The sequence below is a fragment of the Arthrobacter sp. 135MFCol5.1 genome, assembly GCF_000374865.1.
In the GTDB taxonomy this organism is placed as follows: Bacteria; Actinomycetota; Actinomycetes; order Actinomycetales; family Micrococcaceae; genus Arthrobacter.
Genome location: NZ_KB895466.1, coordinates 55702 through 100848, shown reverse-complemented (window position 1 = coordinate 100848; position 45147 = coordinate 55702). Strand labels below are relative to the sequence as shown.

Here is a 45147-nt window from a genome sequence, read left to right as displayed (position 1 = left end):
GGCACCACCGATGCCCGGAACCTGGCCCAACTCTGCCCCCGACACCACCGCCTCAAACACCACAGCACCTGGACCCCCGACCCAGCCACCAAAAACGAACCACCCGGCTGGACCTCACCCACCGGCCGACACTACAAACCCGAACAACACGACCCCCAACCAACCCACTGGCCACCAGGAACCCTGCCGCTTGCCGAACTCCCAGCGTGCCCGGCTCTGGAGACGGAGGATCCGGAAACGGAGGAGCCTGACGGGAACTTGATTGAGCCGGATCAACTCCCTCCAACAGATCCTGTGTGGGACGACTTCTACGCTATGCCGTTCCTCCTGCCGCCAGACCCGGCGAGGCGATGGGACGTCGTCTTGTGGTAGGAACTTCCGATGAACGAATGTGTCTCAGGCGGTGGCTCCGGAAGCCAACAGCCCACCGCTAGGCCCTGGCTCCCGTGCCCAGGGCCATGGCCAGCAGGGACACCCGGCTGTGGACTCCGCATGTCTGGAAGAGTTGCTTGAATTGGTCCTGGATCGTGTACGGCGTCACGCCCTGGGCGTCCGCCATGGCTGCCGTATCGGCCCCTGCCGCAGTGAGCCAGAGCAGTTCCCCCTGCCGGGGTGACAGGCCAAACGCCCGGGCAAACATGTCAAGCCTCGCGGCAGGCGTGCTGGCCTGAATCGTCACGGCCACCGGTGGAGTGGGTCCGGACACCTCCGACTCCATGCGGTTGGCCCGCAGGGAGGCCCAGCGGCCCGCCCCGACGTAGACCCTGCATTCCGCGGGGTGGGTGTCCACCAGCGCTTCCCGTGCCGCCAGCTGGGCCGCAACGTTCAACACCTCAGGCACCTGATGGTGAGGGACCGGACCAGGCTGAAGCAGCTTGAGCCAGTCGTCCACGGACGCCGTTCGGCCAGCTATCGCCAGATCGTCGTCCAGGGTGAGGACAGCCTGCTCCGGCAATCCGGGCTGCCCGGATCCTGTCCCGGATGCCTGGTCCGGGCCAGGTTCCGGATCCGGTCGAATCCAAAATTGCCTGGCTACGGACCTCCGCAGGCCGGCGGTCACTGCCGCTGCCAGCTCGCCCAGGTAGGCAGTTTCTTCGTCCGTGAAGGGGACCGAATCGCCGGTCCGCCACAAATCGAGCCAGGCCCAACACCCATACTTGTCGGCAAACACGGCGGACAGGACATCGCGGACGCCATAGCGTTGCAACACGCCACTCCACACCGGGCTGCGGGAGGGCTCTCCCTGCGTTGCCTTCAGGAGGGATTCCGCCGGCTCCGGCCAACGCATCAGCTCGGTCCAGCGGGCCGCCCGGGAGAGGTACTTGAGGCGGATAAGTGTGGGCAATTCCTGGGGGCAGGGAGTCCTGGCCCTCGGCGCCATCCCCACCGTCGTGACGGGATCACACAACGGCCAAACGAATGCATCGAAAGGCACCATGGTGGCCACTTCTGCCAGAATCGCTGTCCGGAGGGCTTGGTGATCCAGGTCCGAGCCTGCCAGGAGTCGGATGCGCTCCTGGCTCCGGTCTGCAGCCCAGCCCTTGGTCATGTTCCAAGTATGCTCCGGCAATCCTGCGCGACCCGGCGGCGCTGCCACCCAGAATTCTGGGATACCCGCCGCAGCCCGGACCATCTAGCTTTAGCAGCGTGGAGCGTCCTCCAACCTGGCGGGACGAGTAAGGAGACTGGAATGTTCACCCTGCAGATCGAACACAGAATCACAGATTTCAGCACATGGACGGCGGCATTCGACCGGGATCCGGTTGGCCGGTCCGCGTCAGGGGTTCTCGCGCACCGGATAGGCCGGCCCGTGGGCGAACCGCAATATGTTGTTGTGGAACTCGACTTCGCGGACCTGGCCCAGGCAGAGCAGTTGCTCTCGAACCTCCAAACACAGGTATGGCGTTCGCCGGCGGACGCCCCTGCGCTCGCCGGCGCGCCAAAATCGCGCATCCTCGAGGCGGCGTCCTAGCCCCCGCCTCCGGCGCGGTGAAATTCCGAGCGCATGAATGGTGAGTAGGACGAAGCCTTGCCGTCCACACCCGCCTCCGGGGCATCGTCGCCGTCGTTACGCCCGTGCGAACGCAATTCGGTGACGTGTGTCAGGACACCGTTCGCCACCTCGATCGAGTGGCGCGTCCAGCCTCCGGCATTGCGGCGTTCAACACGGATGACACCGTCGCGCGAGGTGCAGCGGGCGGCGTTGCCGGGCGGCACGCCGGTGCTGTCAACGTAATACCACAGCACGTCGTTGTGGACCGGATCGATCGTGAATATGCCGTGGCCCTCGAAGTGGCTGCCGTCCGGTTCGACGTGCCGGTAGCTCTGCACCACGCCGAGACCCCCGGCAACCTGCGTGTAGGACACTTGGGCGCTCACGCGGTGTTCCGGCCCCCAAGGGCCGGCAGCAACGTGTGTGTAGCCCTCCCAGTGACCCAGCAGGTTCGTTAACTCCGGATGTCCGTGCTTCGCTCCTGGCCCGTTCACCGTTCCGCCTTCCCCTGCCGAAGATCATTCCTACTCAGGATGTACTCTGCAGAGCCGGGCCGCCAGCGTCTCCGCGGCGCAGGGTGCCACAGGCCGAAGGTTTCGGTCTCGTCGAACGGACCCACCAAAATGACGGTGCGCTCGTCGAACGGGCCCACCAAGGTGACGGTGCGCTCGTCGAACGGCCCGCAACGGTGACGGTCCGGGGCGCGGAGGCTACAACCCGAACGTCTCGTCTTCGTCGAACGGGCCCACCACGGTGACAGTGCGCGGTGCGGCGGCGAGTTCGGCGGCGAGTTCCTGGACCTGCTCCGCGGTGACGGCTTTGATCTGGCGCAGGGTTTCGTCAATGTCCTGGTATTCGCCGGAGACCAGTTCGGCGCGGCCCAGCCGGGACATCCGGGACCCGGTGTCTTCGAGTGCCAGGACGATCCCGCCGCCGAGTTGTCCCACGGCCTTGCGCAATTCATCGCCTGAAATACCGTGCTCCGCGAGCTTGTCCAACTCCACGCCCAGCAGGTCCAGCACCTGGCGGACCTTTGACGGAGTGCAGCCGGCGTACATCCCGAAGTAGCCGGCGTCGGCGTAGGACGAGGCGAAGGAGTAGGTGGAGTACACCAATCCGCGCTTCTCGCGGATTTCCTGGAAAAGCCGGGAGGACATGCCGCCGCCCAGGACGGCGTTCAGGACGCTCATGACGTAGCGGCGCTCATCCGTGGCAACGATGGTGGGGCACCCCATGATGATGTTGGCCTGTTCCACTGCGCGCTTGACCACGTGCAGTCCCGCCGTTCCGGTGATCTGGGCGCGTTCGGTGGGGCGCCGGCTGACCGGGGCCGCATCCGGCTCAAGCGACCATCCTGCGGATTCGAGGGCGTCCACCACGAGTCCGCAGACAACGTCGTGGTCCAGGCCGCCCGCGGCGGTGATGACCAGTTCCTGGGGCTTGTAGTACTTGCGGTAGTGGTCCCACACGGAGTCGCGGGCCACGGCTTTGATCGCTGCGGGGGTCCCGCCGATCGGCCGTCCCAGGGGGTGGCTGCCCAGGACGGCGGCCACAAAGTGTTCGTGCGCAACGTCGGTGGGGTCGTCGCTGTCCATGGCGATTTCCTCAAGGATGACGTCACGTTCCTGCTCCATCTCATCCGGGTCCAGGACGGCGCCGGTGATCATGTCCGCAATGACATCGATGGCCATGGGCAGGTCCGAATCCAGGACACGGGCGAAGTAGCACGTGCTTTCCTTCGCGGTGGCGGCATTCGATTCTCCGCCCACCTCGTCAAACGCCGAGGCGATCTCCAGGGCGGTGCGCCGGCGGGTGCCTTTGAACAGGAGGTGCTCAAGGAAGTGCGTGGAACCGTGCTGGCCGGGCGCCTCGTCACGGGATCCGACGCCCACCCAAAAGCCGATCGTGGCCGACCGTTGGCCCGGCATCGCTTCCGTCAGTACCCGCACTCCCCCGGGCAGCACGGAACGGCGGACTTCGGACCCGCCGTCGGAGCCATGGACCAGGGTGTCGCCGGCGTGGTTCTGCTCAAGCGGCAGGGGTACAACAGTCATTGAAGCCTTTCAGGACGGGCAGCCGGATCTGGCTGCCATCGTAACAGCGGCGGGACCGGTGGATCATCCACCGGTCCCGCCGATTCATGCTGGTGCCAAGCGAGGGCTGTTAGACGTCAGCGCCTTCAGCCGGCTCCGTGGCGTGGACGCGCTCGGTGTCGGCCGGAGCCTCTTCCTCGGCGACCACCGGGGCGAGCGAGAGCTTGCCGCGGTCATCGATCTTGGTGATCTCAACCTGGACCTTCTGGCCCACGGAGACGACGTCCTCGACGTTGTCCACGCGCTTGCCGTTGGCCAGCTTGCGGAGTTCGGAGATGTGCAGGAGGCCGTCCTTGCCCGGGGTCAGCGACACGAAGGCACCGAAGGTGGTGGTCTTGACGACCGTACCCAGGTAGCGTTCGCCGATTTCCGGGACCTGCGGGTTGGCGATGGCGTTGATGGCGGAGCGTGCTGCGTCTGCAGACGGACCGTTGGTGGCGCCAATGTAGACCGTGCCGTCGTCCTCGATGGAGATGTCGGCGCCGGTGTCTTCCTGGATCTGGTTGATCATCTTGCCCTTGGGGCCGATGACCTCGCCGATCTTGTCCACGGGGATCTTGACGGCGATGACGCGCGGTGCGAACTCGGAGAGCTCGTCCGGGGTGTCGATGGCCGAGTTGATGACCTCGAGGATGTGCAGGCGGGCTTCGCGGGCCTGCTTCAGCGCTGCAGCCAGCACCGAGGCGGGGATACCGTCGAGCTTGGTGTCCAGCTGGATGGCGGTGACGAACTCGGCCGTACCGGCAACCTTGAAGTCCATGTCGCCGAAGGCGTCTTCGGCGCCGAGGATGTCGGTCAGTGCCGCGTAGCGGGTCTGGCCGTCAACCTGGTCGGACACCAGGCCCATGGCGATACCGGCGACGGCGGCCTTCAGGGGCACACCGGCGTTCAGCAGGGACAGGGTGGATGCGCAGACGGAACCCATCGACGTCGAGCCGTTGGAACCGAGGGCCTCGGATACCTGGCGGATGGCGTAGGGGAATTCCTCGCGCGACGGCAGGACGGGGACCAGGGCGCGTTCGGCCAGGGCGCCGTGGCCGATTTCGCGACGCTTGGGCGAGCCCACACGGCCGGTTTCACCGGTGGAGTACGGCGGGAAGTTGTAGTTGTGCATGTAGCGCTTGCGCGTTACCGGCGACAGCGAGTCGATCTGCTGTTCCATCTTGAGCATGTTCAGCGTGGTGACACCCATGATCTGGGTCTCGCCGCGCTCGAAGATGGCCGAACCGTGAACGCGGGGCAGGACCTCGACCTCGGCGGTGAGCTGGCGGATGTCCGTCAGGCCGCGGCCGTCAATGCGGATCTGGTCCTTGAGGATGCGCTGGCGCACAACGTGCTTGGTGACCGAGCGGAAAGCAGCGGACAGCTCTTTTTCGCGGCCTTCGAACTGACCGGCCAGGCCCGCCAGGACTTCGTCCTTGAGCGCGTCGGAGGCGTTGTCGCGTTCCTGCTTGTCGGCGATCTGGAAGACAGCTGCCAGCTTGTCGGCGGCAGCGGATTCGACGGCGGCGTAAGCGTCATCCTCGTAGTCCAGGAAGACCGGGAACTCGACCGTGGGCTTTGCGGCGCGCGCGGCGAGATCGGCCTGGGCGTCGCAGAGAGCCTTGATGAACGGCTTGGCGGCCTCGAGGCCTTCGGCCACGACCTCTTCGGTGGGGGCGGTGGCGCCCTGTTCCTTGATGAGGTTCCAGGAGTTGTCGGTGGCTTCGGCTTCAACCATCATGATGGCGACGTCGTCGCCGGCAACGCGGCCGGCGACCACCATGTTGAAGACCGAGTTCTCCAGCTGGGAGTGCTTGGGGAACGCAACCCACTGTGAACCGTGCTCGTCAGCAACGAGGGCAACGCGGACGCCGCCGATCGGGCCGGAGAACGGCAGGCCGGAGAGCTGGGTGGACATCGAGGAGGCGTTGATGGCCACGACGTCGTAGAGCTCGTCCGGGTTGATGGCCAGGACGGTGACGACGATCTGGACCTCGTTGCGCAGGCCCTTGATGAAAGCGGGGCGCAGCGGGCGGTCCATCAGGCGGCAGGCCAGGATGGCTTCGGTGGACGGGCGGCCTTCGCGGCGGAAGAACGAGCCCGGGATGCGGCCGGCAGCGTACATGCGCTCTTCGACGTCGACGGTCAGCGGGAAGAAGTCGAAGCCTTCACGCGGGTGCTTGCCTGCGGTGGTGGCGGACAGCAGCGCGGTGTCGTCGTCGATGTACACCATGGCTGCGCCGGCGGCCTGCTTGGCGAGGCGGCCGGTTTCAAAGCGGATTACACGCTTGCCGAAGCGGCCATTGTCAATGACAGCCTCTGAGAACTGGATTTCGGGACCCTCCAAGAGAGTCACCTCCGTTTCTGTTTCACGGAAGTCCAGCCGCATCAACCCAGCCCAGCATCTGTCTACTGGCCCTTGCACCCGGTCATCGATCGAGACCCACGGGCCGCCGGCTTCAGTCAACGAAGCCGTTCCCGGGGATCACTACCGAGGACCGCGAATGCGTGATGCGGTTGATCCTCCTGTTTAGTTTTTCATTTGAAGAAGGCGGCCCGTTCCGGAGGGAAAGGGCCGCCCCAAAGCCAGACTAGCGGCGCAGGCCGAGACGCTCGATGAGCGTACGGTAGCGGGCGATGTCAGTCTTCTTGAGGTAGCTCAGCATACGCTTGCGACGACCAACCATGGCCAGCAGACCGCGCTGGGTGTGGTAGTCGTGCTTGTGCTCCTTCATGTGCTCAGTCAGATCCTTGATCCGCTGGGTCAGGACGGCAACCTGGACCTCGGGTGAACCGGTGTCGCCTTCGGCGGTTGCGTATTCCTTGATGATGGACTGCTTTACAGCGGCGTCAAGTGCCACAATAACTCCTTGGGAATGTGCCGTGAGGGCCCAGGTCAGAAGTTCACTGCCGGGTCTGCCATGCACGTCCTGTCCCGGAAACCCGGGAAAGCCGCAACGACAGGACCCAGCCGCCACGGACTGCAGCCGGATCCATCGTCCAGTTTACCGGGCCGGGCCTAACCTTGTCGAAACAGTCCGGGCGGACCCGCGGCCCGCTCCGGCGCCGGGCGTCAGCCCTGCAGCCGGTCCCGGATGGCGGCCATGCCGTCGAGGACCTCGGCGAAGCTGGTGCTCAGCGGCGACAACCCAACCCGGATCCCGTGCGGTGAGCGGAAGTCCGGAATGACGTCGCCGTCCCAGAGCGCTTCCACGGTGGCTTTGCTGAAGTCCGGGTGGTCCACGGTGATGTGGCCGCCCCGCTCCCCCGCGTCCCTGGGCGAAGCCAGTTCGGCACCCAGCGGGGCGAGCCAGGCGTCGAAGACATCGATGGCGAAGGCGGTCAGTGCCACGGACTTCGTCCGGATGGCAGCCATCGAGGCTTCCTCGATGAGGTCCAGGGTGCCTTGCATGGCGATCATGCCGAAGATGGCGGGGGTGCCGCTGAGGAAGCCGCGGATACCTGCCGCCGGTTCATAGCCGGCGGCCATCTCAAAAGCGTCCTTGCGGCCCATCCAACCCCAGATGGGCTGGTTGAGCGCCGGAAGGTGGCGGGCGTTGACGTACGCGAAGGCGGGTGAGCCCGGGCCGCCGTTGAGGTACTTGTAGGTGCAGCCGGCGGCGAAGTCCACGTCCGCGCCGTCCAGGCCGATCTCTACCGACCCCGCGGAGTGGCAAAGATCCCACACCACCAAGGCGCCGGCGTCGTGCACTGCCGCGGTGATTCCGGGCAGGTCAGCCAGGTGCCCTGAACGGTAGGCGATCTGGCTGAGGAGCACGACGGCGGTCCGCGGCCCGGTGGCCTGGCGCACCTGGTCAAGGGTCACCCCGGCTGCCGGATCGGGGTCGATCCACCGGAGGGTCAGCCCCTCTTCCAGGGCAATGCCCTCCACCAGGTAGCGGTCCGTGGGAAAGTTCCCGGTATCGAGCACAAGCTCGTTGCGGTCCGGGTCCGGCACGGCGGCCAGCGCGGCGCGGAGCAGCTTGTAGAGCACCACGGTGGTGGAATCGGCAATGATCGTTTGTCCCGGGGCCGCGCCCAGGACGGCGCGGCCCAGCTGGTCTCCGATGGCCTGCGGCATGGCGAGCCACTGTTCGTCCCAGCCGCGGATGAGCCGGCCGCCCCATTCGTTCCGGACGAAGGCGGCGACGTCGTCGGCGGTCCGTTTCAGGGGCCGGCCCAGGGAGTTGCCGTCAAGGTAGGACAGCGGGGTGTCCGTTCCGATGAAATGGTCCCGGTACGTTGCCAGCGGGTCTTGGCGGTCCAGCTCCGCCGCCCGGCGGTGGAGCGCCTCAGTGGTCACGCCGGTGGGGCCGTCCTGGTGGATGCTCATTGTCCGATCTCCGTCCTGACGGCAAATAGTTCCGGAAAGAATGTCAGCTCCAGCGCCTTCTGCAGGAAGGTGACCCCGCTGGAACCACCCGTGCCTGTCTTCATGCCGATGGTCCGCTGAACGGTGCGCAGGTGCCTGAACCGCCAGAGCTGGAAGTTGTCCTCCAGGTCCACCAGTTCCTCGCACGCCTCGTAAGCGGCCCAGTTCTCTGCCGCGTTTTCGTAGATGTGCTTGAAGAGCGGGACCAGGTCCGGGGTGAACTCATGGGCGCGCGTCACGTCCCGGTCCAGGACGGAAGCGGGCACGTCGAATCCGTGCCGGGACAGATAGGCGAGGAACTCGTCGTAGATGCTGGGGGCCGCAAGCAGTTCCGCCAGCATGGCGTGGGCCTCGGGATCGGATTCGAAGACCGGCAGCATCTTGCGGTTTTTGTTTCCCAGCACGAATTCGACCGCCCGGTATTGGGCGGACTGGAAGCCCGAGGAATTCCCCAGGAAGCCGCGGAACTGCGAATACTCGGTGGGGGTCAGGGTGGCCAGTACGGACCATTGTTCGGTGAGGGTCTTCTGGATGTGCTTGACCCGGGCAATGCCCTTCAGCGCCGAGCCGAGGTCGTCGGCCCGCAGCCAGGCGGCGGCGCTGCGCAGCTCGTGCAGGACCAGCTTCAGCCACAACTCGGTGGTCTGGTGCTGGATGATGAACAGCATCTCGTCGTGGTGTTCCGGCTCGCTGACCGGCTTTTGGGCACTAAGCAGCGTGGGCAACTGCAGGTAGGAGGCGTAGCTCATCCGCGAGCTGAAGTCGCGGACAATCCCTTCATCGAGCTTGCGGGTGTTCTTTTCGACGGACACGCACTGCCTTTCGTTGTCAGGGCCCCGGCAGTGCTGTCAGCGGGCGGCGAGGAGTTGATGGGCCTGCGCCACATCCAGCCGCATCTGTTCCACCAGGGCCTCAGGGCCACGATAGGCCACCATGCCCCGCAACCGTTCGACGAATTCCACGATCACTGTCTGGCCGTACAGATCGAAGTCCTCCACGGCTTCCTTGGGCCGGTCGATGACGTGTGCCTCGACTTGCCGGCTGACGCCGTCGAACGTGGGATTGGAGCCCACCGAAATCGCCGCCGGCCAGCGCGTTCCGGCCTGGTCCACCAGCCAGCCTGCGTAGATGCCGTCGGCCGGGATCAGTCCCGAGGCATTGGAGGCGAGGTTTGCGGTGGGGAAACCGAGCGCCCTGCCGCGGGCGGCACCGTGGACCACTTCGCCGCGCATCCGGTGGGCCCTGCCCAGCACCGCGGCAGCGGTGGCGACGTCGCCCTCCTGCAGCGCCTCGCGCACCCAGGTGGACGAGCAGCGCCGGTCGGTGGCTTCGTCGCCGTGCAGCGGGTAGCCCTCTGAGCCGAATTCGCTGATCACCTGGACATCGAAGCCGAACTTTTTGCCCAGCGCCTTCATGGTGTCCAGGTCACCGGAGTTGCCGCGGCCGAAGCGGGCATCGTGGCCGATGACAACGTGGCTCGCGTGCAGGCAGTCCACCAGGTACTGCTCCACGAATTCCTCGGCCGTCAGGCTGGCGAGGTCCAGGGAGTACTTGACCACGAGGACGGCGTCCAGGCCGAGCTCGCCCAGGGCCTCCAGCTTGTCCTCCAGGCCCATGATCAGTTCCGGCGCGGCCTCGGGGCGGTGGATCAGCGCAGGGTGGGGGTCGAAGGTGACGGCCACGGCCTTGGCGTGCGCGAGGCGGGCCGAGCGGATCAACTGGGAGAGCACCTGCTGGTGGCCGCGGTGAACGCCATCGAAATTGCCGAACGTGACAACGGATGGGCCGAAGTCCGCCGGGACATCGGACGGATCGTTCCAGATGTAGACCATCACCCTCGCCTTAAGCTGCCTGCAAAATCTGTGTCCCGGGGCCAGGCCGGCCGCGGAACTCTTCAAGGTTACCCGGATTCACTGCGCGGCCTTGGCCTGGGACGGGCGGCGGCGGTACAGCCACGCCAGCCCGAGGATGGGCAGCAGCAGCGGGATGAAGCCGTAGCCGCGGCCGAACAGCGACCAGACGGTCTCGTGCGGGAACTGCACGGAGTCCAGGACGCTCAGGGTCCCCACCACCAGGACACCCGCCAGTTCCACCAGGACGGCCGCTACGGAGACCTTGAACCAGGTGCTGCCTGCTTTGGCCAAGGAGACGGTGGCCACTACGTAGACCAGGGCGGCGAAGGCCGAGAGCAGGTAGGCCAGCGGGGCCTCGGAGAATTTGGTGAGGATCTGGTACCCGGCGCGGGCCGTGGCGGAGATCGCGAACACCCCATAGACCGCGATCAGCAGCCTGCCGGGCCCGGTATTGCGGGTGTTGCGGGCGGGTGCGTCCTCGGCCGGGCGGGCCTGCTGGTCTTTCATTTGTTTTGCTTCTTCCACTTCAGTACCAGATCTGGTTCATCCGCGCGGCCATCACCAGTGCGGTGACGCCGACGGCGGCCAGGACAAAGTTGCTCCACCGGGTCCGTTCCAGGATGGACCAGTACGCCGCTGCCGGGGGCAGGAGCATGGCGGTGGCCATGTAGCCCCAGAATTCCCAGGCTTCGCCTGCAATGCGTTCGCCGGCAATGACCCGCACGATGGAACCCACCAGGTAGACCACGAGGGCCAGTTCGACCGCGGCGACGGACAGGATGGTGACGTCGTTGGGCGCTTTCTTCAGGATTCCGGCACCGACGCAAAGCACCGTGGACACCAGGCCGACCACCAGGATGATCCAAAAATATGCATCCACGCCTATGCCTCCGCGGCGGCGGTCGCTGCCGGGCCGGTGCCGGGGGCGAAGACCAGCACCGGTTTGGCGTAGCTGCCCGCGTCGGCGAGAAGGGCCACCAAGGTGCCGTCGGGGGCGAAGGCTGCGGCCGGGTGTTCCGCCGTGGCGGCGCCCGCGGTACCTGTCGAGGCTCCGGAAGCGATCCGCCGGCCGAAGGAGATTTCCGTAGTCTCCTCCGCGGTCAGCTCACGGTTGGGCATCAGGGCCCGGGCGGCCTGTGACATTTCCAGGATGGTGAGTTCTTCGGCGAGCTCTTCAAGGGTCCGCGCCTGGTCCAGCGAGTAGGGGCCCACATGGGTCCTGCGGAGGGCGGTGAGGTGCCCGCCGGTGCCGAGGGCGTGGCCGAGGTCCCGGGCGAGGGCACGGATATATGTACCGGAGGAGCATTCAACCGTGACATCGAGGTCGATGACGTCCGCGTCCGGATCCCGCCTGACGGCATGGACCTCGAAGCGGTGAATGGTGACGGGGCGGGCGGCCAGCTTGACGTCCTCGCCGGAGCGCACCCGCGCATAGGCGCGTTCGCCGTTGACCTTGATCGCGCTGACGCTGCTGGGCACCTGCTCGATCCTGCCGGTGAGGGCTGCGACGCCGTCGTAAATTGCCTGCTCGCCCACCCCGGACGTGCCGGCCGTGGCGGTGACCTCCCCTTCGGCGTCGTCCGTCACGGTGGACTGGCCCAGCCGAATGGTGGCCGTATAGGTCTTGGAGGTGCCCACAATGTAGGTCAGCAGGCGGGTGGCCTTGTTGATGCCGAGGACAAGCACGCCGGTGGCCATGGGGTCGAGGGTGCCCGCATGCCCCACTTTCCGGGTACCTGCGAGGCGCCGCATCCGGCCAACCACGTCATGGCTGGTCCATCCCTGCGGCTTGTCCACTATCACCAGTCCAGAAAGCACGCCTCCCAGTATATCGGCGCAGGTTGGGGCGCCCGCACGCCAGGCGGAGGGCGGACGTGGACGGCTAGGATGGCTGGCATGCCCGAGCTTGCCGCCCACGTCCGCGACGTGCCCGTCAACCAGATCCGCGAGATCACCGAGGCCGCCTGGCGCACGCCGGACGCGCTGGTGCTGAGCATCGGCGAGCCCGGCTTCCCGCTCCCCCGCCACGTCCTGGACGCCGGCATCGCCTGCCTGGACCGCGATGAAACCAACTACACGCCCAACGCGGGGATCCCGGCCCTGCGGGAGGCGTTCGCGGCCAGGTTCCGCCAGGACCAGGGCGTCGATGTCGGGGCCGACCAGGTCTACGTGGTGTCCGGCGCGCAGCAGGGCCTGCACTTGGCCATGAGCCTGCTGCTCTCCCCGGGTGACGAGATCCTGATCCCCAACCCGGGCTATCCCACCTTTGCCATGACCAGCCGGCTGCTCAATGCCGTGCCCGTGCAGTACCCGCTGCACCCGGACCACAACTTCCAACCCCGGGTGGCCGACGTCGAGGCCCTCATTACCGGCCGCACCCGGGTGCTGGTGCTCAACTCACCGTCAAACCCGCTGGGGGCCGTGCTGGGCGAGGACCTGGTCCGGGACCTGATGGACCTGGCCCGCCGGCACGATCTCTGGGTCATCTCCGACGAGTGCTACGAGGCGTTCACCTACGATGTGCCGCACGTGAGCCCGGCACGGTTCGACGCCGGCTCCCCGGAGGGGGCCCGCGTGTTCGCCTCCCTGACGCTGTCGAAAACGTACGGCCTCACCGGACTGCGGATTGGCGCGCTCATCTGCCCGCCGGGCTTCAAGCAGAAAATGGACAACGTCATGGAGTCGATCGTGTCGTGTGTGGCGTCCGCCCCGCAGTATGCGGCGCTCGCCGCCCTGACCGGGCCGCAGGACTACGTCCGGCACGCACATCGGCATTACCGGGAGAACCGGGATGCCGCCTCGGCGGTACTGGCTGCCAAGGGGATCCGTTTCCTCCCGGCGCAGGGTGCGTTCTACCTGTGGGCCGATCTGTCCCACGCGACCGGCGGCGATGTGCGGGCCTGGGTGCGGCGCTTCCTGGCGGACGCCGGTGTGGCGTTGGCGCCGGGGACCGCATTCGGCTCCATTGGCGAGGGTTGGGTGCGGATCGCGTTGTGCGGCCGGAAGCAGGAACTCCTCGAGGGCGTGTCGCGGCTTCCTGCCGCGTCCCGGTAGCGGCGCCCGCAAGACCTGGCGGCCGGCGTCAGGTCTGCGCGCCGGCGAGTGCCCGGTCCAGCCAGGAACGCAGGACGTCCGCCGGTGCGGCGCCGGCTTGGCGGGCCACCACCTTGCCGTCCACGATCACCATCAGTGTCGGAATGGCTTGGACATCGAACCGCCGCGACAAACCAGGAGACGTGTCCACGTCCACCTTGACAAGCTTGATCTTTCCCGGCCGCTCCCGCGCCAGCTTGTCCAGGACGGGGCTGACCATCCGGCAGGGCCCGCACCATGCGGCCCAGAAGTCCACCAGCACCGGCACTGCCGATTGCTCGGCGACCACGGCAAAGTCCGCGTCGCCGGCAGACACAATCCACGGAAGGTCAGCCTTGCAGTTGCCGCAGCGCGGATGACCGGCTGCCCGGAGCGGCACCCGGTTGGTCTTTCCGCAGGCAGGGCAGGCGATGAGTGCGGTTTCCATGGCTAGTAGTCCTTCCTGCCGGCGAAGGCGCCCCACGCCTGGAAGGGGAGGTCCGACGTCGGGATGTCACCCCGGGTGACCGGCATCAGGTCCGGCCGGGTGCCGTTGAAGTAGTCGTAGAAGAGGGCGTCATCGAAGCCCGCAGCCGCCGCCCCGTGCCGGTCTGCGGCAAAGTAGACATGGCCGATCCTGGCCCACAGGGCCGAGGCCAGGCACATGGGGCACGGCTCGCAGCTTGCGTAGAGCACGGATCCGGTGAGGTCGAAGTTTGCCGTTGCCGCCGCCGCTGCCCTGATGGCCACGACCTCCGCGTGGGCGGTGGGATCGTTGTCCCGGGTGACGCGGTTGACACCGGCGTGGGCTTTCCCGTCGGGGGTCACCACCACGGCAGCGAACGGTCCCCCGCCCAGGCCGACGTTCCGCGTTGCCAGGTCCACTGCCTGCTCGAGGTACGTGGAGGGGATGCCGTGCTCGTCCGAGGTCATAGCACGATCCTAGCCACGTGGGCGCTGTTGGGGGATAGAAAGGGGGCAACGCAGGGGGGATTCCCCCAACGACTACCCGCTGGTAGGAGCCTACGCTTGCGCGCGGGGGAACATTTCGCCTCCTCGGAGGCTTCCTATCCAGCCCGTCAAGGGCCCCGCACCCGGAGATCCCAATGAAAAAAAGACTCGCACTCTTAGCCTGTATCGCGGCCACCGCCGCCGCCATGGCGTCCGCTGGCCCCGCCTCTGCATCCACCCGCACACACGACTACGATGTCCTTGCAGATGGACTCGTCTCTCCTCTGCACGTCGCTGCAGGGACCGAAAAATCGGTCCTGGTGTCCCAGGACTTTGCCGGAAAACTCACCCGCATCAGCAGGGACGGCGCCACGAAGGACCTGGCGACCGAGACGCCCCAGGGCTGGGAGGTGGCCGGCTCGGACACCCACGGCAGCACCACGTATTACCTTGAAAGTGTGGGCGCCGGCCAGGGAGACCCCGCCGCACTGCACGGATACCTCAAGTCGATCGACGCCAAGGGCGATGTGGACACCATCGCCAACTTTGCCGACTACGAACGGCGCCACAACCCGGACGGAGACCAGCGCTACGGGTTTGGCCGTGACGTCAGCGATCAGTGCCTGGCCGGTTGGCCCGCGTTCCCGCCGGCAAAGTACAAAGGCACGGTTGACTCCCACCCTTATGCCCTGGCGGTCAAGGATGACACCGCCTATGTGGCCGACGCAGGGATGAACGCCGTGCTCAAGGTGAACCTGAAGAACGGCGACATCGATACAATCGCCGTCCTGCCGCCACGGCCGGCCACCATTCCGGCGGGTTTGAAGATCCCTGTGGACATGGAGGGGAACACCATGACGGTTCCGGACTGCGTGGTAGGGCACAAGTACGCCTTCGAGCCCGTGCCTACCGATGTGGTGATCGGCCCGGACGGGATGCTGTATGTGACATCCCTGCCGGGCGGACCGGAAGGACCGGAGCTTGGTGCCCGCGGTGCGATTTTCAAGATCAACCCGTGGAACGGTGACACCGACCTCTGGGCGGACCACATCCTCAGCCCCACGGGCCTGGCGGTCGCCGGCAATGGTGATGTGTATGTGGCGTCCCTGTTCGGCGGCGAGATCCTGAAGTTCACGTGTGAGGGCAGCCGTTCCCAGTTCCTGGCTGTAAACATGCCCGCGGACGTCGACATCAGCGGAAACACGCTCTACGCCACGGCTGACGCGCTCGGGGATCCCTCGCAGCCGCCGTCCGGGAAGGTCATCAAAGCTGACCTGCACTAGGGATGCAGCACTGATGGGTTAAAAGCAGCAGGGCCCGGGATCAGCTCCCGGGCCCTGCTGGCGTCCTGCATGTTGCTGTCCGCGTCGACGTCGCCGTCGCTGCTGAGGCCGGTGTCTTACTTGTTGCTGTCCGCGTCGACGTCGCCGTCGCTGCTGAGGCCGGTGTCTTACTTGTTGCTGTCCTCGTCGACGTCGCCGTCGCTGCTGAGGTCGGTGTCCTCTTCGTCGAAGTCGTCTTCGTCGATGTCGACGTCGTCGGACTTGTAGGGGTCGGCGTCACCGGCGTGCTGCGCATTGGCGGCCAGCGCGGCCACTTCGGCGTCACGCTTGCGGGCTTCCCGCAGGAGTTCCTCGAGGTTCGAAGCGTTGACCGGGATCTGGTCTGCCACGAACTCCAGGGTGGGGGTCAACCGGACGGTGATGTTCCGGCCGACTTCCTGCCGCAGCACACCCTTGGCCTTTTCAAGCCCCTTGGCGGCGTCGGCCTGGACAGCCTCGTCACCGAAGACCGTGTAGTAAACAGTGGCGTGCTGCAGATCATTGGTCACCCGGGCGTCGGTAACAGTAATGCCCTCAAGCCGGGGATCCTTGGCCTTCCGGCCCAGAGCCTCAGCAACAACAACCTTAATCCGCTGCGCCAATTTGGCAGCACGTGCCGGATCAGCCATGAACAACTCCTAAAGAAGAAAAATTTGGGACGTACGACGGCGACGCCGCTACTTGGGCGATTACGTCGCCCCGGGTGGTGCGCGCCTTGGTAAGCCAGGGACGACGCCGTCGGGATCTTCCGGCGGCGCTTTGGAGCCGTGAAGGGGGCCCGGGAGTGGCATCGGGCCTGCCGGAGACGGGTGGCTGACGATCGCAGATCGTCGGCCACCCGTCGTAGGGGCGGGGCCCCCTTTACGGCGGAAAAGCGGGGGCCGCCGGGAGATCCCGACGGCCCCGAAACAGACAGCCTAGACGCGCGGCTTCTCGCGCATCTCGAAGGTCTCGATGATGTCGCCTTCGGTGATGTCGTTGTACGAGCCAAGACCGATACCACATTCGAAGTCCGTGCGGACCTCGGTGGCGTCGTCCTTGAACCGCTTGAGCGACTCGACCGTGAGGTTGTCACCAATGATCTTGCCGTCGCGGGTGACGCGTGCCTTGGCGTTGCGGCGGATGATGCCCGAGCGGACGATCGAGCCGGCGATGTTTCCGAACTTGGAGGAGCGGAACACTTCGCGGACCTCGGCGGTGCCAAGCTGGACTTCTTCGTACTCCGGCTTGAGCATGCCCTTGAGGGCTGCTTCGATGTCATCGATTGCTGCGTAGATGACGGAGTAGAAGCGCATGTCCACGCCTTCGCGGTCTGCCAGTTCGGCAACCCGCTCGGCGGGCTTGACGTTGAAGCCGATGATGACGGCGGAGTCGACCGTTGCCAGGTTGACGTCGTTCTGGGTGATGGCACCCACACCGCGGTGGATGACGCGCAGCTGCACGCCTTCGCCGACGTCGATCTTGAGCAGCGCGTCTTCGAGGGCTTCCACGGCACCGGACACGTCACCCTTGAGGATGAGGTTGAGGGTGTCGATCTTGCCTTCGGCGACGGCCTGGTCGAAGTCTTCCAGGCTGATCCGCTTGCGGCGCTTGGCCAGGGCGGCGTTGCGGTCGGCGGCTTCACGCTTCTCGGCGATCTGGCGGGCGGTGCGCTCGTCAGCGGTCACGAAGAAGGTGTCACCGGCGCGCGGGACGTTGGACAGACCCAGCACCTGCACGGGGCGGGACGGGCCTGCCTCGGTCAGGGCGCTGCCGTCGTCGTCGAACATCGCACGGACGCGGCCGTGGGCCGTGCCTGCCACGATGGTGTCGCCGACGCGCAGGGTGCCGGACTGCACCAGGACGGTGGCAACCGCACCGCGGCCCTTGTCCAGGTTGGCTTCGATCGCGATACCGCGGGCGTCCTTGTTCGGGTTGGCGCGCATGTCCAGGGCAGCGTCCGCGGTGAGCAGGACGGCCTCGAGCAGCTCGTCGATGTGGAGGTTCTGGCGGGCAGAAACTTCCACGAACATGGTGTCGCCACCGTATTCCTCGGGAACCAGTCCGTACTCGGTCAGCTGGCCGCGGACCTTTTCCGGGTTGGCGCCTTCCTTGTCGATCTTGTTCACTGCCACGACGATCGGTACGTTGGCCGCCTGGGCGTGGTTGAGCGCCTCAACGGTCTGGGGCATGACGCCGTCGTCCGCTGCGACCACCAGGATGGCGATGTCGGTGACCTTGGCACCTCGGGCACGCATGGCGGTGAACGCCTCGTGGCCCGGGGTATCGATGAAGGTGATCTTCCGGTCGTCGCCTTCGTGGTTGTGCGTGACCTGGTAGGCACCGATGTGCTGGGTGATGCCACCGTGTTCGCCCGCCATGACGTCGGACTTGCGGATGGCATCGAGCAGTCGGGTCTTACCGTGGTCGACGTGACCCATGACGGTGACTACAGGAGGACGTGCCTCAAGTTCCTCGTCGCCTTCGGCTTCGAGTTCGGCGTCAAAGTCGATGTCGAAGCTGGAGAGCAGCTCGCGTTCTTCGTCTTCCGGGGAGACGACCTGGAGCTTGTAGCCCAGTTCCTCGCCGAGGAGGGCGAAGGTGTCTTCGTCCAGGGACTGGGTGGCGGTAGCCATTTCACCAAGGTGGAACAGCACGGTCACCAGTGCAGCGGGGTTCGCCTCGATCTTGTCGGCGAAGTCCGTGATGGACGAGCCGCGGCGGAGCCGGATCACAGTGTTGCCGTCGCCGCGGGGTACGCTCACGCCACCCAGCGACGGGGCACTCATCTGCTCAAGTTCCTGGCGCTTGGCGCGCTTGGACTTGCGCTGCTTGCCACGGCCTGCGCCGCCCTTGCCGAAGGCACCCTGGGTGCCACCGCGGCCGCGGCCGCCCTTGCCGAACCCGCCACCGGCGGGAGCACCGCCGCCGCCACCGGGGCCACCGGTACCGGGAGCGCCGCCGGGGCGTCCGGGCCCGCGGCCGCCGCCGGGACGGCCGGCACCTGCGGGTGCGGGACGCTCGGTGCGGTTAGGCATCATGCCGGGAGTGGGACGGGGACCGCCGGGGCGCGGGGCGCCGGGACGGGGTCCACCGGCACCTGCCGCGGGACGGGGTCCACCGGCACCGGCTGCGGGGCGCGGACCACCGGGACGGGGTCCGCCTGCACCGGCTGCGGGACGGGGACCGCCGGGACGGTCGCCGTCGCGGCCGCCGCCCGGTCGGGGCATGCCCTGTGAGGTGGCGAACGGGTTGTTGCCCGGACGCGGAGCGCGTTCACCGTCTCCGCCGCGGCCACGGGGCATGCCCTGTGAGGTGGCGAAGGGGTTGTTGCCCGGGCGGGGACCGCCGGGCCGGGGGCTGGAGGCACCCGGCGTGGAACCACCCGGACGGGTGGAGGGAGCCGGGGTCTCTGCCTTCGGGGCAGGGCGGGCGCCGGGCTTGGCTCCCGTGGACGGAGCCGCGGGGGCGGCCGGCGCGGGGGTTTCAGCTGCAGGAGCTGCCGGGGCAGCCTGGGCAGGCGTTGCCGGTGCTTGTGCCGCGGGGGCCGGAGCCTTGGGCGCGGCCGGGCCGGGTGCGGGTGCCGAAGGACGTGATCCTGCTGCGGGTGCGGGCGCCTTGGGGGCGGCTGCGGGCGTCGCGGCAGGGGCTGCCGACTTGGCAGCGGCGTCGGGGAAGGCGTTGCGCAGTTTCCGCACAACGGGGGCCTCAATGGTGGATGAGGCGGAGCGAACGAATTCGCCCAGTTCCTGCAGTTTTGTCACTGCATCTTTGGAAGTTATACCGAGCTCTTTGGCGAGCTCATGTACGCGGACCTTGGCCACATTTCTCCTGTCTCGGTCCGCACCGAGCCAGGCACGAACCGTCTACTTCTTACTGCGGACCCCAGCCGCTGTTGATGCGAAGGGGCCCATTGCAGAGCGCAACAAAGTTGTCATCGTTACGCACTCATCGCTGGGAACTCATCGGGTTTCCATCAGATTTCTGACCCGCTTTCAGGTTGGACGGTTGGTGTTGCAGCCACCGGGGCGGCGTCAACGTTCGGACCTGACATGATCCAGTGTTCGACGGCGGCTGTTCCGGTCGCGCCCGGAAGGGCACGTCCGAATGCTCGCCGCTTGATCGCCAGAGCCAGGCACGATTGGCTGGGGTGCAGCCATGCACCCCGGCCAGACATCCGGCGTCGTTCATCCACCAGGACAGCGGTTGACCCGCTGCCTTCGGCGACGAGCCGGAGCAACTGCGACCGCAGGCCTTTCTTCCGGCATCCGATGCAGGTACGTTCGGGCTGACTCCCGGTGGAAAGCACTTCTGCCACGGTCATCGTCCTGACGTTCATTCTGCTGGCCCTCGAATACCCGCCTCCGGAGTCCCGGAAAACTGGCATGCACAGGGCACACGGCTGCCGGCCGTTAGGCGCGGTCTTATCTATTCTAGCCCCTTTGGGCCCTTCTGCCCGAAACCGGGTGGCTGCCGGAGTCCGGCAGCCACCCTGCCTTGAACGTTATTTGTCGCGGGGGGCCGCGGCGTCGGAGACGATGTCGATCCGCCAGCCCGTCAGCTTTGCCGCCAGTCGGGCGTTCTGGCCTTCCTTGCCGATGGCCAGGGACAACTGGTAGTCGGGGACCACCACCCGGGCGGACCGGGTTGCTTCGTCGGTAATGGTGACGGAATTCACGCGCGACGGCGAGAGGGCGCTGGCGATGAAGGTCGCCGGGTTCTCGCTGAAATCGACGATGTCGATCTTTTCGTCGTTGAGTTCGGTCATGACAGCCCGGACCCGCGATCCCATTTCCCCGATGCACGCGCCCTTGGCGTTGATCCCGGGAGTGTTCGCCTTCACGGCAATCTTGGTCCGGTGTCCGGCCTCGCGTGCCAGTGCCACGATTTCCACCGAGTGGTCGGCGATCTCGGGCACTTCGAGTTCGAAAAGCTTCCGGACCAGGCCCGGGTGCGAGCGGGACAGCGTGACCGACGGACCCTTGGTGCCGCGGTGGACGTCGATCACCAGGGCGCGCAGGCGGTTGCCGTGGATGTACTTTTCCCCGGGGACCTGCTCCGGCGGCGGCAGCAGCGCCTCCAGCGATCCGAGGTTGACCTGGATCATGTGCGGGTTGTTGCCCTGCTGGATGGTGCCGGACACCAGCTCGCCCTCGCGGCCCTTGAACTCGCCCAGGACGTTGTCATCCTCGACGTCGCGGAGCCGCTGCAGGATGATTTGGCGCGCGGTGCTGGCAGCGATCCGGCCGAACCCTTCGGGGGTGTGCTCGAATTCGCCGATCGGAGCGCCGTCGTCGTCAATTTCGACAGCCCAGATGGTCACGTGGCCGCTCTTGCGGTCCAGCTCGGCACGCGCTTTTTCGAAGGCGCCGGGCGACTTGTGGTAGGCCACCAGGAGCGCCTGCTCGATGGTGGGGATCAGGAGGTCCAGCGGGATTTCACGCTCACGCTCCAAAAGCCTCAGTGCGCTCATGTCAATATCCATCAGGCCTCCTCGGAAGGTCCATTGTGTTCAGGTTCCAGACCATCCCCGGAGAGGTGGCTGAATTCGATCTCGACTTTTCCGTTGCGGATCCTGTCGAAAGGAAGCTTTACGGGTTCGCCCTGCCGGGGCTTCATGCCCTTCTTGACGGCGACCTCGGGGACCAGGGTCACGCCGTCGTCGTCCACCGACTGGATGCGCCCGGTGACGTTCTCACCCTGGACCACGTTGACCTTGACCATCCGGCCACGGGCACGGTGCCAGTGGCGTGGTTCGGTCAGGGGACGCCCGACGCCGGGCGAGGACACCTCGAGGTCGTACGGGCGCGTGTCGGCGCTGGGGTCGTTGTCCAGGACGTCGGAGAGCACCTTCGAGATGTCGGCAATGACGTCCAGGCTGACACCGCCCGTTTCCTCCTGCGGGAGGTCCACCACGACGTTGACCACCCGGTGCGAGCCGGCGATGTTGATGGCCACGTCCTCAAGGTAGAGCCGGTTGGCCTGGACGGCGGGCTCCAAAAGAGCCCGGAGCCGGGCGGCTTCCGGGTTGTGGGCCGGTGCGGATCCGCTTCCCGTACCGGTGTGGTCTGGTGAAGCCGTGGCTTCTGCATTGCTCACGATGCCGGCCGCCCTCCCTATAGATGATGTGTGTTTACTAGCGTAGCTATTTTACCGGCCCAGTGGTGCACCGGGGTTCCCCCGCAGCGTGACACCATGGTCTGTTGTGAATGACCGCCGCCATGACAGCCACCCGAGCCTGCGTCCGTTCCGTGTTGCCGCCCTCGCCTTGGCGGCGCTGGTTGTCCTGAGCCTCGGTTTCGCCATGGTTCCCGCGGAAAAGCCCGCGCCGGCGGTTCCTTCCTTTTCGGAGCAGGCCCGGGCGGCGGCGCTCACGGACGCCCTGGAACTGCGGGCTGCGGGACAGGGCCTGACGGTCGAAGGTGCCGTGGATTCGACCACGGTGGACGCCGTTGTGACGTTGCTGACCATCCAGGCCAGGGCCCTCCAGTCCCCTTCCCCCGAAGCTGGCGCGCAGGGGTCGGGGTCCCCGTCGCCAGCCTCTGCCACCCCTGCCAAGGGGGCGGCAGAGGTGGTCCAGGCACTCGCCGCGAGCGGCCGCGTCCGCATCAGGGACGCAGGCGAGGCCGACGGCGGCTTGGCCCGCCTCCTGGCCGGGACCGGCACCGCCCAGCTGCTCGCGGCCGGGAGGCTCGCTGCGGCGGCCGGGCTGCCGGCGCCGCAGGGAACGGCACCATTACCCGACGCGGATGCTTCCGGGGCTGCCGCCAGCGCGTCACCCTGCGTGGCGCCACCTGCCACTGCGGCCGCGCCGGAGTCCACCGGGTCCGGCGCTCCTGCCGGCGCGCGCCAGGCCTTGGCAGCCGTAACTGTCGCCGAGCAGCAGGCCATCTATGCCTACCAGGCGGCCCTCCCCCGCCTCGCACTGGCGGAGGCGGGCCCTGCGTCTGAATTCCTGGGCCAGCACAAAGGCCTTGCCGCGTCCGCGGAAGCACGCTTCCGGCGTGCCTGCGGAGTACCCGTGCCGCAGCAGCCGGGCTTTATCCTCGATGGCGGCTTCCTGGCCGCACCTGTGGCGGGGCTGGGCCGGATCGAAGCGTCAACCTTGGCGGCCTACGGCGATGCCGTGGCACTGACCCAAGGCCAGGACCGGGCCTGGGCGCTGGGGGCGCTGGAGTCCACGGCGGTCCGGGCCGCGCGGTGGGGCGCAGACCCGGGACCGGTCCCAGGCCTCATCCTGGACGTGGGGCAACTGCCTGCGCTTCGTGGCGGCGAATCCGCCACGGCATCCCCCACACCATCCTGACCGCAAACTGTGCCCCGTTGACTCCCAAAGGCGCCGGCTCGCAGGGGACCACGCCGGAGGGGTGGCACCGGGGCGTCCGGGGTGGTTTGCTGAAGGCATGAACGCGGACGAACCGGCCGACGCCCGGGGCACCACCCCGGAAACCCCGGAGCTGAACCGCCACCGTGAGACCGAACCCCACGGCGACGATACAGCCCACCGGCTGAACTGGCTGCGTGCCGGTGTCCTGGGCGCCAACGACGGCATCGTCTCCGTGGCGGCGATCGTGGTGGGCGTGGCAGGTGCCACCGCCGCGTCCGGCCCCATCCTCACGGCGGGTGTCGCCGGCGTGGTGGGCGGTGCGGTGTCCATGGCGTTGGGCGAGTACGTTTCCGTGAGCAGCCAAAGTGACAGCCAGCGGGCCCTCATCGAGAAGGAACGCCGGGAACTGGCGGAAGAACCGGACGCGGAACTGGCCGAGTTGACCGCCATCTACCAGGCCAAGGGCTTGACCCCCGAGACTGCAGCCAAGGTGGCCCGGGAACTTACGGCCCATGATGTCCTGGCAGCACACTTGTCCGCGGAACTGAACATTGACGAAACGGATATCGTCAGTCCCTGGCACGCGGCGTTCGCCTCGGCGCTCGCCTTTACCATCGGCGCCATCCTGCCCATGCTGGCTATTCTCCTTCCGCCGCCGGAGCTCCGGATCCCGTTGACGTTCGTGTCGGTTTTGGTGGCCCTGGCGTTGACGGGAGCCCTGGGGGCATGGATTGGCGGGGGGTCAAGAACCAAGGCGGCCGTCCGGGTGGTGGTGGGCGGGGCCCTGGCGCTGGCTGCGACGTTCCTCATCGGCAACCTGCTCGGCGCCTCGGGCGTTGTCTGATCCGGTGACCAGGGCGCAGGCAGTCTCCATCCCTCCGGACCTCGAGTCCCGGTACGCACGCACCAGCGCCGGCCGGGCCTGGATCGGCGCCTTGACCGGGCTGCTGGAGGACCGCTTGGCGCAGTGGCACCTTGAGGTCGACCTGGCCCCCGCCAGCCTCCCCTGGAGCGGGCACGGCGGCATGGTGGTCCCGGTCCGGCAGGAGGACGGCTGCCCTGCGGCGCTCAAGATCGCTTTTCCCCACGACGAGGCCATGGTGGAGCGCCATGCGCTGGCGCTTTGGAACGGGCTGGGTGCCGTGACCCTGCTGGCCTCGGACACCGGGTCATGCGCCATGCTCCTGGAACGCCTTGACGCCGGGCGGTCGCTGGCTGCCCTGCCGGTGGACGACGCCGTCCCGTTGTGGGGTGCCTTGGTCCGGCAGTTGGGGCTGGTCCCGGATGAGCGCCCGCAGTGGCTGGAGTTCGGCCACATTGCAGCGCGGGCGGAGCAGTGGAGCGACGACTTTCCCGCGGATTGGGAGCAGCTTGGACGGCCTTTTCCCCGCTGGCTGCTGGAAGCCGCCCTGGAAGTGTGCCAGACCCGCGGCGTGGTCGGGCGGAGGTCTGCCCGGGACCTGCTGGTCCACACAGACCTGCATTTCCTGAATGTCCTGGCCCGTCCCGGGACTGCGGCACCGGATGGGCCACACGGGCGGGACGGTTACGCGGCCATCGACCCGCAGCCAATGATCGGCGAGCCGGAATTCGCCGTCGCGCCCCTGCTGTGGAACCGCCTGGCGGACCTGCCGGCAAAAGATGCCGGCCGCGGCCTGCTCCGGCGGTGCCACGACTTCAGCACGGCCGCCGGCCTCGACCCGGACGCGGCCCGGCAATGGGGCATCGCCAGGGAGGTGGACAACGCGCTGTGGTACGCCGCGCACGGGCACGACGGCGACCTGGCCCGGTCGCTCTGGGTTGCCAGCACGCTGGCCGGGGGCACCCTGGAGGGCTTGCCGCACCCCCATGCCCTGCCGGAGCCGGGCCAGGGCGGATAGGAGCCGGCAGCCGGCCGGAACGTCCCGCCCCGGAGATGGTCACGAAGTCCGCACGGCGGCCAGGGCTGAGCGGACAGCTTCCACGGCGGTGGCGACGTCCCCACCGCCGGTATGCCAGTTGCTCACGGAGACGCGGAGGATGTCGCGGTCCTGCCAACGCGAACCGGACATCCATACTTTCCCGTCCTCGATGATGCGGGCCGTCACCGCACGGGTGGTCTCGTCGTCTCCGAACGCGATGCACACCTGGGTGTAGCCGACGTCATTGAGGACCTCCACGCCGTCCAGCGCTGCCAGGCCGTCGGCGATCGCGGCGGCAGCAGCCGCCAGCGCGGCCACCTGGGCTGCGACCCCATCGCGGCCCAGGCTTTTCAGGGCTGCCCAGACCGGCACTCCGCGGGCGCGCCGCGACAACTCCGGGACCTTCTCGAACGGGTCCCCCGGGCCTTCGGCGTCGTGCACGAGGTAACTGGCGTGCAGGCCCATGGCTGCCCGGAGCGCCGCGGCGTCCCGGACAATCGCAATGCCGCAGTCATAGGGCACGTTCAGGGTCTTGTGGGCATCGGTGCCCCACGAGTCCGCTTCCTCGAAGCCTGCGGTGAGGTGCCGCAGCTCCGGCGCGGCAGCCGCCCACAATCCGAACGCACCATCGATGTGCACCCACGCCCCGTGCTTGCGCGCGACGGCGATGGCGTCCGCAAACGGGTCGAAGGCGCCGGAGTGCAGGTTCCCGGCCTGGAGGCACACCAGGGCGGGTCCCGTGCCGGACGCGAGGGCGGCATCCAGCGCGGCAGGGACCAGGCGCCCTTGACCGTCGGCGTCCACCGCCGTCGGCTGTCCCAGCCCAAGGTACCGCAGGCCGAGGTCCACGGTGTCGTGGCGCTCCTTGCCCACGAAGCAGCGGATCCGGGGTGCGCCGGACAGCCCGTCGCGGTCCAGGTCCCAGCCTGCGCCGGTCAGCAGCCGCCACCGGGCGGCAGCCATGCCAGTGAAATTCGCCATGGTGGCGCCGGTGACGAACCCGACGTCCGCGGCGCCGGGCAACCCCAACAAGTCCAGCAGCCAGGTGCCGGCGGCTTCCTCTATGGCAGCCGTGGCCGGAGTGGCATAGCGCAGGCCGGCATTCTGGTCCCAGGCGCTGACCAGCCAGTCCGAGGCAAGGGCAGCGGGAAGGGTGCCGCCGATCACCCAGCCGAAAAACCGGCCCGAGGGCATGGCCATGAGTCCGGGTTCGGCCGCGGCGGCAAGCAGGTCGATGACCTCTGCTGCCGGCATGCCGGCGTCCGGGAGCGGCCCGCCAAAGGCTGCGGCAAGCTCGGACGCGGGCAGGCTGGGCCCCACAGGCCGGATTGGAAGGCTGGCCAGCCAGGCTTGGGTGTGCCTCGCCGCGGCCGCGAGTGCCGGTGCGTACTCGTCATCCCCGGGTGCCATACCTGCATGCTACGCCCGGGCGGGTTCCGCCACGAGGAGCAGTTTTGCGCACCGGTCAGGCGAAGTTGTCCTCCCAGACGTCGTAGCCGAGCTTGACGATCAGCGCGGCGACAACCACCAGGAAGACCACCCGGACAAACTTGCTGCCCTGGTTCACAGCGGTGCGGGCGCCAAGGTAGCCGCCGGCCATGTTGGCTGCCCCGAGCAGCAGGCCGAGGCCCCACAGGATGGACCCGTGCGGCAGGAAGAACAGCAGCGCACCGGCGTTGGTGGCCATGTTCACGATCTTGGCTTTGGCGCTGGCCTCCAGGAACGCGTAGCCCATGGCGGACACCAGGGCGATGACCAGGAAGGACCCCGTCCCGGGACCGATGAGTCCGTCGTAGAAGCCGATCACGGCACCGATGAGGCAGGCGACGACGTAGTGCTTGTGGCCGTCGTGCCGCAGCGCCGTCAGGTCGCCCACAGTGGGCTTCAGCGCGGTGAAGAGCGCGACGGCGACCAGCGCCACCACGATGATCGGCTTGAACACCCCGGCGGGCAGGGAAGCGGCCAGGCTGGCGCCGCCAAAACTGCCCGCCAAGGCAATGGCTGCCATGGGAACGGCGGTCCGAAGGTCTGGTCCCACCCGCCGGTAGTACGTCGCTGCACTCGTGGCGGTTCCGAAGATGGAGCCCATCTTGTTGGTGGCCAATGCCTGCACCGGCGCGATGCCGGGAACCAACAGCAGCGCCGGAAGCTGGATGAGGCCTCCCCCGCCCACTACCGCATCAACCCAGCCGGCCGCGAACCCAGCTACCACGATCAGGATGATGGTGGTGAGCTGGATCGATTCGAAGCCGGAGATCACCGGTTGCGGACGGCGTTGACCACGTAGTCGACGGCCTTGTCCACTGCAACGTTCTCGGCCTCGCCGCTGCGGCGGTCCTTGATCTCCACCACGCCGTCCACCAGTCCGCGGCCTACGGCCAGGATGGTGGGCACGCCCACAAGCTCGGCATCGCCAAACTTCACGCCGGGCGAGACTTTGGGGCGGTCGTCGTAGATCACGGAGAGGCCGGCCTCTTCGAGTTCTGCGGACAACTTTTCCGCTGCCTGGAAGATTTCGTCCCCGCGGCCCACGGCCACGACGTGGACGTCGGCCGGAGCCACCGTGCGGGGCCAGACCAGGCCGCGCTCGTCATGGTTGGCTTCGGCAAGCGCGGCAACGGCACGGGTGACGCCGACGCCGTAGGAGCCCATGGTGACCACCACCTGCTTGCCATTCTGGTCCAGGACCTTGAGGTCAAGGGCTTCGGCATACTTGCGGCCGAGCTGGAAGATGTGGCCCATCTCGATGCCGCGGGCCGTCTCCAGGGGGCCGGAACCGTCAGGTGAGGGGTCCCCTGCGCGGACTTCGGTGCACTCGATGACGCCGTCCCAGGTGAAGTCGCGTCCGGCCACCAGGCCGAAGACGTGCTTGCCTGCCTGGTTGGCACCGGTAATCCACGTTGTTCCGCTGACCACGCGCGGGTCCACCAGGTACAGCAGCTTGGTGGCACTCTCGGTGCCCAGGAGCGGCTGGTCGAGCGACAGGCCGGGGCCCAGGTAGCCCTTGACGATCAGGGGCTGCTTCTTGAGGTCTTCCTCGCCGGCCTGCTCGAGGCCGATCTCGCCCGCGATCGGCAGGAACGCACCAATGTTGGCTTCCACGCGCTTGAGGTCCACGGCGCGGTCGCCGGGAACGCCGATGACCACCAGCTGCCGCTCGCCGGTGGGCAGCGTCACGGCGAGGACCACATTCTTCAGCGTGTCAGAGGCGCTCCAGGCGCCGCCGTCGGCCTCTGCCCGCGGGGCAATCTGGTTCGAAGCCGCCACCAGCGTCTCGATGGTGGGCGTATCCGGGGTGTCCAGGACTTCGGCGGCCGGGGCGTTGCTGAAGTCGATCTCGTCGGGAACCACGGTGGTGACGGCCTCGACGTTGGCTGCATACCCGCCGGCGGAACGGACGAAAGTGTCCTCCCCGATTTCGGTGGGGAACAGGAATTCCTCGCTCCTGGACCCGCCCATGGCACCGGCGGTGGCTGCCACCGGAACCACCTCGAGGCCCAGGCGTTCGAAGATCTTCAGGTAGGCGCCCCGGTGGGCTGCGTAGCTGGCATCCAGGCCGGCGTCGTCGACGTCGAAGGAGTAGGAGTCCTTCATGATGAACTCACGGCCGCGCAGGAGGCCCGCACGCGGGCGTGCTTCATCGCGGTACTTGTTCTGGATCTGGTACAGGCTCAGCGGGAGGTCCTTGTAGGAGGAATACAGGTCCTTGACCAGGAGCGTGAACATTTCCTCGTGCGTGGGAGCCAGCAGGTAGTCGGCGCCTTTGCGGTCCTGGAGCCGGAACAGGCCCTCACCGTATTCGGTCCACCGGTTGGTGGCCTCGTACGGTTCGCGCGGGAGGAGTGCCGGGAAGTGCACTTCCTGGGCGCCGATGGCGGCCATTTCCTGGCGGATGATCTCCTCGACCTTGCGCAGGACGCTCAGCCCCAGCGGAAGCCACGTGTAGATTCCGGGAGCCGCGCGGCGGATGTAGCCGGCGCGGACCAACAGTTTGTGGCTGGCAACCTCGGCATCGACGGGGTCTTCGCGCAGCGTGCGCAGGAAAAGCTGGGACAGTCGTAGGACCACGGGTGGTATCCGTTTCTGGGGAAGTGCTGGGTCAGCAGGGCCGGACAATTCGTCTGGGTACTAATCTACCGGCACACGCCCTGCGGCACTGACTGGAGGGGCAGCCCGCCCGGGCCGGGAAGCCCGCTGCGCCGGGAAACAGTAGGGCCACGCCCGGAAAATACAAAGCCCCTGGCCCCCCAGTGAGGCTGGTCATCGCATCCGGGCGTGGCCCAACGCCGTTATCGCCTAAGTACTGGTGAGGACTGGTGAGACCGCCCACCCCACTTCCAGCGCAGCTAGATTGAACCTATGTGATGGTGAACACGTTTGACAAGTGTTTCTGCGCCGGAGGATTCCCTTGCCCCCTCGGCCACCCCGGCCTACATTTAATTCACCAGGTGATGAATTCCCCGGCGGATCCGTCAGGGGAAGCCCTGCGCGGCGACGGAGGCGTTATGACCCACCCGGAAGCACCCCTGGCGGAGGTCCGCCGGCAGGCCATCCCGGCCGTCGCGGCGTCCTCACTGACCGTGAAACTGGGACGGCGTACCGTGCTGGCCGGGCTGAACTTCAGCATTCCAGCAGGACGCATCACCGGTCTGCTGGGACCCTCCGGAAGCGGCAAGACCACGCTCATGCGCACCATCGTGGGAGCGCAGCGCATAGCCGGCGGCACCGTCGAGGTGCTGGGCCTGCCGGCGGGCAGTGCCACCTTGCGGCGGCAGGTTGGGTACGTCACCCAGTCCCCCAGTGTCTATCCGGACCTGACCGTCGAAGCGAACGTCCGCTATTTCGGTGCCATGCACCGGAAAGGGAAAGCCGACGTGGCCGAGGCGGTTGCCGCCGTCGGCCTCGAAGCCCTGGCACGCCGCAAGACCGCCGACCTCTCCGGCGGCCAGGTCAACCGCGTCTCCCTGGCCTGCGCACTGGTGGCCCACCCCCGCCTTTTGGTGCTGGACGAGCCCACCGTCGGCCTGGACCCTGTCCTCCGGGCCGACCTGTGGGAACGGTTTCGGGCCATGGCGCGGGCCGGGACCACCCTCCTGGTCTCCAGCCACGTCATGGAGGAGGCCAGCCGCTGCGACACGCTGCTGCTGTTGCGGGAGGGCCGGCTCCTCGCCCAACTCACGCCGGACGAGCTCAGCAGGCGCGGGCACAGCAGCAACCTGGAACAGGCCTTCCTGGCCATCATCCGGAACGCGGACCACGCCGGGACAGGCGATGAACCGGAAGCCGTGGCATCGTCCCGCCCGGAGGGGACGGTGCACTGATGGACATCCTGATGATGCTCGCCACCACCCGCCGGGTGCTCAGCCAGCTCCGCCACGACCACCGCAGCATCGCCCTGATCCTGGTGGTGCCGGCGCTGCTGTTCACGGCGGTGTACTTCCTCTATGAGAATGAGGTGCTGCCGCCGGGTGTTCCCCGGACGTTCGACCGGGTTGGCCTGATGATGCTGGCCATCTTTCCGTTCGTGGTGATGTTCCTGGTCACGTCCATCACCATGCTGCGGGAACGCACGTCCGGGACCTTGGAGCGGCTGCTCACCACGCCGGTGCACAAGGCGGACCTGTTGTTCGGGTACGGCGTGGCTTTCTCCCTGATGGCCGCACTCCAGTCACTGGTGGCTACAGCGGTGGCCTACTGGATTTTTGGCCTGGACATCGCCGGCGCCCCCGGCTACGTGGTGCTGATCGCGGTGATCAACGCGGTCCTGGGCGTCGCGCTGGGCCTGTTCTGTTCGGCCTTTGCCAGGACCGAATTCCAGGCCGTCCAGTTCATGCCGGTAGTGGTGGTGCCGCAAATCCTGCTGTGTGGACTGTTCGTTGCCCGGGACCGGATGAATGACGTACTGGAAGCCATCTCCAACGTGCTCCCCCTGACGTACTCGGTGGACGCCCTCCAAGAGGTCGCCGCCCATACTGAGGCAACCAGCCGGTTGTGGCAGGACGCGGCGGCCATGGCCGGCATCTCGCTCGGCGTGCTGGTGCTTGCCGCGTTGACGCTCCGCCGGCGGACAGCGTGACCTTTCCCGGGCCAGCGGATCCGGGAGGGAGTCCGGCAGCGGATCCGGCAGGGAGTCCGGCGGGTTCCGGCCGCCCGGCGGGTTCCGGGCGCCGCGGACGCCGCGTGGGCGCCACCGCGTCCCGCGACCACATCCTCGACGCCGCCCGGAGGCTTTTCGCCGAACACGGCTTTGACGGGACCAGCCTGCGCCAGGTGGCCCGCGCCGCGGGAGTGGATCCGGCCATGATCCACCATTTCTTCAACGGCAAGGACGAACTCTTTGCCCTCAGCGTGGAACTGCCTGCCGACCCGGAGCAGGTCCTTGCGGGCATGGCGGAATCGGACCCTGACCAGCGGGCCGAGTTGATGGTCCGCACGGTCCTCCGGCTCTGGGAAAGCCCCGCCCAGGCCGGCCTCCTGGCCTTCCTGCGCGGAACCATCGGGTCCACGGCCAGGACGTCGCAGCTTCGGGAGGCGGTGGCACGCCGGGTGATCACCAGGATCACGGCTTCGGTTCCCGGGCCGCCGCAGGAAGTGGCGCTGCGCGGAAGCCTCGTGGCAAGCCAGATCGTGGGTTTGATGATGGTCCGTTACGTGGTGCGGCTGGAACCGCTCGCGTCAGCACCCGCGGATGATGTGGTGCGGCTGGTGGCACCCACGGTGCAGCGCTACCTCACCGGCCCTATTTGACCAGGGCAGCAGCCGAGTCGAGGAGCGCACCGGCCCGTTGGACGGCGTCGTCCTCGCTCGCGCCCCCGGAGGCGACGGAAGTGAGCACCACGCCCTGCTGCACCGCCTGCGCCGTGACCGTGGACTGCGTACGGCCGTCCGGCAAGGTGGCGTCCGTACGGTATGCGAAGACGCCGGGAACAGAGCCCACGCCCTGCAGGGCCTTCACGGTGACCGAGACCTCCATGCCCGAGGCCGTCATGGTCATGGAGGAGCACTTGGCCAGCTGGTCCGCGGAGCTGGCCACCTTGCCCAGCAGGCTCTGGTCCAGGCCGGCGATCAGCGATAGCGCGGTCGCCGCGCCGGTGCCGGCGTCGGTGCTCATGCCGATGGCCATGGTGGCGCCATCGACGTTCGGCACGGCGCTGGCAGCTGCGAGTTCCTTGCACTCCGCGGGCTTGACGTCGATCGACGCGAGCATAGTCTTGGTCTGGTCCAGCGTCTTGGTGATATCAACGGCGGGCAGGACTGTCAGCCTGCGGTCCGCCGAGTCCCTGACCTGCCCCACGATGGCAGCAAGCTGTTCGGACGTATAGGCCTTGGCGGTAGGCGTGGGCGTTGCCGTGGGAGTTGGGGCGGCTGTGGTCTGTGACGCCGCTGGCGCTGCGGTCGGGGAATCCGCGGCCTGCGGGGTGGCCGGTCCCCCGCACCCGGATACCGCCATGGCCAGGAGGGCAGAAGCCCCGAATGTTCCCAGCACGGTCTTCTTCATTTTTCCCCCAATTTTCAGTTCTCCTCCGGCGGACGCCGCTAGAAAAGAACTGTAGCGAACGTACCCACCTGCCGGAAGCCGACACGTTCGTACGTGGACCGGGCCTTGGTGTTGAAGCCGTTGACGTACAGGCTGGTCACGGGCGCGATCTTCTGCGCTCTTTCCACCACGGCGGACATGTAGCCGGAGCTCAGCCCCTGGCCGCGGTACCGGGGATTCATCCACACACCCTGGACCTGGGTGACGTCCGCGGTGACGGCCCCCAGTTCGGCCTTGAAAACCACTTCATGTGCCTCGTTCAGGTGGACCAGGGAGTGGCCCTGCCGGATGAGGCCTTCCACCCGGCGGCTGTAGAACTCCCGGCCGCCCAAGTATGGCGAGTATCCTACTTCTTCCTCAAACATGGCGGCGCAGGCCGGAAGGATACGGTCAAAGTCGGCCAGGTTGCCCTGGGCCAAACCCGGGTGGGGCTGGACCCGTGGCCGCTCCGCGATGACCATCAGCGGCTGGTCCGCCCGCACTTCGTGGGCACGGTGGCCCAGTTGGGCGAGTTCCGCATGAAGGGCCAGCACTGCCTCCGCAGGCCCAAAGGCGGACGCATACCGGCGCCCGGAGCTGTTCGCGGCCCCGGCTACCAGCGGCGCAAGGGCGGGGTCAAGCTGGACCGGCACCAGGTTTGCCCCGGCCCAGCAGGCACCGGAAAGGACGCCGTTGTCGAACACGCCCAGAACGCCGGCGCCTCCGGCAGTGGGTGCTGCGGTGCCCGTGGCGCGCAAATGCGCCAGGATGAACACGTTGGTAACGGGATCCTGCTGCGCCAGACTGGTCAGCGCCGCGGTGTCCTGGCCGTCAAGCGTTCGGACGGAAATACCCGCAGGGTCGGGATCGTCCCTACGAGACGCTAACCACGGGGCTACCCTTGACAGCATCTTCGCCATCGGCCTCCCCCATCTCTTCCGCGATACGCATGGCCTCTTCGATCAGTGTCTCAACAATCTGGCTCTCAGGGACAGTCTTGATGACCTCGCCCTTCACAAAGATCTGGCCCTTGCCGTTTCCGGACGCAACGCCGAGGTCCGCTTCGCGGGCCTCGCCCGGACCGTTCACGACGCAGCCCATGACAGCGACGCGCAGCGGGATCTCCATCCCTTCCAGCCCGGCGGTGACCTGCTCGGCCAAAGTGTAGACGTCCACCTGGGCCCGTCCGCAGGAGGGGCAGGAGACGATTTCCAGCTTGCGGGGACGAAGGTTGAGGGACTGGAGGATCTGGTTGCCCACCTTGATTTCCTCCACCGGCGGGGCGGACAGGGACACCCGGATGGTGTCACCGATCCCCCGGGACAGCAGGGCCCCGAACGCGGTGGCGGACTTGATGGTCCCCTGGAACGCGGGGCCGGCCTCCGTGACGCCGAGGTGCAGCGGCCAGTCGCCCTTTTCGGCGAGCATTTCGTAGGCGGCCACCATGATCACGGGGTCGTTGTGCTTGACCGAGATCTTGAAGTCGTGGAAGCCGTGTTCCTCGAAAAGGGACGCTTCCCAGACAGCGGACTCGACGAGCGCTTCGGGGGTGGCCTTGCCGTACTTCTTGAGGATGCCCGGTTCCAGGGAGCCTGCATTGACGCCGATCCGGATCGAGGTGCCGTGGTCCTTCGCGGCGGCCGCGATTTCCTTGACCTGGTCATCGAACTTCCGGATGTTCCCGGGGTTCACGCGCACTGCCGCGCAACCGGCCTCGATGGCGGCGAAGACATACTTGGGCTGGAAGTGGATGTCTGCGATCACCGGGATCTGGGACTTGCGGGCGATGATGGGCAGCGCCTCGGCATCGTCTGCGGACGGGCACGCGACGCGCACGATGTCGCAGCCGGACGCCGTCAGCTCAGCAATCTGCTGGAGGGTGGCGTTGATGTCCGTGGTGGGCGTGGTGGTCATGGACTGCACGCTGATGGGGAAATCAGATCCCACGCCTACCGAGCCGACTTTGATCTGGCGCGTCTTGCGGCGGGGTGCCAGGACGGGCGGCGGTGCTGACGGCATTCCCAGGCTGACCGAGGTCACGTGGACTCCTTGGGTTGAAAGGGTAGGGATGCGGTTACGCGGCGAGCCCGGCAAGCATGCCGGTGACCGGTGACCATTCAGTGATGCGGGTCCCGGCAATGACGCCGGCCGCGGCAAACGGGTCCTGCTTAAGGATCGAGTTCAGGGCAGCTTCGTCTGTTGCCGTGAAGATCAGGAGGGCACCGGCCCCGTCGCCGTAGGGTCCGCTGGCCACGATGACCCCGTCCTGCGCCAGGCCGCCTGTCCATTCGCGGTGCGCGGGCCGGACCTCGTTGCGGGTTTCGGTGGAGTTGGCGGCGTAAACGTACTCAACGGCAAAAACTGTCATACGGCTACCCTATCGCCATGCCTGCCTTCGTACCCATCCGGGCTGTCCCGGTTCGAGGACGCGGTGGACGTTTACTGCAGGAAAAGGACTTTGGCGGCGGCTGCGGTTCCTGCCGCCCAGAGCATGGAGGTGAGGGTTCCGATGATGAAGCGCTCCGCGGCCACAGGGGTCTCCTTGAGTTCAGCGAACCTGCCGAGGCCCTTGATCGCGACGATGTAGGCGATGGCGACCGGCTGGCCGGCCAGGATGGCAAGGCATACGCCGAGCCGTTCCAGCACGCCGATGATGGCGCCGCCGCGCAGGATGCGCTGGCCCGGAGCCGACGCTGCTGCGTCCGTTCCGTTCGACGCCGCCGGCCCGGGTTGCGCCGTCAGCTCGCCGTCCACCGTGACGTCGGCAGACGGGTCCTGGGCAGCGGAGCCGGCGTCCGTTGCCGTCGTGGCGGCATCGGCTTTGTCGTCAATGGTCCTGGCGAGCTTGAACACCAAGGCCGTCACCGGCCATCCCACGAAACCTGCCACCGCCAAGGCCACGGCCACCCACACTGCGGTCACTTGACTCCTCCATCGCCGGCTCCGGTTTCCTGTACGGCCGGGACCACCTGTGCTTGGGCGAGATCAAGCAGCAGCGATGCGGCCGGCCGTGCTGCCCATTCTTCCTGCCATCCGGAGCGAAGCACGGTACGGCTCACGGACTGCTCCGATATTCCAAGTTCCCTGGCCACCTGCTTTTGGCTGCCGTGCCGGGCCGGACCAGGCCGGCCGGCTCCGGGCGCGCCGGCGTCCAAGTGCCGCAGCGCGTCAACCACCCGCCACTGGGCTTCCGTCCGCTCTTGGACCAGGCGGCCCAGCAGCCGGAGCACCGCTTCGGCTTTGGCGCATGTCCGCTCCCCTTCCCCGGCCGGGGTATTCCCGCCCGCCTCCCCCGCCATGATGCCGGCCACCACTGACACCGGCACTTGGGAAGCGGCGGCCTTGGCGCGCTCAACGGCCTTCCGGGCAGCCACGAACGCGGTTCCGGTGCCTTCCCGCGGGCTGGCACCCGCCGGCAGCGTCACGGTTCCGACGCCGATGCCGACGTACCAGTGCCCTTCGCGGAGCGCGTACAGGGCGATGTCCACGACGGCATCAGCGTCCCGCACCACCCCTTGGACTTCGTCGCCGACCGACCGCTCGAAAGCCGGCCTGCCGGCCCCGGCAGGTTCGAGGCGCGCGATCTGCTCAATGAAACCCGGGACCCGGTCCAGGTCACCCGTGCTGCCACGCTGGTCGATCGTCATTACGAACATAGATCAACCATAGGCGGGTGATTCATAACAATCAATCAAATCTGACTGATTTAGCAAAGTCAGCCTAAATCGGCTGATGTCAGAACAGATTGACGGGCTTGACGATGTCCGCGTAGATCAACAGGGCGCTCATGCCCATCAACAAAGCCGCCACGACGTAGGTCACGGGCAGCAGTTTCGCGATGTCGAACGCTCCCGGGTCCGGCCGGCCGCGCAGCCTGGCCACGGCGCGGCGCGCTCCTTCGTACAGGGCTCCGGCCACATGGCCGCCGTCAAGGGGCAGCAGCGGGATGAGGTTGAATACGGCCAGTGCGAAGTTCAGGCCGGCCATCAGGCCCACGAGGGTGGCGAGCCGGGACTGGAGCGGGACAGCTTCCATGGCGGCAACCTCGCCGGCCACCCGGCCCACGCCCACCACGCTGATGGGGCCGTTGGGGTCCCGGGGTTCCTCGCTGAAAGCGGCCTTGGCTACGCCCACCACACGGGCGGGCAGGTTGAACACCACGCCGGCCACCTGCCGGATGTTCTCTCCGGCCATGGGCAGGACGGACGACGCCGGCTGGGACACGAGCGCCGTTTGCGCGCCGATGCCAAGGAAACCGACGTCCTGGTACTGGAGGTTGCCGGCAGCATCGGTGGCCTGCCGCCCGTCGGCGCCCATCACGGGCCGGGAAGACAGGACCGGCGTCACCGTGGTTGACACGGCAGCGCCGTCCCGCTGAACGGTGATGGCCACTTCCTTGCCGGCAGAGGCGCGGATCCACTCCGTCAGCTGGTCCCAGCTGGTGACGGCCTTGCCGTCGAAGGAGGTGATGGTGTCATTGGGTTTGAGTCCCGCCGCTGCCGCGGGGGTCAGCTGGCAGTCGGCAGAGTCGGGATCGACGGTCTGCCCTGCGGCCACTTGGCATTTGGAGACGTCGGAGATGGTGGTGGTGGCGGTGGCAATGCCAAATCCCATCAGGAGGACGGCCGTCAGCACCACCCCAAGGACCATGTTCATGGCCGGCCCGCCCAGCATCACGATCACTTTTTTCCAGACCGGCAGCCGGTAGAAGACGCGGTCGTGGTCGCCGGGTCCTACCTCTTCGTGGGCTAGTGACCGGGCTTCCGTAGCCAGCGTCTGGAACATCCCGGTACTGGAGGGCCGGACCGAGCCGTCCTCCTTGTTGGGCGGGTACATGCCGATCATCGAGACGTAGCCGCCCAGCGGAACGGCTTTCACGCCGTACTCGGTTTCACCCTTGCGGCGTGACCAGAGGGTGGGCCCGAAGCCGATCATGTACTTGGTGACGCGCACCTTGAAGAGCTTGGCCGGCACCAGGTGCCCCACCTCGTGGAGGGCGATGGACACGGCAATGCCGACGGCCACGAAGACGACGCCGAGGATGAAAAGTAGGACAGGGGTCATGGAGGTGCTGCTGCTTCCTAGAGACTGCTGACTGCTAAACGTTCGTGGGCGCGGGCGCGTGCCCAGCTTTCAGCATCCAGCACCGACTCCACTGTCAGCCCGGAGGAACCTGAGTGTTCGCTGAGCACCCCGTCCACGGTATCGACGATGTCGGTGAACCGGATCCGGCCCGCATGGAACGCCGTAACGGCCTCTTCGTTGGCCGCATTGAAAACAGCAGGGAAGGTGCTGCCTTGCTTGGCGGCGTCCTTGGCAAGGTCAACGGCCGGGAAGGCTGCAGCATCCAGGGGTTCAAAGGTCCAGGTGGCGGCCTGGGTCCAGTCGCAGGCGGGCGCGGCCATGGGTACCCGGGCCGGCCAGCCCAGGCCAAGGGCAATCGGAAGCCGCATGTCCGGCGGGGAGGCCTGGGCAATGGTGGAGCCGTCAACGAACTGGACCATGGAATGGACGACGGACTGCGGGTGCACCACCACATCGATCCGGTCGAGCGGGATATCGAACAGCAGGTGGGCTTCGATGACTTCCAGTCCCTTGTTGACCAGGGTGGCCGAATTGGTGGTGACCATGACCCCCATGTCCCAGGTGGGGTGCGCCAGCGCCTCGCGTGGCGTGACGGAATGCAGCTGCTCCCGGCTCCTGCCGCGGAAAGGCCCCCCCGAGGCGGTCAGGATGAGCCGGTCCACCTCGGCTGCCGTCCCTGCGCGCAGGCACTGGGCGATCGCCGAGTGTTCCGAGTCGACGGGCACAATCTGGCCTTCCTTGGCCGCAGCCTTGACCAGGCTGCCGCCAACGATCAGCGATTCCTTGTTGGCCAGGGCCAGGGTGGCCCCGGAGCGGAGTGCCGCAAGGGTGGGCGCCAGGCCAATGGAACCGGTGATGCCGTTGAGGACCACGTCCGCTTCCACCGCGGCGATCCGGGCCGAGGCGTCAGGTCCGGCCACGATTTCCGGGCGGTACCCGGGACGGCCGGCGGCGGCTGCTGCTTCCCGGATAAGGGATTCCAGCCGGCGGGGGTCACCGGCGGCGATGCCCACCACGGCGGCGCCGGTGTGGACCGCCTGGCGGGCCAGCAGTTCAAGGTTGCCGCCACCGGCACTGAGTGCCACCACCTCGAACAGGTGCGGGGCGCCGTCGACGACGTCGATCGCCTGGGTGCCGATGGAACCGGTGGATCCGAGGAGGACGATTCTGCGTGGCTGCATCCGTTAAGTATCCCGCACGCGGCCGGGCCTGCTGCGCCTTGACCGCCGGGCGGCCGGGCGTAACGTGGAAACCGTGGACTGGCTCACCTGGTTCGATGCGCCGGAGTATGAATTTGCCCGGCAGGTGCTGCAACGGGGCGTCGCAGCGTTGTATTTCGTTGCGTTCCTGTCCACGCTGAACCAGTTCCCGGCCTTGCTCGGAGAGCGCGGCCTCCTTCCGGTGCCGGACTTCCTGGCCGCGTTTTCCCGGTTGTCCCGGCCCACGCTGTTCCGTTGGCGGTATTCCGACCGGCTGCTGCGCGGTGTCTGCGCCGCAGGCCTGGCGGTCTCGGCGCTGCTCGTCGCCGGGCTCCCCCAGGCCGGACCGCCCTGGGTTCCATTGCTGGCGTTCCTTGCCCTGTGGCTTTTGTACATGTCCATCGTGAACGTGGGGCAGACCTTCTACGGGTTCGGCTGGGAGATGCTGCTGCTGGAGGCCGGTTTCACCGTGGCCTTCCTGGGATCGGACCAGACGGAACCGCCGCGGACCATCCTGATCCTGGTGGTGTGGCTGGTGTTCCGGCTGGAATTCGGGGCAGGCATGATCAAGATCCGCGGCGGCCGCGAGTGGCGGGACCTGACGGCCTTGTACTACCACCATGAAACCCAGCCCATGCCGGGCCCCCTCAGCAGGCAGGCACACCTGCTGCCGAAGCCGCTGCACCGGATCGAAGTGGTGGGCAACCACATCGCCCAGCTGGTGGTGCCGTTCCTGCTGTTCGCCCCGCAGCCGGTGGCGGGCGTGGCGGCGGCCGTCGTCGTGGCCACCCAGCTGTGGCTGGTGGCGAGCGGCAACTTTGCATGGCTGAACTGGATGGCGATCATCCTGGCGTTTGCCGCGGTCAGCGATCCCGTGGCCCACGCCGTGATCCCGGCCGTCCCGGCGGACTGGCACGCCAGCGCAGCACCGGCCACTCCCCTGTGGTGGCTGGCCATAACGCTGGCGGCGTCCCTCCTGCTGCTGGTCCTTAGCTACTGGCCTTTGCGGAACCTCTTCTCCCGCCGGCAGCTCATGAATGCCAGCTTCAACCGGTGGCAGCTGGTCAATGCCTACGGCGCCTTCGGCACGGTGACCAGGCAGCGCATCGAGATCGTGGTGGAAGGAACCTTGGACGGGAACCCCGGGGACGCGTCGGACTGGCGCGAGTACGGCTTCAAGGGCAAACCCGGCGATGTCAGCCGCATTCCCCGGCAGTGGGCTCCGTACCACCTGCGGCTGGACTGGCTGATGTGGTTCCTGCCGCTGCGGAGCGTGCACGAGGAATGGTTCTATGCCTTCCTGGGCAAACTGCTCGTGGCGGACCGGCAGGTGTTGCGGCTGCTCCGGCATGACCCGTTCGACGGCGCCGCGCCGCGCCTGGTGCGCGTGCGAAGTTTCCATTACCGCTTCGCCACCCGGAAGGAGCTCCGGGAGACCGGGAACCGCTGGGTGCGGACGCTGCTGTACGAGCCCATTCCGCCCACGTCCCTTCGCCGGCCGACGGGACGGAAGGGCAGCTAGGCGTCCCTGCCTGCACGGCGCAGGATGCCTTCGGCGTGCTTCAGGATTGGCCCGTCGATCATCTTTCCGTGGTGTTGGAAGACCCCGCTCCCGGCCGCCGCGGCAGCGTCCAGCAGTTCACGCGCCCCGGCCACCTCCTCCCCGGAGGGAGCGAAGGCTTTGCGGACCACGGCGGCCTGGCCGGGATGGATACACGCCTTGGAGCCGAACCCGGAGGCCACGGCGTCGGCGGTTTCGTCCGCCAGCCCGTCGAGGTCGGGGATGTTGGTGTACACGGCGTCGATGGCTTCCTTGCCCAAGGCCCTGGCGGCCAGCAGCACCGAGGAGCGGGCGTGCAGGGCGACCGCCCGGTAGCCGCCGTCGTCCTTCCTGCTGGAGGTGCCGCCCAACGTGGCCACGAGGTCCTCTGCTCCCCACATCAGGGCCACAACGTTGGGGGCAGCCGCAATGGCGGGGGCATTCAGCACGCCCAGGGCCGTTTCGCACAGCGCAATGACCTGGTAGCCTTCCAGCGCCTTGAGCTGTTCAGCCGATTCCGCCTTGGCGAGCATCACCGTGCGGTACGGCGTGTGCGCCAGGCAGTGCAGGTCCTTCGCGAAGTCGTCCGTGCCGACCGGGTTGACCCGGACGATGGTCCGGCTGGGGTCAAGTTCGGGATCGTCTCCTGCAGCGCCCGCCTGGGCCAGGATTGCCCCGCGCGCCCGCTGCTTGTCCGGTGGCGCCACGGCGTCCTCGAGGTCCAGGATCACGGCGTCCGCCCGCGCTGCGGCTTTCAGGTAGCGCTCGGGGCGGTCGGCGGGGCAAAAGAGCAGGGCCGGGCCCATCACAAATGTCATACGGGCATTCTCCCCTGTGCGTCGGGCTGGTCCTGGTGGGCGGCCCGGGTCCACATCAGGCAGCTTCTCGTGGCCCGTGCCACCACGGCTCCGTCCTGGTTGCGCCCGGTGTGCTCCATGGTGGCAATGCCCTGGCCCGGCCGGGAGGCCGAAAGCCGTTTGCCGGTGATCACGGTCTCTGTGTAGAGCGTGTCCCCGTGGTAGAGCGGGTGCGGAAAGGAGACATCGGTCAGCCCGAGCTGGGCGATGATGGTCCCCTGGGTCAACTGGGTGACGGACTGCCCCACCATGGTGGCGAGGGTGAACATCGAGTTCATCAGCCGCTGGCCAAAAGGCTGCCCCGCGCTCCAGGCAGCATCCAGGTGCAGCGCCTGCGTGTTCATGGTGAGGGTGGTGAAAAGGACGTTGTCCGTTTCCGTCACGGTGCGTCCAGGCCGGTGGGCATACAGCACGCCCTCCTCCAGCTCGTCGAAGTAGAGCCCGCGCTGCTCGATGACGCGCCGGCCGCCCCCTGGGGCCGCTGGGCCGGCCGGGAGCCTATCAGTGGGGTCGGTGCCGGTCATACGGTAAGTTCCTGGTCTTCTTCGTACAATTCCGCGCCGGTGGCGGCCACCACGTCTTCGACGGAAACGTTGGGGGCCAGCTCGCGCAGCACCAGCCGGGAGGGGCCGCCGTCCCGGACGACGTCGATCACGGCGAGGTCGGTGATGATCCGGTCCACGCAGCCTTTGCCGGTCAGCGGGAGCGAGCACTCCCTGACAATCTTGGGATTGCCGTTCCGGTCCACGTGCTCCATCATCACGATCACGCGCTTGGCGCCAAACACCAGGTCCATGGCGCCGCCCATTCCCTTGACCATCTTTCCCGGGACCATCCAATTGGCGAGGTCTCCGTTGGCGGCCACTTCCATCGCGCCCAGGACGGCCAGGTCCACGTGGCCGCCGCGGATCATCCCAAACGACGTTGCCGAGTCGAAGAACGCCGCACCCCGGTTGACCGTCACGGTTTCCTTGCCGGCATTGATCAGGTCCGGATCCACCGCGTCCTCTGCCGGGTAGGGGCCGACGCCCAGGATCCCGTTCTCCGAGTGCAGCACCACTTCCACCCCGGCCGGAATGTAGTTGGGTATCAGGGTGGGCATGCCGATGCCAAGGTTGACGTACTGGCCGTTGCGGAGTTCCCGGGCAACCCTGGCGGCCAGTTCGTTCCGCGTCCAGCCTTTGCTGCCTGCTGCGGCGGCGGCTCCGCCGGGCCCGGGCTGGTGCCCGCCGCCGCGCCGGTACTCCGGACGGACCGCTTCCGGGCGGGGCGCCTCGGGGCTGTTGGGATCCATGGTCATGCTCCTGCCTGCTGGTCACTGCCGGCGGGGTTCCCGCCCGCCGCGGCCGGGGCCTCCAAGGCCACCGTCCGCTTTTCGATGCGCTTTTCCCCGCCGGCCGCCAGGACCACCCGCTGGACAAAGATCCCGGGGGTGTGGATGTGTTCGGGGTCCAGTTCGCCGGGTTCGACGAGTTCCTCCACCTCGGCGATGGTGATGCGTCCGGCCATGGCGCAGAGCGGATTGAAGTTCATGGCCGTGGCATGGAAGACCAGGTTGCCGTGCCGGTCACCCTTCCAGGCGTGCACCAGCCCGTAGTCGGGGGTGAGGGATTCTTCCAAGACGTAGTCCACTCCCCCGAAGGAACGCACTTCCTTGGCCGCGGAGGCGATCGCGATGCCGCCGTCGGCGTCGTACTTCTGCGGCAGGCCGCCGTCGGACACCTGGGTCCCCACCCCCGCCTTGGTGTAGAACGCGGGGATGCCGGCGCCGCCGGCGCGCAGCTTCTCGGCCAGGGTGCCCTGCGGTGTCAACACCACCTCGAGCTCACCGGCAAGGTACTGGCGGGCGAACTCCTTGTTCTCCCCCACATAGGAGCTGATGGTGCGGCGGATGCGGCCGTCGCGGAGCAGGATGCCCAAGCCCCAGTCATCCACGCCGCAGTTATTGCTGACCGTTTCCAGGCCAGTAGTGCCGGCGCGGTGCAGGGCGTCGATCAGGGCCACCGGGATGCCGCACAGCCCGAAGCCGCCAACCGCCAGGGAAGCCCCGTCCGGGATATCCGCCACGGCGTCGTCGGCGCTGGCTACAACCTTGTCAATCATCAGTGATCCTTTCAGGCCGGCTGCGATCCGTACTGCTGCCGCAGGTGCTTACAGTCCCAGTTCACGGGCGATCAGCATCAGCTGGACTTCCGTGGTGCCCTCCCCCACTTCAAGGATCTTGGAGTCGCGGTAGTGGCGTGCCACGGTGAACTCGTTGATGAAGCCATAGCCGCCGAATACCTGGGTGGCATCCCGCGCGTTGTCCATGGCCGCCTCGCCTGCGACCATCTTAGCGATGGCCGCCTGGGTCTTGAACGGCTTGCCGGCCAGCATCCTGGCGGCCGCATCGTAGTAGGCCAGGCGGGCCGTGTGGGCCCGCGCTTCCATCCGCGCGATCTTGAAGGAGATGGCCTGGTACTTGCCGATTTCCTGGCCGAATGCCCTGCGTTCCCTGGCGTATTTGACCGACAGGTCCACGCAGCCTTGGGCGGCGCCGGTGGCCAGCGCGGCAATGGCGATCCTGCCTTCGTCCAGGATGGACAGGAAATTCGCATACCCGCGCCCTTCTTCGCCGAGGAGGTTTTCCTCCGGTACGCGGACATCCTTGAGGGTCAACGGGTGGGTGTCGGAGGCGTTCCAGCCCACCTTGTTGTACGGCTTCTCGGCTTTGAAGCCCGGCGTATCCGTGGGCACGAGGATGGTGGAGATCTCCTTCCGCAGGCTGCCGTCTGCGGCTTCCTTCCGGCCGGTGACGGCGGTGACGGTGACCAGCCGTGTGATATCCGTTCCCGAGTTGGTGATGAACTCCTTGTTGCCGTTGATGACCCAGCTGCCGTCCTCGCGGCGGGCGGTGGTCTTGGTACCGCCCGCATCCGAACCTGCCTCCGGTTCGGTGAGCCCGAAGCCCGCGAGCGCCTGGCCTGATGCCAGGAGCGGAAGCCATTCCTGCTTCTGGGCGTCGGTTCCAAAGCGGTACACCGGCATGGCACCCAGGGAAACGCCGGCCTCCAGCGTGATGGCCACCGACTGGTCCACGCGTCCGAGCTGTTCCAAGGCCAGGGCGAGCGCGAAGTAGTCGCCGCCCATGCCGCCGAATTCCTCCGGGAAGGGCAGCCCGAACAGGCCCATCTCGGCCATCTGTTTCACCACGTCATAGGGGAAGCTGTGTTCCTCATCGTGTTTGGCGGAGACCGGGGCCACCACGTTGTCCGCGAAGTCGCGGACGGTGTCGCTGAGGTCCTGGTATTCCTCGCTGAGTTCGAATCCGGTCATGGTCAGGCTCCTTCGCCTTGGCTGGTGTCTGTGTCTGTGTCGGTATCTGCGGGCGTCGGTTCCGCGTCTGCAGGGTGGGGGTGCACGGTGGCCAGAACCTGGTCGGCCTTCACCAGGTCGCCGGTGCGGGCGCTGAGGTGCACGGTGCCGGCCAGCGGCGCAACGAGGTGGTGCTCCATCTTCATGGCCTCCACGGACACCAGGACCTCCCCGGCCTGGACCGCGTCGCCGTCGGTGACCGGGACGGCCACCACGGTTCCCGTCATTGGCGAGCGCACCTCGGGGTCCGCTGAGCCTTCTTCCCGTTGAATGGCGGCCAGCACCCGGTCCAGCCGTGCCTCCCGGGCCAGGACCTCAAGCCGGCAGGACCAGCCATCACTGCCCAGGAAGAGCCGTGTGGGCCGGCCGGGGATTGCGCCGACGGCGTAGCTTCGGGTGCCGACGGCGTAGCTTCGGGTGCCGTCGCCCAGCCGGAGGACGGCCCGCCGCGGGTCCTCAAGGGACAGTCCGGCGCGCTCCTGCTTTCGCCCGTCAACGGCTGCCGTGACGGCGGCTTCCCCTGCTGGGCTTCCGGTGACCTCAACCGTGGCCACGCCGTCGTCGGCCGTTCCCAGGCTGATCCGGCGCGGTGCCGGCGTTCCGAGCCGCCAGCCGTTGTGGGCCCGCCACGGTCCGCTCCCCGGGGCAGTGTTGTGGTCCTCCAGGGAGAGCGCGTACAGCGCCGCGGCCACCAGTTCGGCGTCACCGGCCTTCCGGAATTCCATGCCGGGCAGCTTGCGTTCGATCAGGC

General features: G+C 67.4%; 45 protein-coding genes (1 of these 45 only partly in view). 10 read left to right on the top strand and 35 right to left on the bottom strand.

The window, feature by feature from the left end; all coding sequences use genetic code 11:
• Positions 1-430: 430 nt before the first annotated feature.
• A complete protein-coding gene (locus tag C563_RS0118135) occupies positions 431-1549 on the bottom strand; it encodes a helix-turn-helix transcriptional regulator (RefSeq protein WP_018763494.1) in 1119 nt (372 codons plus the stop codon).
• Positions 1550-1690: 141 nt separating this feature from the next.
• Between C563_RS0118135 and C563_RS0118130 the strand changes: the two genes are divergently transcribed.
• On the top strand, positions 1691-1972 hold the full coding sequence (locus C563_RS0118130; RefSeq protein ID WP_018763493.1) for a hypothetical protein: 282 nt from the start codon (positions 1691-1693) through the stop codon (positions 1970-1972).
• On the opposite strand, the gene C563_RS21605 is transcribed toward C563_RS0118130, so the two are convergent.
• The 10 genes from C563_RS21605 to truB all read right to left on the bottom strand — a co-directional run bounded on the left by C563_RS21605 (position 1969) and on the right by truB (position 12111).
• Entirely contained in the window at positions 1969-2487 is a 519-nt protein-coding gene (locus C563_RS21605; RefSeq protein WP_081624209.1) for a DUF1579 family protein, read from the bottom strand. The two genes, C563_RS0118130 and C563_RS21605, sit on opposite strands and share 4 nt — an antisense overlap.
• Positions 2488-2703: 216 nt before the next feature.
• A complete protein-coding gene (locus C563_RS0118120; protein ID WP_018763491.1) occupies positions 2704-4047 on the bottom strand; it encodes a M16 family metallopeptidase in 1344 nt (447 codons plus the stop codon).
• 109 nt (positions 4048-4156) lie between these two features.
• Positions 4157-6415, bottom strand: coding sequence for a polyribonucleotide nucleotidyltransferase (locus C563_RS0118115; RefSeq protein ID WP_026265073.1), 2259 nt, complete (start codon positions 6413-6415; stop codon positions 4157-4159).
• Between the two features lie 244 nt (positions 6416-6659).
• Complete coding sequence (gene rpsO, locus C563_RS0118110; RefSeq protein WP_018763489.1) at positions 6660-6929, bottom strand: 30S ribosomal protein S15; 270 nt, start codon at positions 6927-6929, stop codon at positions 6660-6662.
• A gap of 212 nt (positions 6930-7141) precedes the next feature.
• The gene (locus C563_RS0118105; RefSeq protein WP_018763488.1) at positions 7142-8401 is read right to left on the bottom strand and encodes a kynureninase; all 1260 of its coding nucleotides are present in this window, start codon (positions 8399-8401) and stop codon (positions 7142-7144) included.
• The gene (gene kynA / locus C563_RS0118100; RefSeq protein ID WP_018763487.1) at positions 8398-9252 is read right to left on the bottom strand and encodes a tryptophan 2,3-dioxygenase; all 855 of its coding nucleotides are present in this window, start codon (positions 9250-9252) and stop codon (positions 8398-8400) included. Before kynA ends, C563_RS0118105 begins: the two co-directional genes overlap by 4 nt.
• 36 nt (positions 9253-9288) lie before the next feature.
• Positions 9289-10272: a bifunctional riboflavin kinase/FAD synthetase gene (locus C563_RS0118095; RefSeq protein WP_018763486.1), complete on the bottom strand. Its 984-nt coding sequence runs from the start codon at positions 10270-10272 to the stop codon at positions 9289-9291.
• 78 nt (positions 10273-10350) lie between these two features.
• Complete coding sequence (locus C563_RS0118090; RefSeq protein ID WP_018763485.1) at positions 10351-10800, bottom strand: hypothetical protein; 450 nt, start codon at positions 10798-10800, stop codon at positions 10351-10353.
• Between the two features lie 19 nt (positions 10801-10819).
• On the bottom strand, positions 10820-11173 hold the full coding sequence (locus tag C563_RS0118085; RefSeq protein WP_018763484.1) for a hypothetical protein: 354 nt from the start codon (positions 11171-11173) through the stop codon (positions 10820-10822).
• 2 nt (positions 11174-11175) lie between these two features.
• Entirely contained in the window at positions 11176-12111 is a 936-nt protein-coding gene (gene truB / locus C563_RS0118080; protein ID WP_026265070.1) for a tRNA pseudouridine(55) synthase TruB, read from the bottom strand.
• A 78-nt stretch (positions 12112-12189) separates the two neighbouring features.
• Here truB and C563_RS0118075 point away from each other — a divergent pair, with 78 nt between their 5' ends.
• Positions 12190-13347 (top strand): pyridoxal phosphate-dependent aminotransferase, encoded by a 1158-nt coding sequence (locus C563_RS0118075; protein ID WP_018763482.1) that lies wholly within the window; start codon positions 12190-12192, stop codon positions 13345-13347.
• Between the two features lie 28 nt (positions 13348-13375).
• Here the strand turns inward: C563_RS0118075 and trxA are convergent, their stop codons facing one another.
• Together trxA and C563_RS0118065 are read right to left on the bottom strand one after the other, a co-directional pair.
• On the bottom strand, positions 13376-13813 hold the full coding sequence (gene trxA / locus C563_RS0118070) for a thioredoxin (RefSeq protein ID WP_018763481.1): 438 nt from the start codon (positions 13811-13813) through the stop codon (positions 13376-13378).
• 2 nt (positions 13814-13815) lie between these two features.
• Positions 13816-14298 (bottom strand): nucleoside deaminase, encoded by a 483-nt coding sequence (locus tag C563_RS0118065; protein WP_018763480.1) that lies wholly within the window; start codon positions 14296-14298, stop codon positions 13816-13818.
• A 173-nt stretch (positions 14299-14471) separates the two neighbouring features.
• Here C563_RS0118065 and C563_RS0118060 point away from each other — a divergent pair, with 173 nt between their 5' ends.
• On the top strand, positions 14472-15599 hold the full coding sequence (locus tag C563_RS0118060; RefSeq protein ID WP_018763479.1) for a ScyD/ScyE family protein: 1128 nt from the start codon (positions 14472-14474) through the stop codon (positions 15597-15599).
• Between the two features lie 167 nt (positions 15600-15766).
• Here the strand turns inward: C563_RS0118060 and rbfA are convergent, their stop codons facing one another.
• The 5 genes from rbfA to rimP form a co-directional block, all read right to left on the bottom strand.
• Positions 15767-16267, bottom strand: coding sequence for a 30S ribosome-binding factor RbfA (rbfA, locus tag C563_RS0118055; RefSeq protein ID WP_018763478.1), 501 nt, complete (start codon positions 16265-16267; stop codon positions 15767-15769).
• Between the two features lie 288 nt (positions 16268-16555).
• Positions 16556-19441: a translation initiation factor IF-2 gene (gene infB / locus C563_RS0118050; RefSeq protein WP_018763477.1), complete on the bottom strand. Its 2886-nt coding sequence runs from the start codon at positions 19439-19441 to the stop codon at positions 16556-16558.
• Between the two features lie 152 nt (positions 19442-19593).
• Positions 19594-19941 (bottom strand): YlxR family protein, encoded by a 348-nt coding sequence (locus tag C563_RS0118045; RefSeq protein ID WP_018763476.1) that lies wholly within the window; start codon positions 19939-19941, stop codon positions 19594-19596.
• A gap of 180 nt (positions 19942-20121) precedes the next feature.
• Complete coding sequence (nusA, locus tag C563_RS0118040) at positions 20122-21102, bottom strand: transcription termination factor NusA (RefSeq protein ID WP_018763475.1); 981 nt, start codon at positions 21100-21102, stop codon at positions 20122-20124.
• Positions 21102-21716 (bottom strand): ribosome maturation factor RimP, encoded by a 615-nt coding sequence (rimP, locus tag C563_RS0118035; protein ID WP_018763474.1) that lies wholly within the window; start codon positions 21714-21716, stop codon positions 21102-21104. The genes nusA and rimP overlap by 1 nt, the downstream gene beginning before the upstream one ends.
• A 106-nt stretch (positions 21717-21822) precedes the next feature.
• Between rimP and C563_RS0118030 the strand changes: the two genes are divergently transcribed.
• From C563_RS0118030 to C563_RS0118020, 3 genes are all read left to right on the top strand, one after another.
• Complete coding sequence (locus C563_RS0118030; protein ID WP_018763473.1) at positions 21823-22923, top strand: DUF4439 domain-containing protein; 1101 nt, start codon at positions 21823-21825, stop codon at positions 22921-22923.
• 97 nt (positions 22924-23020) lie between these two features.
• On the top strand, positions 23021-23788 hold the full coding sequence (locus C563_RS0118025; RefSeq protein WP_018763472.1) for a VIT1/CCC1 transporter family protein: 768 nt from the start codon (positions 23021-23023) through the stop codon (positions 23786-23788).
• A 4-nt stretch (positions 23789-23792) separates the two neighbouring features.
• On the top strand, positions 23793-24824 hold the full coding sequence (locus C563_RS0118020) for an aminoglycoside phosphotransferase family protein (protein WP_018763471.1): 1032 nt from the start codon (positions 23793-23795) through the stop codon (positions 24822-24824).
• Between the two features lie 39 nt (positions 24825-24863).
• On the opposite strand, the gene C563_RS0118015 is transcribed toward C563_RS0118020, so the two are convergent.
• From C563_RS0118015 to C563_RS0118005, 3 genes are read right to left on the bottom strand one after another with little or no spacing between them, the layout of a single operon-like run.
• On the bottom strand, positions 24864-26255 hold the full coding sequence (locus C563_RS0118015; protein WP_018763470.1) for a pyridoxal phosphate-dependent decarboxylase family protein: 1392 nt from the start codon (positions 26253-26255) through the stop codon (positions 24864-24866).
• A gap of 55 nt (positions 26256-26310) precedes the next feature.
• Entirely contained in the window at positions 26311-27105 is a 795-nt protein-coding gene (locus C563_RS0118010; RefSeq protein ID WP_018763469.1) for a sulfite exporter TauE/SafE family protein, read from the bottom strand.
• Positions 27102-28913, bottom strand: coding sequence for a proline--tRNA ligase (locus C563_RS0118005; protein WP_018763468.1), 1812 nt, complete (start codon positions 28911-28913; stop codon positions 27102-27104). The genes C563_RS0118010 and C563_RS0118005 overlap by 4 nt, the downstream gene beginning before the upstream one ends.
• 437 nt (positions 28914-29350) lie before the next feature.
• Between C563_RS0118005 and C563_RS0118000 the strand changes: the two genes are divergently transcribed.
• From C563_RS0118000 to C563_RS0117990, 3 genes are all read left to right on the top strand, one after another.
• Positions 29351-30166, top strand: coding sequence for an ABC transporter ATP-binding protein (locus C563_RS0118000; RefSeq protein WP_018763467.1), 816 nt, complete (start codon positions 29351-29353; stop codon positions 30164-30166).
• Complete coding sequence (locus tag C563_RS0117995; protein WP_018763466.1) at positions 30166-30921, top strand: ABC transporter permease; 756 nt, start codon at positions 30166-30168, stop codon at positions 30919-30921. Before C563_RS0118000 ends, C563_RS0117995 begins: the two co-directional genes overlap by 1 nt.
• 104 nt (positions 30922-31025) lie before the next feature.
• The gene (locus C563_RS0117990; RefSeq protein WP_018763465.1) at positions 31026-31592 is read left to right on the top strand and encodes a TetR/AcrR family transcriptional regulator; all 567 of its coding nucleotides are present in this window, start codon (positions 31026-31028) and stop codon (positions 31590-31592) included.
• Here C563_RS0117990 and C563_RS0117985 read toward each other — a convergent pair.
• From C563_RS0117985 to dxr, 8 genes are all read right to left on the bottom strand, one after another.
• Complete coding sequence (locus C563_RS0117985) at positions 31585-32343, bottom strand: hypothetical protein (protein WP_018763464.1); 759 nt, start codon at positions 32341-32343, stop codon at positions 31585-31587. The two genes, C563_RS0117990 and C563_RS0117985, sit on opposite strands and share 8 nt — an antisense overlap.
• A 38-nt stretch (positions 32344-32381) precedes the next feature.
• The gene (locus C563_RS0117980) at positions 32382-33272 is read right to left on the bottom strand and encodes a GNAT family N-acetyltransferase (protein ID WP_026265065.1); all 891 of its coding nucleotides are present in this window, start codon (positions 33270-33272) and stop codon (positions 32382-32384) included.
• Positions 33235-34401 (bottom strand): flavodoxin-dependent (E)-4-hydroxy-3-methylbut-2-enyl-diphosphate synthase, encoded by a 1167-nt coding sequence (gene ispG, locus C563_RS0117975; RefSeq protein WP_018763462.1) that lies wholly within the window; start codon positions 34399-34401, stop codon positions 33235-33237. Before ispG ends, C563_RS0117980 begins: the two co-directional genes overlap by 38 nt.
• A 34-nt stretch (positions 34402-34435) precedes the next feature.
• The gene (locus tag C563_RS0117970; protein ID WP_018763461.1) at positions 34436-34729 is read right to left on the bottom strand and encodes a YciI family protein; all 294 of its coding nucleotides are present in this window, start codon (positions 34727-34729) and stop codon (positions 34436-34438) included.
• A gap of 71 nt (positions 34730-34800) precedes the next feature.
• Entirely contained in the window at positions 34801-35283 is a 483-nt protein-coding gene (locus C563_RS0117965; protein ID WP_018763460.1) for a hypothetical protein, read from the bottom strand.
• Complete coding sequence (locus C563_RS0117960) at positions 35280-36017, bottom strand: hypothetical protein (RefSeq protein ID WP_026265062.1); 738 nt, start codon at positions 36015-36017, stop codon at positions 35280-35282. Before C563_RS0117960 ends, C563_RS0117965 begins: the two co-directional genes overlap by 4 nt.
• Before the next feature lie 79 nt (positions 36018-36096).
• Positions 36097-37425 carry a M50 family metallopeptidase gene (locus tag C563_RS0117955; RefSeq protein WP_018763458.1) on the bottom strand — a complete coding sequence of 443 codons (1329 nt, stop codon included), beginning with the start codon at positions 37423-37425 and terminating at the stop codon, positions 36097-36099.
• A 17-nt stretch (positions 37426-37442) separates the two neighbouring features.
• Positions 37443-38627, bottom strand: coding sequence for a 1-deoxy-D-xylulose-5-phosphate reductoisomerase (gene dxr / locus C563_RS0117950; protein ID WP_018763457.1), 1185 nt, complete (start codon positions 38625-38627; stop codon positions 37443-37445).
• A gap of 73 nt (positions 38628-38700) precedes the next feature.
• On the opposite strand from dxr, the gene C563_RS0117945 reads away from it, so the two are divergent.
• A complete protein-coding gene (locus tag C563_RS0117945; protein ID WP_018763456.1) occupies positions 38701-40167 on the top strand; it encodes a lipase maturation factor family protein in 1467 nt (488 codons plus the stop codon).
• On the opposite strand, the gene C563_RS0117940 is transcribed toward C563_RS0117945, so the two are convergent.
• The 6 genes in view from C563_RS0117940 to C563_RS21595 are tightly spaced (at most 48 nt apart) and all read right to left on the bottom strand, a layout consistent with a single transcriptional unit that may run on beyond the window.
• Complete coding sequence (locus C563_RS0117940; protein ID WP_018763455.1) at positions 40164-41003, bottom strand: HpcH/HpaI aldolase/citrate lyase family protein; 840 nt, start codon at positions 41001-41003, stop codon at positions 40164-40166. The genes C563_RS0117945 and C563_RS0117940 overlap by 4 nt on opposite strands.
• A complete protein-coding gene (locus tag C563_RS21600) occupies positions 41000-41566 on the bottom strand; it encodes a MaoC family dehydratase (RefSeq protein WP_018763454.1) in 567 nt (188 codons plus the stop codon). The genes C563_RS0117940 and C563_RS21600 overlap by 4 nt, the downstream gene beginning before the upstream one ends.
• The gene (locus C563_RS0117930; protein ID WP_018763453.1) at positions 41563-42342 is read right to left on the bottom strand and encodes a CoA transferase subunit B; all 780 of its coding nucleotides are present in this window, start codon (positions 42340-42342) and stop codon (positions 41563-41565) included. The genes C563_RS21600 and C563_RS0117930 overlap by 4 nt, the downstream gene beginning before the upstream one ends.
• Positions 42339-43145: a CoA transferase subunit A gene (locus tag C563_RS0117925; RefSeq protein WP_018763452.1), complete on the bottom strand. Its 807-nt coding sequence runs from the start codon at positions 43143-43145 to the stop codon at positions 42339-42341. Before C563_RS0117925 ends, C563_RS0117930 begins: the two co-directional genes overlap by 4 nt.
• A 48-nt stretch (positions 43146-43193) precedes the next feature.
• Entirely contained in the window at positions 43194-44357 is a 1164-nt protein-coding gene (locus C563_RS0117920) for an acyl-CoA dehydrogenase family protein (protein WP_018763451.1), read from the bottom strand.
• A 2-nt stretch (positions 44358-44359) separates the two neighbouring features.
• Positions 44360-45147 carry the final stretch of an acetyl/propionyl/methylcrotonyl-CoA carboxylase subunit alpha gene (locus C563_RS21595; RefSeq protein WP_018763450.1) on the bottom strand. Its footprint extends 1399 nt past the window's final position, so only the last 788 of its 2187 coding nucleotides appear in the window; the start codon falls outside the window, past its right edge — the gene reads right to left on this strand; it ends in the stop codon at positions 44360-44362.

Coding starts and splice junctions, on each gene's coding strand:
- C563_RS0118105 (WP_018763488.1), bottom strand. CDS start 8,401: ATGAGCATCCACCAGGACGGCCCCACCGGCGTGACCACTGAGGCGCTC.
- C563_RS0118025 (WP_018763472.1), top strand. CDS start 23,021: ATGAACGCGGACGAACCGGCCGACGCCCGGGGCACCACCCCGGAAACC.
- C563_RS0118075 (WP_018763482.1), top strand. CDS start 12,190: ATGCCCGAGCTTGCCGCCCACGTCCGCGACGTGCCCGTCAACCAGATC.
- C563_RS0118065 (WP_018763480.1), bottom strand. CDS start 14,298: ATGACCTCGGACGAGCACGGCATCCCCTCCACGTACCTCGAGCAGGCA.
- C563_RS0117925 (WP_018763452.1), bottom strand. CDS start 43,145: ATGATTGACAAGGTTGTAGCCAGCGCCGACGACGCCGTGGCGGATATC.
- dxr (WP_018763457.1), bottom strand. CDS start 38,627: ATGCAGCCACGCAGAATCGTCCTCCTCGGATCCACCGGTTCCATCGGC.
- rbfA (WP_018763478.1), bottom strand. CDS start 16,267: ATGGCTGATCCGGCACGTGCTGCCAAATTGGCGCAGCGGATTAAGGTT.
- C563_RS0118045 (WP_018763476.1), bottom strand. CDS start 19,941: ATGACCGTGGCAGAAGTGCTTTCCACCGGGAGTCAGCCCGAACGTACC.
- C563_RS0117980 (WP_026265065.1), bottom strand. CDS start 33,272: ATGCTGTCAAGGGTAGCCCCGTGGTTAGCGTCTCGTAGGGACGATCCC.
- C563_RS0118000 (WP_018763467.1), top strand. CDS start 29,351: ATGACCCACCCGGAAGCACCCCTGGCGGAGGTCCGCCGGCAGGCCATC.
- C563_RS0117985 (WP_018763464.1), bottom strand. CDS start 32,343: ATGAAGAAGACCGTGCTGGGAACATTCGGGGCTTCTGCCCTCCTGGCC.
- C563_RS0117940 (WP_018763455.1), bottom strand. CDS start 41,003: ATGACATTTGTGATGGGCCCGGCCCTGCTCTTTTGCCCCGCCGACCGC.
- C563_RS0118095 (WP_018763486.1), bottom strand. CDS start 10,272: ATGGTCTACATCTGGAACGATCCGTCCGATGTCCCGGCGGACTTCGGC.
- C563_RS0118130 (WP_018763493.1), top strand. CDS start 1,691: ATGTTCACCCTGCAGATCGAACACAGAATCACAGATTTCAGCACATGG.
- C563_RS0118015 (WP_018763470.1), bottom strand. CDS start 26,255: ATGGCACCCGGGGATGACGAGTACGCACCGGCACTCGCGGCCGCGGCG.
- trxA (WP_018763481.1), bottom strand. CDS start 13,813: ATGGAAACCGCACTCATCGCCTGCCCTGCCTGCGGAAAGACCAACCGG.
- C563_RS0118120 (WP_018763491.1), bottom strand. CDS start 4,047: ATGACTGTTGTACCCCTGCCGCTTGAGCAGAACCACGCCGGCGACACC.
- C563_RS0117955 (WP_018763458.1), bottom strand. CDS start 37,425: ATGACCCCTGTCCTACTTTTCATCCTCGGCGTCGTCTTCGTGGCCGTC.
- C563_RS0117920 (WP_018763451.1), bottom strand. CDS start 44,357: ATGACCGGATTCGAACTCAGCGAGGAATACCAGGACCTCAGCGACACC.
- nusA (WP_018763475.1), bottom strand. CDS start 21,102: ATGGATATTGACATGAGCGCACTGAGGCTTTTGGAGCGTGAGCGTGAA.
- C563_RS0118060 (WP_018763479.1), top strand. CDS start 14,472: ATGAAAAAAAGACTCGCACTCTTAGCCTGTATCGCGGCCACCGCCGCC.
- C563_RS0117960 (WP_026265062.1), bottom strand. CDS start 36,017: ATGTTCGTAATGACGATCGACCAGCGTGGCAGCACGGGTGACCTGGAC.
- C563_RS0117930 (WP_018763453.1), bottom strand. CDS start 42,342: ATGACCATGGATCCCAACAGCCCCGAGGCGCCCCGCCCGGAAGCGGTC.
- C563_RS21600 (WP_018763454.1), bottom strand. CDS start 41,566: ATGACCGGCACCGACCCCACTGATAGGCTCCCGGCCGGCCCAGCGGCC.
- C563_RS0118135 (WP_018763494.1), bottom strand. CDS start 1,549: ATGACCAAGGGCTGGGCTGCAGACCGGAGCCAGGAGCGCATCCGACTC.
- C563_RS0118090 (WP_018763485.1), bottom strand. CDS start 10,800: ATGAAAGACCAGCAGGCCCGCCCGGCCGAGGACGCACCCGCCCGCAAC.
- C563_RS0117970 (WP_018763461.1), bottom strand. CDS start 34,729: ATGACAGTTTTTGCCGTTGAGTACGTTTACGCCGCCAACTCCACCGAA.
- C563_RS0117995 (WP_018763466.1), top strand. CDS start 30,166: ATGGACATCCTGATGATGCTCGCCACCACCCGCCGGGTGCTCAGCCAG.